This is a genomic window from Bradyrhizobium sp. (assembly GCF_004799445.1).
GTDB lineage: Bacteria > Pseudomonadota > Alphaproteobacteria > Rhizobiales > Xanthobacteraceae > Bradyrhizobium.
Genome location: NZ_SSNA01000169.1, coordinates 1 through 55,711, shown reverse-complemented (window position 1 = coordinate 55,711; position 55,711 = coordinate 1). Strand labels below are relative to the sequence as shown.

56 protein-coding genes and 1 tRNA gene (1 of these 57 cut by a window edge) are annotated in these 55,711 nt (G+C 64.0%); 32 read left to right on the top strand and 25 right to left on the bottom strand.

Annotation, left to right across the window (positions count from 1 at the left end; all coding sequences use genetic code 11):
* Positions 1-977, top strand: partial view of a DUF3095 domain-containing protein gene (locus E8A46_RS21960; RefSeq protein WP_291565781.1) — the 3' portion only. The gene continues 175 nt to the left of window position 1, outside the view; 977 of the gene's 1,152 nt are visible here — the last part of the coding sequence; its start codon lies beyond the left edge, outside the window; its stop codon occupies positions 975-977.
* 18 nt (positions 978-995) lie between these two features.
* Here the strand turns inward: E8A46_RS21960 and E8A46_RS21955 are convergent, their stop codons facing one another.
* From E8A46_RS21955 to E8A46_RS21945, 3 genes are all read right to left on the bottom strand, one after another.
* On the bottom strand, positions 996-1,439 hold the full coding sequence (locus E8A46_RS21955) for a DUF2147 domain-containing protein (RefSeq protein ID WP_291565780.1): 444 nt from the start codon (positions 1,437-1,439) through the stop codon (positions 996-998).
* Positions 1,440-1,564: 125 nt separating this feature from the next.
* Positions 1,565-2,938, bottom strand: a complete 1,374-nt coding sequence (locus E8A46_RS21950; RefSeq protein WP_291565778.1) for an MATE family efflux transporter — start codon at positions 2,936-2,938, stop codon at positions 1,565-1,567.
* Between the two features lie 95 nt (positions 2,939-3,033).
* Entirely contained in the window at positions 3,034-3,576 is a 543-nt protein-coding gene (locus E8A46_RS21945) for a GNAT family N-acetyltransferase (RefSeq protein ID WP_291565776.1), read from the bottom strand.
* A gap of 240 nt (positions 3,577-3,816) precedes the next feature.
* On the opposite strand from E8A46_RS21945, the gene E8A46_RS21940 reads away from it, so the two are divergent.
* From E8A46_RS21940 to E8A46_RS21890, 11 genes are all read left to right on the top strand, one after another.
* Positions 3,817-4,413 carry a superoxide dismutase gene (locus E8A46_RS21940; RefSeq protein WP_291565775.1) on the top strand — a complete coding sequence of 199 codons (597 nt, stop codon included), beginning with the start codon at positions 3,817-3,819 and terminating at the stop codon, positions 4,411-4,413.
* Between the two features lie 253 nt (positions 4,414-4,666).
* Positions 4,667-4,876: a hypothetical protein gene (locus E8A46_RS21935; protein WP_291565774.1), complete on the top strand. Its 210-nt coding sequence runs from the start codon at positions 4,667-4,669 to the stop codon at positions 4,874-4,876.
* Between the two features lie 2 nt (positions 4,877-4,878).
* Positions 4,879-5,637 carry an ABC transporter ATP-binding protein gene (locus E8A46_RS21930; RefSeq protein WP_291565773.1) on the top strand — a complete coding sequence of 253 codons (759 nt, stop codon included), beginning with the start codon at positions 4,879-4,881 and terminating at the stop codon, positions 5,635-5,637.
* Between the two features lie 20 nt (positions 5,638-5,657).
* Positions 5,658-6,527 (top strand): metal ABC transporter permease, encoded by an 870-nt coding sequence (locus E8A46_RS21925; RefSeq protein WP_291565772.1) that lies wholly within the window; start codon positions 5,658-5,660, stop codon positions 6,525-6,527.
* Between the two features lie 2 nt (positions 6,528-6,529).
* Positions 6,530-7,426 (top strand): metal ABC transporter substrate-binding protein, encoded by an 897-nt coding sequence (locus E8A46_RS21920; protein WP_291565770.1) that lies wholly within the window; start codon positions 6,530-6,532, stop codon positions 7,424-7,426.
* A 71-nt stretch (positions 7,427-7,497) separates the two neighbouring features.
* Complete coding sequence (locus E8A46_RS21915; protein WP_291565768.1) at positions 7,498-8,517, top strand: GTP-binding protein; 1,020 nt, start codon at positions 7,498-7,500, stop codon at positions 8,515-8,517.
* A complete protein-coding gene (locus E8A46_RS21910) occupies positions 8,517-9,533 on the top strand; it encodes a WD40 repeat domain-containing protein (protein ID WP_291565766.1) in 1,017 nt (338 codons plus the stop codon). The genes E8A46_RS21915 and E8A46_RS21910 overlap by 1 nt, the downstream gene beginning before the upstream one ends.
* Positions 9,534-9,610: 77 nt before the next feature.
* Positions 9,611-9,940, top strand: coding sequence for a hypothetical protein (locus E8A46_RS21905; protein ID WP_291565764.1), 330 nt, complete (start codon positions 9,611-9,613; stop codon positions 9,938-9,940).
* A gap of 218 nt (positions 9,941-10,158) precedes the next feature.
* Positions 10,159-10,902 carry an acetoacetate decarboxylase gene (locus E8A46_RS21900; RefSeq protein ID WP_291565762.1) on the top strand — a complete coding sequence of 248 codons (744 nt, stop codon included), beginning with the start codon at positions 10,159-10,161 and terminating at the stop codon, positions 10,900-10,902.
* 194 nt (positions 10,903-11,096) lie between these two features.
* Positions 11,097-11,843 carry an ankyrin repeat domain-containing protein gene (locus E8A46_RS21895; protein WP_291565760.1) on the top strand — a complete coding sequence of 249 codons (747 nt, stop codon included), beginning with the start codon at positions 11,097-11,099 and terminating at the stop codon, positions 11,841-11,843.
* A 236-nt stretch (positions 11,844-12,079) separates the two neighbouring features.
* Entirely contained in the window at positions 12,080-13,447 is a 1,368-nt protein-coding gene (locus E8A46_RS21890; protein ID WP_291565758.1) for a hypothetical protein, read from the top strand.
* A 52-nt stretch (positions 13,448-13,499) separates the two neighbouring features.
* Here E8A46_RS21890 and E8A46_RS21885 read toward each other — a convergent pair whose 3' ends face one another.
* The 6 genes from E8A46_RS21885 to E8A46_RS21860 all read right to left on the bottom strand — a co-directional run bounded on the left by E8A46_RS21885 (position 13,500) and on the right by E8A46_RS21860 (position 18,425).
* Positions 13,500-14,924 carry a homospermidine synthase gene (locus E8A46_RS21885; protein WP_291565756.1) on the bottom strand — a complete coding sequence of 475 codons (1,425 nt, stop codon included), beginning with the start codon at positions 14,922-14,924 and terminating at the stop codon, positions 13,500-13,502.
* Between the two features lie 63 nt (positions 14,925-14,987).
* Complete coding sequence (locus tag E8A46_RS21880; protein WP_291565754.1) at positions 14,988-15,377, bottom strand: RidA family protein; 390 nt, start codon at positions 15,375-15,377, stop codon at positions 14,988-14,990.
* A gap of 68 nt (positions 15,378-15,445) precedes the next feature.
* Entirely contained in the window at positions 15,446-15,616 is a 171-nt protein-coding gene (locus tag E8A46_RS21875) for a hypothetical protein (protein ID WP_291565752.1), read from the bottom strand.
* Between the two features lie 2 nt (positions 15,617-15,618).
* Positions 15,619-16,215, bottom strand: coding sequence for an N-acetyltransferase (locus E8A46_RS21870; RefSeq protein WP_291565750.1), 597 nt, complete (start codon positions 16,213-16,215; stop codon positions 15,619-15,621).
* Between the two features lie 124 nt (positions 16,216-16,339).
* On the bottom strand, positions 16,340-17,482 hold the full coding sequence (locus E8A46_RS21865; RefSeq protein WP_291565749.1) for a type III PLP-dependent enzyme: 1,143 nt from the start codon (positions 17,480-17,482) through the stop codon (positions 16,340-16,342).
* 682 nt (positions 17,483-18,164) lie between these two features.
* Positions 18,165-18,425: a hypothetical protein gene (locus E8A46_RS21860; RefSeq protein ID WP_291565747.1), complete on the bottom strand. Its 261-nt coding sequence runs from the start codon at positions 18,423-18,425 to the stop codon at positions 18,165-18,167.
* A gap of 129 nt (positions 18,426-18,554) precedes the next feature.
* On the opposite strand from E8A46_RS21860, the gene E8A46_RS21855 reads away from it, so the two are divergent.
* From E8A46_RS21855 to E8A46_RS21840, 4 genes are all read left to right on the top strand, one after another.
* Complete coding sequence (locus tag E8A46_RS21855; RefSeq protein WP_291565744.1) at positions 18,555-20,645, top strand: M3 family metallopeptidase; 2,091 nt, start codon at positions 18,555-18,557, stop codon at positions 20,643-20,645.
* Between the two features lies 1 nt (position 20,646).
* Complete coding sequence (locus E8A46_RS21850; RefSeq protein ID WP_291565741.1) at positions 20,647-21,294, top strand: DUF1007 family protein; 648 nt, start codon at positions 20,647-20,649, stop codon at positions 21,292-21,294.
* Between the two features lie 92 nt (positions 21,295-21,386).
* Positions 21,387-22,403, top strand: coding sequence for a nickel/cobalt transporter (locus tag E8A46_RS21845; protein ID WP_291565739.1), 1,017 nt, complete (start codon positions 21,387-21,389; stop codon positions 22,401-22,403).
* A 147-nt stretch (positions 22,404-22,550) separates the two neighbouring features.
* Positions 22,551-22,811 carry a hypothetical protein gene (locus tag E8A46_RS21840; RefSeq protein WP_291565738.1) on the top strand — a complete coding sequence of 87 codons (261 nt, stop codon included), beginning with the start codon at positions 22,551-22,553 and terminating at the stop codon, positions 22,809-22,811.
* A 413-nt stretch (positions 22,812-23,224) separates the two neighbouring features.
* Here the strand turns inward: E8A46_RS21840 and E8A46_RS21835 are convergent, their stop codons facing one another.
* Positions 23,225-23,455: a hypothetical protein gene (locus tag E8A46_RS21835; protein ID WP_291565736.1), complete on the bottom strand. Its 231-nt coding sequence runs from the start codon at positions 23,453-23,455 to the stop codon at positions 23,225-23,227.
* A 193-nt stretch (positions 23,456-23,648) separates the two neighbouring features.
* Here E8A46_RS21835 and E8A46_RS21830 point away from each other — a divergent pair, with 193 nt between their 5' ends.
* The 4 genes from E8A46_RS21830 to E8A46_RS21815 all read left to right on the top strand — a co-directional run bounded on the left by E8A46_RS21830 (position 23,649) and on the right by E8A46_RS21815 (position 26,162).
* On the top strand, positions 23,649-24,527 hold the full coding sequence (locus E8A46_RS21830) for a transporter substrate-binding domain-containing protein (protein WP_291565734.1): 879 nt from the start codon (positions 23,649-23,651) through the stop codon (positions 24,525-24,527).
* Positions 24,528-24,568: 41 nt separating this feature from the next.
* Positions 24,569-24,805 (top strand): biotin/lipoyl-containing protein, encoded by a 237-nt coding sequence (locus E8A46_RS21825; protein WP_291565733.1) that lies wholly within the window; start codon positions 24,569-24,571, stop codon positions 24,803-24,805.
* 416 nt (positions 24,806-25,221) lie between these two features.
* Positions 25,222-25,596 (top strand): hypothetical protein, encoded by a 375-nt coding sequence (locus E8A46_RS21820; protein ID WP_291565731.1) that lies wholly within the window; start codon positions 25,222-25,224, stop codon positions 25,594-25,596.
* 116 nt (positions 25,597-25,712) lie between these two features.
* Entirely contained in the window at positions 25,713-26,162 is a 450-nt protein-coding gene (locus E8A46_RS21815; protein WP_291565729.1) for a Spy/CpxP family protein refolding chaperone, read from the top strand.
* A 135-nt stretch (positions 26,163-26,297) separates the two neighbouring features.
* Here E8A46_RS21815 and E8A46_RS21810 read toward each other — a convergent pair whose 3' ends face one another.
* From E8A46_RS21810 to E8A46_RS21795, 4 genes are all read right to left on the bottom strand, one after another.
* Complete coding sequence (locus E8A46_RS21810; RefSeq protein ID WP_291565726.1) at positions 26,298-26,966, bottom strand: amino acid ABC transporter permease; 669 nt, start codon at positions 26,964-26,966, stop codon at positions 26,298-26,300.
* Between the two features lie 41 nt (positions 26,967-27,007).
* On the bottom strand, positions 27,008-28,264 hold the full coding sequence (locus E8A46_RS21805; RefSeq protein ID WP_291565724.1) for an FAD-dependent oxidoreductase: 1,257 nt from the start codon (positions 28,262-28,264) through the stop codon (positions 27,008-27,010).
* Positions 28,265-28,285: 21 nt separating this feature from the next.
* Positions 28,286-29,044 carry an SDR family oxidoreductase gene (locus E8A46_RS21800; protein ID WP_291565723.1) on the bottom strand — a complete coding sequence of 253 codons (759 nt, stop codon included), beginning with the start codon at positions 29,042-29,044 and terminating at the stop codon, positions 28,286-28,288.
* 274 nt (positions 29,045-29,318) lie between these two features.
* Complete coding sequence (locus E8A46_RS21795; RefSeq protein WP_291565721.1) at positions 29,319-29,717, bottom strand: MAPEG family protein; 399 nt, start codon at positions 29,715-29,717, stop codon at positions 29,319-29,321.
* A 116-nt stretch (positions 29,718-29,833) separates the two neighbouring features.
* Here E8A46_RS21795 and hemH point away from each other — a divergent pair, with 116 nt between their 5' ends.
* From hemH to E8A46_RS21775, 4 genes are all read left to right on the top strand, one after another.
* Positions 29,834-30,871, top strand: a complete 1,038-nt coding sequence (gene hemH, locus E8A46_RS21790) for a ferrochelatase (protein WP_291565719.1) — start codon at positions 29,834-29,836, stop codon at positions 30,869-30,871.
* Positions 30,872-30,900: 29 nt separating this feature from the next.
* Complete coding sequence (locus tag E8A46_RS21785) at positions 30,901-31,890, top strand: ABC transporter substrate-binding protein (RefSeq protein ID WP_291565717.1); 990 nt, start codon at positions 30,901-30,903, stop codon at positions 31,888-31,890.
* Between the two features lie 222 nt (positions 31,891-32,112).
* On the top strand, positions 32,113-33,108 hold the full coding sequence (locus E8A46_RS21780) for an SPFH domain-containing protein (RefSeq protein WP_291565715.1): 996 nt from the start codon (positions 32,113-32,115) through the stop codon (positions 33,106-33,108).
* A gap of 87 nt (positions 33,109-33,195) precedes the next feature.
* Positions 33,196-33,642: an NfeD family protein gene (locus tag E8A46_RS21775; RefSeq protein ID WP_291565713.1), complete on the top strand. Its 447-nt coding sequence runs from the start codon at positions 33,196-33,198 to the stop codon at positions 33,640-33,642.
* Positions 33,643-33,685: 43 nt separating this feature from the next.
* Here the strand turns inward: E8A46_RS21775 and E8A46_RS21770 are convergent, their stop codons facing one another.
* Positions 33,686-34,027, bottom strand: coding sequence for a helix-turn-helix domain-containing protein (locus E8A46_RS21770; protein ID WP_291565711.1), 342 nt, complete (start codon positions 34,025-34,027; stop codon positions 33,686-33,688).
* An 82-nt stretch (positions 34,028-34,109) separates the two neighbouring features.
* Between E8A46_RS21770 and E8A46_RS21765 the strand changes: the two genes are divergently transcribed.
* A complete protein-coding gene (locus E8A46_RS21765) occupies positions 34,110-34,661 on the top strand; it encodes a carboxymuconolactone decarboxylase family protein (protein ID WP_291565708.1) in 552 nt (183 codons plus the stop codon).
* Positions 34,662-34,763: 102 nt separating this feature from the next.
* On the opposite strand, the gene E8A46_RS21760 is transcribed toward E8A46_RS21765, so the two are convergent.
* On the bottom strand, positions 34,764-35,777 hold the full coding sequence (locus tag E8A46_RS21760; RefSeq protein ID WP_291565707.1) for a KpsF/GutQ family sugar-phosphate isomerase: 1,014 nt from the start codon (positions 35,775-35,777) through the stop codon (positions 34,764-34,766).
* Positions 35,778-35,982: 205 nt separating this feature from the next.
* On the opposite strand from E8A46_RS21760, the gene E8A46_RS21755 reads away from it, so the two are divergent.
* The gene (locus tag E8A46_RS21755) at positions 35,983-37,710 is read left to right on the top strand and encodes an outer membrane beta-barrel protein (protein WP_291565849.1); all 1,728 of its coding nucleotides are present in this window, start codon (positions 35,983-35,985) and stop codon (positions 37,708-37,710) included.
* A gap of 73 nt (positions 37,711-37,783) precedes the next feature.
* Here the strand turns inward: E8A46_RS21755 and E8A46_RS21750 are convergent, their stop codons facing one another.
* Positions 37,784-37,984 (bottom strand): hypothetical protein, encoded by a 201-nt coding sequence (locus tag E8A46_RS21750; protein WP_291565705.1) that lies wholly within the window; start codon positions 37,982-37,984, stop codon positions 37,784-37,786.
* A gap of 283 nt (positions 37,985-38,267) precedes the next feature.
* On the opposite strand from E8A46_RS21750, the gene E8A46_RS21745 reads away from it, so the two are divergent.
* Entirely contained in the window at positions 38,268-38,927 is a 660-nt protein-coding gene (locus E8A46_RS21745) for a hypothetical protein (RefSeq protein WP_291565703.1), read from the top strand.
* Here E8A46_RS21745 and E8A46_RS21740 read toward each other — a convergent pair.
* The 3 genes from E8A46_RS21740 to gltB form a co-directional block, all read right to left on the bottom strand.
* Complete coding sequence (locus E8A46_RS21740) at positions 38,911-39,840, bottom strand: glycosyltransferase family 2 protein (RefSeq protein ID WP_291565701.1); 930 nt, start codon at positions 39,838-39,840, stop codon at positions 38,911-38,913. The two genes, E8A46_RS21745 and E8A46_RS21740, sit on opposite strands and share 17 nt — an antisense overlap.
* A 140-nt stretch (positions 39,841-39,980) precedes the next feature.
* A complete protein-coding gene (locus E8A46_RS21735) occupies positions 39,981-41,438 on the bottom strand; it encodes a glutamate synthase subunit beta (protein ID WP_291565699.1) in 1,458 nt (485 codons plus the stop codon).
* Between the two features lie 186 nt (positions 41,439-41,624).
* The gene (gltB, locus tag E8A46_RS21730) at positions 41,625-46,358 is read right to left on the bottom strand and encodes a glutamate synthase large subunit (RefSeq protein ID WP_291565697.1); all 4,734 of its coding nucleotides are present in this window, start codon (positions 46,356-46,358) and stop codon (positions 41,625-41,627) included.
* Between the two features lie 460 nt (positions 46,359-46,818).
* Here gltB and E8A46_RS21725 point away from each other — a divergent pair, with 460 nt between their 5' ends.
* Positions 46,819-47,640 carry a hypothetical protein gene (locus E8A46_RS21725; RefSeq protein ID WP_291565695.1) on the top strand — a complete coding sequence of 274 codons (822 nt, stop codon included), beginning with the start codon at positions 46,819-46,821 and terminating at the stop codon, positions 47,638-47,640.
* A 170-nt stretch (positions 47,641-47,810) separates the two neighbouring features.
* Here E8A46_RS21725 and E8A46_RS21720 read toward each other — a convergent pair whose 3' ends face one another.
* Positions 47,811-48,287, bottom strand: coding sequence for an Hsp20 family protein (locus tag E8A46_RS21720; protein WP_291565693.1), 477 nt, complete (start codon positions 48,285-48,287; stop codon positions 47,811-47,813).
* A 226-nt stretch (positions 48,288-48,513) separates the two neighbouring features.
* On the opposite strand from E8A46_RS21720, the gene E8A46_RS21715 reads away from it, so the two are divergent.
* The gene (locus E8A46_RS21715; RefSeq protein ID WP_291565690.1) at positions 48,514-49,461 is read left to right on the top strand and encodes an alpha/beta hydrolase; all 948 of its coding nucleotides are present in this window, start codon (positions 48,514-48,516) and stop codon (positions 49,459-49,461) included.
* Positions 49,462-49,468: 7 nt separating this feature from the next.
* Here the strand turns inward: E8A46_RS21715 and E8A46_RS21710 are convergent, their stop codons facing one another.
* Complete coding sequence (locus E8A46_RS21710) at positions 49,469-50,224, bottom strand: sulfite exporter TauE/SafE family protein (protein WP_291565688.1); 756 nt, start codon at positions 50,222-50,224, stop codon at positions 49,469-49,471.
* A gap of 96 nt (positions 50,225-50,320) precedes the next feature.
* On the opposite strand from E8A46_RS21710, the gene E8A46_RS21705 reads away from it, so the two are divergent.
* Positions 50,321-51,211, top strand: a complete 891-nt coding sequence (locus tag E8A46_RS21705) for a LysR substrate-binding domain-containing protein (protein WP_291565686.1) — start codon at positions 50,321-50,323, stop codon at positions 51,209-51,211.
* Positions 51,212-51,668: 457 nt separating this feature from the next.
* Here the strand turns inward: E8A46_RS21705 and E8A46_RS21700 are convergent, their stop codons facing one another.
* From E8A46_RS21700 to E8A46_RS21690, 3 genes are all read right to left on the bottom strand, one after another.
* Positions 51,669-52,637, bottom strand: a complete 969-nt coding sequence (locus E8A46_RS21700; protein ID WP_291565684.1) for a tripartite tricarboxylate transporter substrate binding protein — start codon at positions 52,635-52,637, stop codon at positions 51,669-51,671.
* A gap of 12 nt (positions 52,638-52,649) precedes the next feature.
* Complete coding sequence (gene hisN / locus E8A46_RS21695; protein ID WP_291565847.1) at positions 52,650-53,432, bottom strand: histidinol-phosphatase; 783 nt, start codon at positions 53,430-53,432, stop codon at positions 52,650-52,652.
* Between the two features lie 491 nt (positions 53,433-53,923).
* The gene (locus E8A46_RS21690) at positions 53,924-54,811 is read right to left on the bottom strand and encodes an N-formylglutamate amidohydrolase (RefSeq protein WP_291565682.1); all 888 of its coding nucleotides are present in this window, start codon (positions 54,809-54,811) and stop codon (positions 53,924-53,926) included.
* Between the two features lie 302 nt (positions 54,812-55,113).
* Here E8A46_RS21690 and cpdR point away from each other — a divergent pair, with 302 nt between their 5' ends.
* Entirely contained in the window at positions 55,114-55,473 is a 360-nt protein-coding gene (gene cpdR / locus E8A46_RS21685; protein WP_291565845.1) for a cell cycle two-component system response regulator CpdR, read from the top strand.
* A 155-nt stretch (positions 55,474-55,628) separates the two neighbouring features.
* A tRNA-Val gene (locus E8A46_RS21680) sits at positions 55,629-55,703 on the top strand.
* Positions 55,704-55,711: the final 8 nt, after the last annotated feature.

Below are 55,711 nucleotides of genomic sequence, written 5' to 3'. Positions count from 1 at the left end.
TGGCCGGCGCCGCGGTCATCGCGGCCGTCACCAATGCCCTCGATGGGCGCGAATTTCCGTTCGTGTTCGGCGGCGACGGCGCAAGCTTTGCCGTGGCGCCGGACGATGTCGAGCGCGCCCGCGAGGCCCTGGCGGCGACCGCGAGCTGGGTCAAGGACGACCTTGACCTCGTGATGCGGGTTGCGCTGGTGCCGATCGCAGCCATGCGCGCCCAGGGCCTCGACGTCCGCGTGGCACGGTTCGGTCCGTCGCCGAATCTGTCCTATGCGATGTTTTCCGGCGGCGGTCTCGGCTGGGCCGAAGCCGCGATGAAGCGCGGCGAGTTCGCCGTGCCGACGGCGCCGCCAGGCACACAGCCCGATCTTTCCGGGCTTTCGTGCCGGTTCGAGGAAATTCCCTCCGTGCGCGGTCTCATCCTCTCGGTGCTGGTGGTGCCGGCGCAAGGCGCCGACGCTTCCGCGTTTCGCAAGCTGATCGAAGACGTCACCGCGCAGGTCGAGCGCAGCCCTGATTCCGGGCGGCCGGTGCCGCCGGGCGGCCCGCCGCTTCGCTGGCCGCCGCAGGGCGTCGAATTCGAGGCGCGTGCGCGGCGCGGAGGGTCACTGTTCAGGCGGCGCGCCGGCGTGCTCGCGCATACGCTGTTTGCCTATTTGATCATGCGCTTTGGCATCAAGGTCGGCGGCTTTGTGCCGAAAGCCTACGTGCAGCAGGTGGTGGAGAATTCCGACTTCCGCAAATACGACGATGGATTGCGTATGGTCCTCGATTGCACGCCGGAGCTGGAGCGCGTGCTGACCGAGCGGCTCGCTATGGCTGCTTCGGCCGGCATCGCAAGATATGGCTTGCACCGGCAGGATGCCGCGATGATGACCTGCTTTACGCCGTCGGCGCTTCGCAGCGACCATGTGCACTTCATCGACGGCGCGCGGGGCGGCTATGCCTCGGCGGCGACGGCGCTGAAGGCAACGGCGGCCTGACGGCGTCTCGGCTGCCGCCTACTGCGAGGCTCGCGACCAGTCTTCGCCGCCACAGAGCCCGCCGACGCAGCCTTCGACCCTCAAGGTCGCCGGTCCGGCAACGGAGATATGGCTTGCGTAGGTCTTGCCGTCATCGGCGTTGTAGATCTGGCCGGACCATTTGTTCGGACCGGCGGGCCGCATGCCGGAGAACAGCGGAAGCCCGATGACGCGGCGCCGCGCCAGGGCCGGGTTGGGGTTTTTGTCGTCAACCTGCGGCTTTCCGGTGGCGGGATCGATCGGGTCCCTCAGCCAGACCACGACCCCGCAAATCCCTCCGCCGCATTTGCTGACGCGCACCTTTGCATCGCCCGCCTGCGTCAGCCAGATCCCGTCAGGTCCGGCCCCAGCCTGGGCTCTTGCCGGCGCCGCGGCAAACATCGCCGCCAAAAATATAACAAAAATAGCTAGCCTGTACGTCATCGGCCCCTCTCGCAGAGAACGGGCTTGCATAACAATAATTCACATTTGTGCAATGCCATATCTGCGGTCGCCGGGCGCTTTGCAGATCTCTTCCACCTCGCGTGGGTGCGGGCCGCGCAAAGCGGTCATTTACCCCAGCGGGCCAGCCGAACCGACAGCGCGGTGCCGAGGCCCAGCACGATCATGCCGGCGCCGACCAGGGCGAACAGCGTCCAGGCCGGGGCATCGATGGTGGCCAGCCACCATCCGCCGATCGCGACCATTGCCAGCCGCGCGGTGTAGGCCAGCACCGGACCTCCGACCTTTGCGGCCCCCTGCGAGGCGAAATAGAGGCTGGCGCCGACCCCGAAAAAGGCGAAGGTGGGCCCCGCCCATGCGAAATAGGAATTTGCCGCAGCCGTGACGCCGGGATCTGTCGTGAACAGGGACACCCAGAGCGCGGGTTTGACCGCCACCACCCATCCAACCAGGCCGACGGTCAGGCCGGCCATGGCGGCGGCGGTCCATGCGACCTGGCGCGCCCGCGTCACGAGGCCGGCGCCGATCGCCATCCCCACCATCGGCACGGAGGCGACGCCGATCGCAAAGGCAATCGGCGTCAATAGAAATTCAAGCCGTGAACCCATGCCGTAGCCGGCCAGCGTCTCGGTGCCGAAGCCGGCGACGATCCTGGTGAAAATCAGGATCGTCAGCACGCTTTGCAGCGGCGACAGGCAGGCGATCGCGCCGACTTTCAGGATATCGATGAACATACCGCGTTGGAACCTGAAGGCGGAAAACTTCAGTCTCAGCCGGCTGCGGCCGCTGGCGAGATACCACAGCAGAAATGCGGCCCCCAACGAGAACGCCGTGAGCTGGCCCGCGGCAACGCCGCGCATTCCAAACTGCGGCACACCGAACAAGCCCAGTCCCAGCGTGCCGCCAACGATGATCTGAACCATCGCCGCGGCGATCAGGATGACCGAGGGCAATCGCATGTCGCCGGTGCCGCGCAGTACCGATGCCAGCGTGTTGACCAGCCAGATCGCGATTGCGCCGGAAAACAGCACGTTCGAATAGTCACAGGCTTGGTCGAGGACCGCACCTTGCCCGCCCAGCATCGCGAAGCAGTGCCGGCCGAACAGCAGCATCATCACCGTAAAGAACAGCCCGCCGCCGACGCCGATGATCGCGGCGTGCAGCGCGAGGCTGGCCGCTCGGTCGTGGTCGCCAGCCCCGAGCGCGCGGCTGACCGCCGAGGAGACCCCGCCGCCCATGGCGCCCGCCGACATCATCTGCGTGAGCATGGCGAACGGAAACACCAGCGCGATCGCCGCCAGCGGCTCGATGCCGAGCCGGCCGATGTAGGAGGTTTCCGCCACCGCGACCAGCGTGGAGCCGAACATGGCGACCGTGTTGGGAAGCGCGAGCCGCAACAGCGTCGGCAGGATCGGCGATGTCACGAGGCTGTTCAGGGGGGCGCTGAGCGCAGGCGCGTCGAGCGGGGCGTCAATGGTCATGCGTCACCGTGAGGCCTGGTCCTGGGCGGAATTAGATTATGATCGACATATTATGGACCGGGCCAAAGCGAATGCCACCCCGGCCGGTGCAGGGGTCACCAGGGCAGGCCGCATAGGTCGATGGTGCCTTGCAGCGGCGCGCGCCGCCCGAGATCGAAGACATGGGGCGCCATGGCCTCGAAGCGGATTTTTCCGTCCGGTTGCTCGGCGAGGATGTCGCCAGTAAACCGGTGCCAGCCGCGCGATTGGTAGAAGGCGGAATTATGCGGTTCGCAGAACAGAAGCGCGAATTGAACGGCCTCGTGATCGCGCATGGTCTGGACGGCTGCATTGAGCGCGATGCTGGCATAGCCGCGGCGGCGACAATCGACGCGGGTCGAGACACCGCCGATGCCGCCGATATCAACCTTGCGGCCGTTCCAGGTCACCGTCCTGAAGTAGATTCCCACGTGACAGGCAAGGCCGCCCTCGGGCTGTTCGTGGGGCGCCTCGATCAGCGCGCGAAGGTCGGCATTGGCCCATTTGATGTGGCCCCAGGGCAGCTTTTCGACGACGTCTCGCGGCCAGACCGCCTCGAACAACGGCTTTGCCAGCGGCCAGGATTGGTTGCCGTTCAGAATGTCGATCTCGATGCTCATTTCACCCACCTCGCGCTGCGCGCGCCCTTGATAGGCGCAGGGCGCGCGGCAAATTACCGACTCCGGTGCCAAAGCAGGCCAAATTCCAGGTCACGAAGAAATTATCCCGCGAGACGATCCGCTCGGCGCCTTTGCGGGCCGGGCGGCCTGATCATCCCAAATTGCGGTGTTTAACACCGATGGAACCTTCTATAAGGGTTCTCGTTAAGCCACGTCTCCCATCATTTCGGACATCACCCCATGACCTTCACGCTTCCCAACCTTCCCTATGCCTATGACGCGCTTGCGCCCCATATGTCGAAGGAAACGCTGGAATATCATCACGACAAGCATCACCAAGCCTATGTGACCAACGGCAACAATCTCTTGAAGGGGACCGAATTCGAGGGCAAGTCCCTCGAGGAGATCGTCAAGGGCTCGTTCGGCAAGAATGCGCCGCTCTTCAACAATGCCGGCCAGCACTACAACCACCTGCATTTCTGGAACTGGATGAAGCCGAACGGCGGCGGCAGCAAGTTGCCCGGCCGTTTGGAAAAGAAGATCACCGAGGACCTCGGCGGGTTCGAGAAATTCAAGACCGATTTCGCCGCCGCCGGCGTCGGCCAGTTCGGTTCAGGCTGGGCCTGGCTGTCGGTGAAGAACGGCAAGCTCGAAATATCCAAGACCCCCAACGGCGAAAACCCGCTGGTGCATGGCGCCACGCCGATCCTCGGCGTCGACGTCTGGGAGCATTCCTACTACATCGACTATCGCAATCGCCGCCCGGATTATCTGAAGGCGTTCGTCGATCATCTCGTCAACTGGGAATATGTCGACCAGTTGTTCTCGAAAGCCTGATCTTTCCGGCTGCAGATCCAAAGGGCGGCAGCGTTCAACTGCCGCCCTTTTCGTTTGTCGTGGTATTTTGTGGTGCTTGCTGGATCGCCGACTGACGTGAAACCGGAAGCGATTCCCGGCGAGCCGGTCGCGCGGATCGATGCGGGATAGATACGGGGCGTGGCAGGAAAGCGCCCCAAAAATAAAGACCGAGCGGCGATAGAGCCGGGTGGCCTCGGTGGACTCCCGTTATGTTATAATATAACATTTGTCCATGACGCCCACCCCCCAGCCGCACGCTCACATCCACGACCACGGGCACGTCCATGACCACGGGCTCGCCCACAGCCACGGGCCGGCTTCGCCGCATCCGGCGCAGGCGGTAGCCTGGTCGATCCTGCGCATGACCGTGATCTCCCGGCTCGCTGCCGCGATCGCGGTCAGCGCCGCGCTTTGGGCCGTCGTCTGGCTGGCGATGAGGTAAGCATGGCAGCCCAATTGCAATTTCGCGACGTCACGCTGGGCTATGACCGGCATCCGGCGGTGCATCACCTTGACGGTGAAGTCGCGCCCGGCGCGCTGCTTGCGATCGTCGGCCCGAACGGCGCCGGCAAGTCGACGCTGTTTCGAGGCATCGTCGGCATCGTCAAACCCCTGGCGGGCACGATTCTGACGGGCGATCTCGATGTCAGGGAAATCGCCTATCTGCCGCAAACCCTGGATATCGACCGCAGCTTTCCGATCTCGGTGTTTGATTTCGTCGGCACCGGGCTGTGGCGCCAAACCGGGTTTTTCGGCGGCATGGGCAAGGACGCGCGCGACCGGATTGCGCGGGCGCTCGCGGCCGTCGGCCTCAGCGGCTTCGAAAACCGCACCATCGGCACGCTGTCCGGCGGGCAGATGCAGCGCATGTTGTTTGCGCGGGTGCTGTTGCAGGACGCGCGCCTGATCGTGCTCGATGAACCGTTCAACGCCATCGACGCCAAGACCTCGGCCGATCTGCTGGCGCTGGTTCAGCGCTGGCATGCCGAGCAGCGTACCGTGCTCGCCGCGCTGCACGACATGGACCTCGTGCGTGCCCATTTTCCCGAAACCCTGCTGCTGGCCCGGGGAGAGGTCGCCTGGGGGACCACCTCCGAGGTGCTGACGGCGGAGAACCTCAAGGAAGCGCGCCGGATGTGCGAAGCCTTCGACGACAGCGCCGCCGCCTGCGCTGCCGACGAAGTGCCTTCACGGGCCGCCTGAAATCATGGATCCATGCTGCGATGATCTATGACGCGCTGATCGCGCCCTTTGTCGAATTCGAATTCATGCGCCGGGCGCTGGCGGCCGTGATCGCGCTTGCGCTGGGCGGCGCGCCAATCGGCGTGTTCCTGATGCTGCGACGAATGAGCCTGGTCGGCGACGCCATGGCGCATGCCATCCTGCCGGGTGCGGCGATCGGCTTTTTGCTGTCGGGCCTCAATTTGTTCGCGATGACGGCAGGCGGGTTGATCGCCGGCTTTGCGGTTGCGATTCTGGCCGGCGTCGTGGCGCGCACCACCGAGCTGAAGGAAGACGCCTCGCTGGCCACGTTCTATCTGGCGTCGCTTGCGCTCGGCGTGACCATTGTTTCGATCAAGGGCACCAATATCGATCTCTTGCATGTGCTGTTCGGCAACATCCTGGCGATGGACGACCCGACCCTGCTGGTGATCGCGTTCAACGCGACTCTCACCCTTGTCGTGCTGGCGGTGATCTACCGCCCGCTGGTGATCGAAAGCGTCGATCCGTTGTTTCTGCGCACCGTGAGCCGGGCCGGCGCGCCGGCGCATCTGGCGTTTCTCGCGCTGGTCGTCGTCAACCTCGTCAACGGCTTTCAGGCGCTCGGCACCCTGCTGGCGGTGGGGTTGATGATCCTGCCCGCGGCGATTGCGCGGTTCTGGTCGCGCGATATCACCGGCATGATCTGCATCGCGGTCGCAAGCGCGATGGTCTCGGGCTATGCCGGACTGGTGCTGTCGTTCCAGACCAGGGTGCCGTCGGGCCCGGCGATCATTCTGGTGGCAACCGTGCTCTATGTCGGCTCGATCCTGTTCGGCAACGTCCGCGGCGTCATCAGGCAGATGTTTCCCGGCCGCCATCTCGAGGCGTAGTCATGCGCGTGGCGCGGTGTTTTCAACTGGGGTTGATCTGTCTGGCACTGGCGATGCCGGCTGTCACCCTGCGCGCGCAGGACCGGCTGCAAGATCCCCTGAAGGTCGTTGCGAGCTTCTCGATCCTCGGCGATTTCGTGAAAAATGTCGGCGGCGAACGCGTCGAGGTGACCTCGCTGGTCGGCCCCGACGGCGACGTGCACGTTTATGCGCCGGCGCCGGCGGACGCCCGGAAGATCGCCGATGCAAAGCTGCTTGTCATCAACGGTCTCGGCCTTGAGGGCTGGCTGCCGCGGCTTTTGCAGGCTTCAGGCGGCAAGGCGCCGATCGTCACGGCGACCCGGGGCATCGCGCCGCTCAAGTCAGGCTCCGGCGCCGATCCTCACGCCTGGCAATCCGTGGCCAACGCGAAAAACTATGTCGCCAATATTCGCGATGCGCTGGCCGCCGCCGACCCGGCCGATGCCGAGGCTTTTCGAAGCCAAGCGGAAGCCTATCTGGCAAGGCTCGATGCGCTCGACCGCGAGGTGCGGGCAGCGGTCACGCAAATTCCGGAAAACCGCCGCAAGGTGATCTCGACCCATGATGCTTTCGGCTATTTTGCCGCGGCCTACGGCATCCGGTTCATCGCGCCGCTCGGCGTTTCCACCGAATCGGAGGCCAGCGCCCGCGACATCGCCGGAATCATCACCCAGATCAAAACCGAAAAAATTCCGGCTGTTTTTCTTGAAAATATCAGCGATCCCCGCCTGATCCGACGGATATCGGCTGAGACCGGCGCCAGGGTCGGCGGGACGCTGTTTTCCGATAGTTTGACGGCCGAAAAGGGCGATGCCCCCACTTACATTGACATGGTCAGGCACAATATAAAGGCTCTGACCAGCGCGCTGGCCGATTAGGGCAGGGGCCCTCCCTGTTGCCGCGCCAAATCCCAGCGCCTCGCAATATAGTCGCGTTTTTCGGAGCCACCATGCCAGAATTGACGTCCCAAAAAATTCCCGTGACCGTGCTGACGGGTTATCTCGGCGCCGGCAAGACCACGCTGCTCAACCGTATCCTGTCGGAAAACCACGGCAAGAAATACGCCGTCATCGTCAACGAGTTCGGCGAGATCGGCATCGACAATGATTTGATCATCGGTGCCGACGAAGAAGTGTTCGAGATGAACAATGGCTGCGTCTGCTGCACCGTGCGCGGCGATCTCGTGCGCATCCTCGATGGTCTGATGAAGCGCAAGGGGAAATTCGACGCCATCATCGTCGAGACCACTGGTTTGGCCGATCCGGCGCCGGTGGCGCAGACCTTTTTCGTCGACGAGGACGTGCAGAAGAACGCCCGGCTGGATGCGGTGGTGACGGTGGCCGATGCGAAATGGCTGAGCGACCGTTTGAAGGACGCGCCGGAGGCCAAGAACCAGATCGCATTCGCCGACGTCATCGTGCTCAACAAGACCGATCTCGTCTCCAAGGCCGAACTGGCCGAGGTCGAGGCGCGGATCAGGGCCATCAACCCTTACGCCAAGCTGCATCGCACCGAGCGCTGCCAGGTCGCGCTGTCGGACGTGCTGGAGCGCGGCGCGTTCGATCTCGACCGCATTCTTGAACTGGAGCCGGAATTTCTCGACGCCGGCGATGGCCACGATCATCATGATCACGATCACGGCCACGGCGGCCTGAAACATTACCATGACGAGGACATGCAGTCGCTGTCGCTGCGATCAGACAAGCCGCTCGACGCCACCAAGTTCATGCCCTGGCTGCAGGAGCTGGTCGCCAGCGAGGGTCAGAAGATCCTGCGCTCGAAGGGAATCCTCTCCTTCAGCGACGACGACGACCGCTACGTCTTCCAGGGCGTGCACATGATGCTGGAAGGCGATCACCAGCGCGCCTGGAAGGACGGCGAGGCGCGCCAGAGCCGTCTCGTCTTCATCGGCCGCGAATTGCCCGAGCAGATGATTCGCGACGGTTTCGAGCGCTGTATCACCACGTGATGACAGCGTTCGATCCCGGCGAATCCGCCTCCATCATTTCCGTCACCGACCAGGTGCGCCCGGTGAAGATCGGTGCGCCCGTTGTTGCCGTGCACTTTCTCGGCGACCGGGCGGCCTTCGTCGGCGCCGAGGAAAGTGTTTTCCTTGTCAACGGCGAGGCGGAGATTTCCAAGGTTGCCGTTCATGCCGGCGGCATCCTGTGCGCCGCATCCGACGGGGCCCGCATCGTCATGGGCGGCGATGACGGCAAGCTCGTCGCGCTCGATGCCAAAGGCGAGGTCACGCTGCTGGCGACCGACGCCAAACGGCGCTGGATCGACAATGTCGCGCTGCATCCCGATGGCGCCGTGGCGTGGTCGGCCGGCAAAACCGCTTTCGTGCGCAGCGGCAAGGCCGAAGACAAATCCTTCGACGTGCCCTCAACGGTCGGGGGTCTGGCGTTTGCGCCGAAGGGCCTGCGGCTGGCGATCGCGCATTATAACGGCGTGACGTTGTGGTTTCCCAACATGGTGGCGACGGCGGACGTTCTGGAATGGGCGGGCTCGCATCTTGCCGTCACCTTCAGCCCCGACAACAAATTCCTGGTCACCGCGATGCACGAGCCGGCGCTGCATGGCTGGCGGCTCGCCGACAACAGGCACATGCGCATGACCGGCTATCCCGGCCGCGTCCGGTCGATGTCGTGGAGCGCCGGCGGCAAGGGGCTGGCGACGTCGGGCGCCGACACCGTCATCATGTGGCCGTTCGCCAGCAAGGACGGCCCGATGGGGAAGGAGCCCGCGATGCTGGCGCCATTGCAGGCCCGCGTCAGCGCGGTTGCCTGCCACCCGAAGCAGGACATCCTCGCCGCCGGCTATGGCGACGGCACCATTCTGATGGTGCGGCTGGCCGACGGGGCGGAAATTCTGGTCCGCCGCAACGGTACCGTGCCGGTCGCGGCGCTGGCCTGGAATACGAAGGGCACACTACTGGCGTTCGCCGACGAGGAGGGCGACGCAGGTCTGCTGCCACTGTAGCGGTCGGGTCCTGGCGGCGTTACCGGGGAACAATGCGCCCCAGCCTTCGTTGTTCCTGCCAACGAGGGCTGATCATCATGAACCCGAACCAAAGAAATCGCGCCTTAGGTAAGGATTTCCTTCTCGCGGCTCTATTGGTGACGGCGGGACTTGTTTTATCCGGCGTTTCGCTGATGGAGCTTGCGAAGAGCAACGTCCAGATGGCGCAAGCGACGCAACCCTTGCAAGCCTCGCCTGCGGCCGCACCGAACGGCGAGCCGGCCGAGTCGAAGCCCGGCGGCGCGCGTCCGACCACGCCGGCGCCCGAACCCGCCCAGCCAAATGCCGCCGCCCAGACGACAGGCGCAGCCCCTACGTTGCCGCCGGCTCCAGCTGAAAAGATCGCGCCGCCGATTCAGCAAAAATAGCGCCAACCGGGATTCTCCGTCATGCGCCCCGCGAAAGCTTGACGTCCAGTATTCCGCGGCGGTCGTGGCGAACGAGTCACCGGCCATCGCGGAATGACGGAACGCGACGTCTAACGCCATTTTGACTTCGCTGCCGATTCTACAGTCTCGCTTGTGTCACCTTGCTGCCGCATAATCCGCCATCGTGACAATGCACCGATGACGCGGGGGCTGTACGGATGAAGATCGACGATGTCAGGCGAACCGCCTATTCGATGCCGCTGACCAGCCCATCGTTCCCGCCGGGGCCCTATCGCTTTTTCAACCGTGAATATTTCGTCATCGCCTATCGTACCGACCCGGAAGCGCTCGCCGCCGTGGTGCCGGAGCCGCTGGAAATCACCGAGCCGATCGTCAAGTACGAATTCATCCGCATGCCCGATTCAACGGGTTTCGGCGATTACACCGAAACCGGACAGGTGATCCCGGTCCGCCTGAACGGCGAGGAGGGTGTCTATACCCATGCGATGTATCTCGACGACGATGCGCCGATCGCGGGTGGCCGCGAGCTCTGGGGATTTCCCAAGAAGCGGGCGACGCCGAAGATCGAAGTCGAGAGCGACGTGCTGGTCGGAACGCTGCACTACGGTTCGGTGCTCTGCGCCTCCGGCACGATGGGGTACAAGCATCGTCCCGTCGATCACGACATCGTGGTGAAGGGGATGCAAGCGCCGAATTTCATCCTGAAGATCATTCCGCATGTCGATGGGTCTCCCCGGATCTGCGAACTGGTGCGCTTCCATCTCGAGGACATCGTCTTGAAGGAGGCCTGGACCGGCCCGGCGGCGCTCGGCCTGTTCCCGCACGCGCTCGCGGACGTGGCGCGGCGGCTGCCGGTGCGCGAGGTGCTCTCGGCCACGCATTTCAAGGCCGACCTCACGCTCGGGCTCGGGACCGTGGCGTTCGATTATCTGGCGAAGTAGTCGAGTTCGCAGCTTTGGCGCATAAGCGCGGCCATACCATTTGCCACGAAATAATCAGAATAGCGCATTCACTATCGGGAATCGGACGCATCTGTGTGGAGGTGAACCGAAATGGCGATCGGCTTCGCCGTCATCGGCAATGACCGGCCTGCCGGCGGGTTCCCCGATCTGTTTTCGCACGAGGATAGCCGGCGATGAGCACCGATTCCCGCAGGCTGAGAAGCGATGAGCCGCTTGCCATGGAAGTCACGGCAGCGCTCAAGCAAGGCGAGGTAGAGCTGCTGAGCCGGCTGCTTGCGGCCGAGCCAGGGCTCGCCGACTGCGTGGTCGAGAATCCCGAAGGCGGCGGGCGGACGCTGCTGCATCTGTTCGCCGATTGGCCCGGGCACGCTCCGAACGCCGCCGCGATCGTGCAGACGCTCGCCGCGGCCGGCTCCGATCTCGACGCGCCGGCCGTCGGCATGCGGCACCGGGAAACGCCGCTGCATTGGGCGGCGAGCAACGACGATGTGGTGCTGATCGATGCCCAGCTCGACGCTGGCGCCGATGTCGAGCATGAAGGGTCATCGATTGATGGTGGTCCGCCCTTGTCCTCGGCCGTTGGCTACGGCCAATGGGCGGCGGCGCGGCGGCTGGTCGAGCGCGGCGCGCGAACCCTGCTCTGGCACGAAGCGGCACTTGGGCTGATGCCGGCGATCATGCGTCGACTCGAATCCGAGCCGGCGCCACGACCCGAGGCGCTTTCGGGACCGTTCTGGAACGCCTGCCATGGCGGGCAACTCGGCACCGCGCAGTACCTGCTGGCGCACGGTGCCGATCTCAACTGGCCCGCGCCTTGGTCAGGGCAAACGCCGCTCGACGTCGCGGAGAAGGCGGCACGCAGCGATGTTGTGGCTTGGCTGCTCGAAAAGGGTGCGGCCCGCGGCAAGAAGGGCGCCTGACCCCAGCGCCCGCCTCGCCTGATCGCAGTCCGCACGGGATCATCAGCGACGGTTGTTGCGGCTGACATTGGTCATGGACCGCAATCCCAACAAGGTAGCAGCGCCCACCCGACACGCGCAGTCAAAGATGTGGCTTTCCCGCTCTCGGTCAGAGATATTGCTGAATTGCCGGCGCAAACAATCGCGTTCGCCGCGCGATAGAACCCTGCCAAGACCCGGCAAGAACGGGTGATCGTGTGACAAGAGACAGTATCGGGATCGGCTTGACCGGCGGGTCTGGTGATTGCGTCAACCCTGACGCGACGGCGGAAGAGAGCCGGCGGCTTGCGATTGCGGTAGCCGTCGGCTGCGCTTTTGCCGGCCTCGCGCTCCGTTACCTCTTTCGGGAGCACGCCACCTCCGACGCCGTTGACTACCTGATCCCCTGGTATGCCTTTGCTCGGGATCACGGCGTTGGCGGGCTCGGCCAAGCGTTCACCAACTACACGCCGTTCTACAGCTACCTCCTGCTGATCGCAGCCCAATTTGACGGGTTGGGCCAGCCGCTTTCGCTGGTGAAGGCGATCTCGGCGGTGTTCGAGTTCGGTTGCGCGATCGTGGTGGCTCGGATCGTCTGGCGGGCTACCAGGGCGCCCTTGCGCGCCTCCATGGCGTTCTCTGGCGTTTGGCTGGCACCGACGGTGATCTTCAACGGCGCTGTGTGGGGGCAGGCCGATTCGATCTGGACCTTCTTCACGCTGCTGTCCGTGTCGTTGTTCATGCGGGACCGCAATGGCGTTCTGCCTTTCGCCGTGGCTTTCGCGGTGAAGGCCCAGGCGGTTTTCCTCGGGCCATTCGTAGTGGGCATGATGCTGCGCCGCAGGATTCACTGGGCGTGGCTCGCCGCCGTTCCCGGGGTTTACGTGGTCCTCGCCATTCCTGTTCTCGTCGCCGGCAGGCCCATCGCCTCGGTGTTCAGGGTCTATATGGACCAAGCCGACACCTTCCATCGCCTCACCATGAATGCCGCGAACATCTGGGTGTTCGCGGGAGGCGCGCCCTACGCGATCGGCGTCGCCGTCGGCCTCCTGCTGGCGGCGGCAGCTGGGCTTGCCTTGTCGGTCTTCATCGTGCGTTCCAGGCAACAGGGGCCGGACTTCATTCTGCTGGCCGCGTGCGCATCTCTCATGCTGATGCCTTACCTGCTCCCGAAGATGCACGACCGCTATTTCTACGCGTTCGAACTCGCCTCCATCGCCCTGGCCTGTCTCAATCCGCGTTATCTACCGCTCGCGGCGGTCGCCCAGGTCGACGGCGTGTTGTCCTATCTCGGGTTCGAGCGCGGGATCGCCATGGGCTTGCTGCCAGCCGCGCTCTGCAACAGTTTTATCGGCTTCTATCTCGTGCTCGACCTTTGGCGCGGCGAGCGTGGATTTCGCTTTCCCAAGCTGGCCTGGCTCGGCTTCGCCGCGTCGACGGCGGGGCTGTTCTCCTATCTGATCCTGGCCGATCCCGGCTGGAACCTGTCCCCCGCCTACCTGCTGGCCGCGAGTCTTGCCACGGTGATGGCGCTGCTGCTCATGAAAGAGTCGCGTTGCGCCTCGGCCGGCATTCCGGGCCGGTAACCTGACCAGCGCTTGTGAATCGTATTCCGCGACGGCTGATACGATGTCTCGCTCATCGCACCAGCACGTTCCTGAATTGCCAGGGATCCGACGTGTCGATGTCTTCCGGGAATAGTCCGGGCCGGTCGGAGAGCGGTGTCCAGTCGGTGTAGAAACCCTTCACCGGGCCGAGATACGGCCGCTGGATTTCAAGGCAGCGGTGGAAATCCATTTCATCGGCTTCGACGATCCCGGCATTGGGATTCTCCAGCGCCCACACCATGCCGGCCAGCACCGCCGACGACACTTGCATGCCGGTGGCGTTCTGGTAGGGCGCTATCTTTCGGGTTTCCTCGATCGAGAGCTGCGATCCGTACCAATAGGCGTTCTTGGCGTGGCCATAGAGCAGCACGCCGAGTTCGTCGATCCCGTCCTCGATCTCGTTCTCGTCCAGGATGTGCCATTTCGGCTGCATCTTGCCGGTGGCGCCGAATATCTCGTGCAGCGACAGCACCGCGTCGTTGGCGGGGTGGTAGGCATAATGGCAGGTCGGGCGATAGATCACGGTGCTGCCGTCGCGCACGGTGAAATAGTCCGCAATCGAAATCGACTCGTTATGGGTGACGAGAAAGCCATATTGCGCGCCCGGCGTCGGACACCACGAGCGCACGCGGGTGTTGGCGCCGGGCTGCGCCAGATAGATCGCAGCGCCACAGCCGTAATTGTGGATGCCGGCATTGTGCGGCATCCACGCTTCATGGGTGCCCCAGCCGAGCTCGGCCGGCTGCATGCCCTCGGAAACAAAACCCTCCACCGACCAGGTATTGACGAACACGTTCATCGGCTTCGGCCGCTTGGAGCGCTGGGTGTCGCGTTCGGCGATATGGATGCCCTTGACGCCGAGCTTGTGGGCGAGCTGGCCCCAGCCTTCCCGGCTCTTCGGCTCGTTGAAGGGCGTGCCGGTGTCGCGGGCGATGTCGAGCAGCGCCTGCTTGACGAACCACGATACCATGCCGGGATTGGCGCCGCAGGTGGAGACGGCGGTCGGGCCGCCCGGGCTGTTGTGCTTGGCGGCGAGCAGGGTCTCGCGCAGCGCGTAGTTGGAGCGCTTTTCGGGGCCGATGTTCTTGTCGAAGTAGAATCCGAGCCACGGCTCCACGACGGTGTCGATGTAGAGCGCGCCGATCTCGCGGCACAGGGTCATGATATCGACCGAGGAGGTATCGACCGACAGATTGACGCAAAAACCCTGACCGCCGCCGGCGGTCAGAAGCGGCACCAGCACGTCGCGATAGTTCTCTTTGGTCACGGCCTGCTTGATGAAGCGCACGCCGTGCGCTTTGGCGAGTTCGCCGTCTTCATGCGGATCGATGATGACCAGGCGCGATTTGTCGTAGTCGAAATGCCGTTCGATCAGCGGCAGCGTGCCTTTGCCGATCGAGCCGAACCCGATCATGACAATGGGGCCGGAAATTTTCGCGTGGATCGGCGGGCTCATGGCAAGGTCTCCGGAACAGGAAAAAGTGAGGTGAAGGGAGAAAACAGCGAAAAGGGCGAGGGATCAGACGGAACGCCGCCTGGCGGTGACTTCGATCTCGACCTTCATCTCGGGTTTGTAGAGACCGGCGACGACCAGAAGCGTTGCGGCGGGGCGAATCTCGCCGAGGACTTCGCCGCAGACCGCGAAATGGGCATCCGCATCCCTGGCGTCGGTGATGTAGTAGGTCGCGCGGACGATGTCGGCCATCGCGAAGCCGGCTTCTTTCAAGGCGGCTTCGATGGTCTTGAAGCAGTTTCGTGTCTGGCTCGTGACATCCGCCGGCATGGTCATGGTGGCGTAGTCGTAGCCGGTCGTGCCGGCGACGAAGGCGAAATCTCCGTCGACCACGGCGCGGCTGTAGCCGGCGGTCTTTTCAAAGGGCGAGCCGGTGGAAATGAGACGGCGGGACATCGAGACCTCGATTGCAGGATTTCGTGCGGTTTACGGGCTTTTTGCCGGTTGGCGCAACCCCCGCAGTGTCACCGGGAACGCTGGGTGACGTCGCTCGCCGGGGGTGTGGCAGCGCCCCAGCGGCGCGCCAGGATATCCCTGACGATCATGACCCCGATCATGATCACCAGGAGGGTGGTGACGATACCGCGGAATCGCGGGCGCGCAGCATCGCCGGGTGCGGGCAGACTGTCTGACATGGTCAGGCCGCGCGCTGCAGCGGCGGCAGGGCCTTCTTGGCGCGCGCCGCCGTTCTTTTCGGGGCGCCCGTCGGCACGATCATGCCCCAGGCACCGTCGAGTCCGCCCTCGCGCAGTTCGCGGCCGAGCAGACGGTCCCGCTCGAACAGGCCGGGCAGCGACAATTCGCCGGTCTTTTGCGCCGAAAAGCCGAAGCGGGCGTAATACGGCGCGTCGCCGAGCAGGATCGCCGCGCCATGGCCGCGCGCTTTCGCCGCCGCCAGCGCGTGGTCCATCAGCGCAGCCCCGACGCCGAGCTTGCGGCAGGCGTTATCCACCGCCAGCGGGCCGAGCACCAGCGCACGCACACCCCCGGCGCTGACGTGCCACAACCGCACGGTTCCCACCAGCCGGCCCTGGCGCACGGCCGAGAAGGCGAGGCCTTCGGCGGGCGCGCGGCCGTCGCGCAGGCGCTGGCAGGTGCGCGTTTGGCGGTTTGCGCCAAAGCAGGCATCGAGCAGCGCTTCGCGCGCAACGACATCCGAGGCCCGCTCGTCGCGGATCGCAAACGGAGTGGCGTCGGTTGTGAGGGCAACGGGGGTGTTCCGCAAAGCGGTCATGGCACGTCAGTCCTCGCTCCGGACGGCAGCAGGCCGCGGGAAGCGTTGTCGGCAGATTCGCGTGTGAGAAGGATGGGAGCCGGCGGACCGGCTCCCGATTAAATCGAGCCTCGGAGAGGCAGGATCAGATGTGATAGGTCCGCAGCGGCGGGAAGCCGTTGAAGGCCACCGACGAGTAAGTCGACGTATACGCACCGGTTCCCTCGATCAGCAGCTTGTCGCCGATCTCGAGCGTCACCGGCAGCGGGTACGGCATCTTCTCGTACAATACGTCGGCGGAATCGCAGGTTGGGCCCGCGAGCACGCACGGCGTCATTTCCGCGCCGTCATGCGGCGTGCGGATGGCATAGCGGATCGACTCGTCCATGGTCTCGGCGAGACCGCCGAACTTGCCGATGTCGAGATACACCCAGCGCACGTCGTCCTCGTCGCTCTTCCTGGAGATCAGAACGACTTCGGTCTCGATGATGCCCGCATTGCCGACCATGCCGCGGCCCGGCTCGATGATGGTCTCCGGGATCTGGTTGCCGAAATGCTTGCGCAGCGAGCGGAAGATCGACCGCCCGTATTGCAGCACCGGAGGAACGTCCTTCAGGTACTTGGTCGGGAATCCGCCGCCCATGTTGACCATGGAGAGGTTGATGCCCCGCTCCGCGCAGTCGCGGAACACCGTCGAGGCCATCGCCAGTGCACGATCCCACGCCTTCACCTTGCGCTGCTGCGAGCCGACATGGAACGAGATTCCATAGGGCTCCAGGCCGAGGCGCTTGGCGAGGTCGAGCACATCGACGGCCATCTCCGGATCGCAGCCGAACTTGCGCGACAGCGGCCATTCGGCTCCGGCGCAATCATAGAGGATGCGGCAGAACACCTTGGCGCCGGGCGCGGCGCGCGCGATCTTCTCGACTTCCGCGGCGCAATCGACCGAAAACAGCCGAATGCCGAGCGCGAAGGCGCGCGCGATGTCACGCTCCTTCTTGATCGTATTGCCGTAGGAAATCCGCTCCGCCGACGCGCCCGCGGCCAGCGCCATCTCGATTTCGGCTACCGAGGCGCAATCGAAGCACGACCCCATCGAGGCCAGCAGCGACAGCACTTCCGGCGCCGGGTTTGCCTTCACCGCATAGAACACGCGGCTGTCCGGCAGCGCCCGGGCGAAGCTCTGATAGTTGTCGCGCACGACTTCGAGGTCGACGACGAGGCAGGGCTCGAGGTCCTGGCCCTCGTTACGGCGGTTGCGCAGGAATTCCTGAATACGTTCGGTCATAGTAGCACCCTCCCAAACGGCCCAGCGACGGGACACGTTCAAAAATGATCTCGGATAAGAGCGCTCCGGCCACGTTGCGCGATGGAGGCGCGACGAGACCAGGAAACTCAAACCGAATTGTGCTGCCGTGGATTGGTTGGGAATGATCCCGCCCGCACACCTGGCAATGAAGGACAAGCCTCTTCGGTATTCGCGCCGGCTGGTGGAAAGCCGGCAGAGACCAAAAAAGCCCGATCCGTCGTTGCTTTAAGTCGCGTCCCCCGTTGAGAACGAGGTGCGCCGGTTCGCCTCCGGCTGCCAGTCACGGTTGCAAGGAGCGAAGAGACCTTCAACGGCATCTCTTGAGAGAGATGCTGGCCTATCAAGTCTTCGACTTACGAAGTCTCTGACTTGAGCGACCCTCGGTTCTTCATCCCTTGGCGGCTGTCCGGCCTCTTGTCCGGATACCTACCGACTGACACACGACCACAGGCACGTGCGAAATTGGGCAATTCTGCACATAAGGGTTTTGAGTCTGCTTCGCAACAATTTTTTTAGGCTGAGGAGAAATTTCCCTAACGCGTGCTTACGTCGCCGCGCCCGGCGCGCGAAAGCGGCGCTGAAAATGAACAGGCGTTAAGTTTCTTTAACGATGCGTAAGGATTTGACGGGAAGCGCCGCGCGACTCCGTCGCGCAGCCGACTTAAGCGCGGCGTGTGAACGGCTCGACGCGCTGTGCGGCGCGGATGAACGCGGCCATGATGAAGACGCCGATCGCGAACAGCACCGCCTGCAGGATATGCGCGCCGGTGTCGTCGAGACCGAACAGGATCGCCAGCGCCCAACCACCGGCGAAGGCCGCGCCAAACACCTCGGCGCCGATCAGGATCGCCGCACTGATGATGGTGATGACGCTGGGCCAGACGATCTGGCGGGCCCTGGTCGGGGAGGCTTGCGAACTCATGGTCTGGATCCTGTTTAAGGGCCGCAATCTCTATGAAAAGGCCGACGCTATCAAGCGCAAAAGGCCCAAAAAAGCCCGATCGCGTGATATAGCTTCGCCAATCAATTTGGGACGCAAACGGGAATTGGTATGTCAGAAACCCATGAAATCACGGCCACCGCGCAAGCTCAGGCAAACCCGCTGCTGCGGCCGTGGCAGACGCCGTTCGAGACGCCGCCATTCGCTGACATCGCGCCGGAGCATTTCCTCCCCGCCTTCGAGCAGGCGTTCGCCGATCATGCCGCCGAAATCGCCGCGATCGAGCATGATCCCTCCGCGCCGGACTTTGCCAACACCATCACCGCGCTGGAGCGCTCGGGCAAGCTGCTGTCCAGGGTCTCGGCCGTGTTCTACGACCTGGTGTCGGCGCATTCCAATCCGGCGCTGCTCGAGATCGACAAGGAGGTGTCGCTCAGGATGGCGCGGCACAGGAACCCGATCATGATGAACGCGGTGCTGTTCGGCCGCATTGCGCTGCTGCGCGACAACCGCGCCAGCCTCGGGCTGACGGGCGAGCAGATGCGGCTCCTGGAGCGCACCTATACGCGTTTCCACCGCGCCGGCGCCGGGCTCGACGAGGCGGCCAAGACGCGGATGGCCGAGATCAACGAGCGGCTGGCCCGCCTCGGCACGACCTTCAGCCACCATCTGCTCGGCGACGAACAGGACTGGTTCATGGAACTCGGCGAGGCCGATCGCGACGGCCTTTCCGACAGCTTCGTCGCCGCCGCGAAATCCGCCGCCGATGAGCGCGGCATGACCGGCAAGGCGATCGTGACGCTGTCGCGGTCCTCGGTCGAACCGTTCCTGAAGACCTCCGGCCGCCGCGAGCTGCGCGAGAAGGTCTACAAGGCGTTCATCGCGCGTGGCGACAACGGCAACGCCAACGACAACACCGAGAGCATTGTCGAGATCCTGGAACTGCGCGAGGAGAGCGCCAGGCTGCTGGGCTATCCGACCTTCGCCGCCTATCGGCTGGAGGACTCGATGGCCAAGACGCCGCAAGCCGTGCGCAGCCTGCTGGAGCGGGTCTGGAAGCCGGCGCGGGCCCGCGCGCTGGCCGATCGCGACGCCCTGCAGGCGCTGGTGGCCGAGGAGGGCGGCAATTTCGCGCTGGCGCCATGGGACTGGCGCTACTACGCCGAGAAGCTCAGGCAGCGCCGCGCCAATTTCGACGATGCCGCGATCAAGCCCTATCTGGCGCTCGACCACATGATCGAGGCCGCTTTCGACTGCGCCAGCCGCCTGTTCGGTCTCAGCTTCTCCGAGCGGAAGGATGTTCCGGTCTGGCATCCGGACGTGCGGGTCTGGGAGGTCAAGGATAGCGCCGGCCGCCACAAGGCGCTGTTCTACGGCGACTACTTCGCCCGGCCGTCGAAGCGCTCCGGCGCCTGGATGACATCGCTGCGCGACCAGCAAAAACTCGATGGCGACATCGCCCCCCAGATCATCAATGTCTGCAACTTCTCGAAGGGGGCGGACGGCGAGCCTTCGCTGCTGTCGCCGGATGACGCGCGCACCTTGTTCCACGAATTCGGCCACGGCCTGCACGGAATGCTGTCGGACGTGACCTACCCGTCGCTGTCCGGCACCAGCGTGTTCACCGATTTCGTCGAACTGCCCTCGCAGCTTTACGAGCACTGGCAGGAACAGCCGCAGGTGCTGCGGCAATTCGCCCGGCATTACCAGACCGGCGAGCCGCTGCCGGACGACCTGTTGAAGCGCTTCCTCGCCGCGCGCAAATTCAATCAGGGCTTTGCCACGGTGGAATTCGTCGCCTCGGCGCTGATCGACCTCGAATTCCACACCCAGCCGGCTTCGGCGACCCGGGATGTGCGGGCGTTCGAGCGCAGTGAGCTTGAGAAAATCGGGATGCCTGCGGAGATCTCGCTGCGGCACCGGCCCCAGCAATTCGGCCATATTTTCGCCGGCGATCACTATGCCTCGGGTTATTACAGCTACATGTGGTCCGAGGTGATGGATGCCGACGCGTTCGGCGCCTTTGAGGAGGCCGGCGACATTTTCGATCCGGCGACCGCCAAGCGCCTGCACGACGACATCTATGCCTCGGGCGGCTCGCGCGATCCGGAAAACGCCTATGTCGCGTTCCGCGGCCGGGAGCCGGAGCCGGACGCCCTGCTGCGCCGCCGCGGCCTCCTCGATACACCCGAGGCCGCCTGACGTGGGCAAGGCGATCCGCCGCGTGCTGGGTTTGCTGCTGTCGGCCGGCGCGCTGGCGCTCGGGGCAGGGGTGGCAGAGGCGCATCCGCATGTCTGGATCACGGCAAGCAGCGAGCTGATCTATGTCCCGGACGGCTCGATATCCGGCGTGCGTCACGCCTGGACCTTCGACGATATGTTCTCGACCTATGCGTTGCAGGGCATCGAGACCAAGACCCAGGGCGTCTACAGCCGCGAGGAGCTCGGGCCGCTGGCGCAGACCAATGTCGAATCGCTCAAGGAATTCGGCTTCTTCACCTTCGCCAGGGCCGACGGCAAGAAGGAGAAATTCCAGGAGCCGGTCGATTACTTCCTTGAGGTCAAGGATGGTTTGCTCATTCTGCATTTCACGCTGCCGCTGAAGACGCCCGTGAAACCGAAGGAGCTGGCGCTGGAGGTGTTCGATCCCTCGTTCTTTGTCGACTTCAAGTTCGCCGACAAGGACCCGGTCAGGCTGGTCGGCGCTCCCGCCACCTGTCAGGTGAACTTCCAGCGGCCGAACGACGGCACCGTCAACGCCCAGGCGCTGGGCGAGCAGACCTTCACGAACGGCGACAATTCAAACTTCGGGGCGATGTTCGCCAACAAGATCACGGTGACCTGCCCGTGAAGTTGAAATTCCGTCGGAAATCCCGACAAGCATCCTGGCAAGATATCGCGCATGGACCGGCGATCTGGGTTTTGGCCCTGACGGCCGTTCTCATGCTCGACGGTGCCGTCCACGCCCTGATGGCGCAGACGCCGTTCGGCGGTTCGCGCGCCAGCGGCGCCGAGCCGCAGGTGGGCGGCGTCGTCGGTTGGCTGCTGTCAAAACAATCGGAATTCTACCGCGAGATGTCCGCGACGATTCGCGCCGCCAAGTCCGACGGCCATGCGGTCTGGACGCTGCTTGGGATTTCCTTTGCCTACGGCATTTTTCACGCCGCTGGCCCCGGTCACGGCAAGGCGGTGATCTCGTCCTATCTGGTCGCCAACCAGGAAACCGCGCGGCGCGGCGTCGTGCTGTCGTTCGCTTCCGCATTGCTGCAGTCGCTGGTCGCCGTGGTGATGGTCGGGGTTTGCGCTTGGCTGCTCAACGCCACCGCCAGGACCATGTGCGGAGCCGAACGGACCATCGAGATCGTCAGTTACGCCCTGATCGCGGCGTTCGGCGCCCGGCTGGTCTGGACCAAGGGCGGCGGTTTTATGCGGGCGCTGCAGGTGCAACGGCCGGCGCTCGCGAGGGCGGCGGCCGCGTCCCATGATCATGCGGGCCACGGACACCACCATCATCACCACGAACATGCCCCTGCTCACGCCGAGGTCGCGCATCTCGCCCATGACCATGACGAGCATTGCGGCCACTCCCACGGCCCGGTTCCCCGCGAGCTGGCCGGCCCCGGCGGCTGGCGGCGAGGGTTTGGCGCGATTTTCGCGGTGGGTTTGCGGCCCTGTTCGGGCGCCATCCTGGTGCTGGTATTCGCGCTGGCGCAGGGGCTGTTCTGGGCCGGTGTCGCCGCGACCTTCGTGATGGGGCTTGGCACCGCGATCACGGTGGCGGCCATTGCCGTCATCGCGGTGTCGGCCAAGGATCTCGCTCGCCGCCTGAGCGGCACAAAGGAGGGCGGCGGCGCGCTGTTCATGCGCGGCGTGGAATTCGGCGCGGCGGGACTGGTGCTGCTGTTCGGTGTCGGCCTGCTGTTCGGCTATCTCGCCGCCGAGCGGGTGACCTGCTTCTAGTCTGGCCGCGCTCATCGCCGGCGACAAGCAACTCGCGCCATTGTTGCTGCTGACCGATGGCGTGACCCCTTGATATGAATATGAACCGGGAGCCGAGCCACCGCGACAAACCTCACGACCAATATTGGCAAAGGCCCCCAGCCCGTCGTGATCAAAAAAAATCCGCATACCTGGTTCGTTTCAATCCATATTCCGCAGCAAAAGAAGACCGGACATTACGCTCGTCGCTCCCGGACCTTTGCCAGCGAGGCCGAGGCCAAACAGTTTGCGGCGGCCAGGATCGCGGCAGGCGCCGAAGTCAGTGCGGGAACGCTAAATCCCCATGCGCCGAAAAGAATTGTCGGGCCGTCGGAAATTGAAAGCTGGCTTGCAGAAGAGACAAGCAGGTCCGCAAGCCGGGCTGACTGACCTGACCCGGCCGGCTTGATGCTCCGTCTAACACCACCCCCGGCGCGGGCGGTGCGGCGCTCGCGGGGGGTCTTGAGGAGTAGCTTTGTCCTGTCTTGCTCATTTCTGCGCTAAAGTGCACGCGAGTGTTGGAGCAAGGATTCATCTCTCGATATCAATCGGGCATGCAGAGCATCCGCTGATTTCCGCTTCCGGTCGCCACACCGGAGGTCACGATTTCGCTGCTCTGGCACCCGCGGCTGGATGCCGATCCGGCTCATCGCTGGCTGCGCGGATGCGTTCGGGAAGTTTGCGCGGAGCAACTCACCAAATCATCGACACGCGGAAAGCGCCGAAGGGTAAATTAGTATCGCGAGAATGAAGCCGCCTTGATTGCCGCCAGCAATCGCCCGGAACGATTTGCCCGCGCCGCCCTACTTCGGTACATCGTGCTTCCTTGTCCCGTCGTCTTTCTTCGCAGGGTCCTTGGAAACTGGGGCCCTGGACACTGTGTCCCTCTTCACGCCAATGTCCCTGGACAGACCGTTCCTAAAGTCGATGTCCTGCGACATGGGATCCTGGGCGAAGGCGGCCGGAGCGATCGCCAGGCTGAGCCAAAGTGCGGCAGCCGAAATACCAGGCACGATGCGGGTGCTGACGTTCATGGATGGTCTTCCCTCTTGTATCCCCGGCTCTCTCAAGCGGCCTATCCCTGTGGTAGGGACGATCCGGGATCGCGGTTGTTACCGCGGGATCGAAAAAAGCTCCGCGCGCGCATCCGTGGCCGGGATACCCTGATGCTATTGCTGCGTCGCGGCACGCGCGCTAGGCTCGGTCGAATGGGTGCAGGAGGACCGCGTGACCACATCGGACGACAGCAAGATTTCTGGGGATCGCCGCGAAGCGCTGCGCTACGCCTTGGCGGTTGGCAGTGGCGCGGCGCTGGCATCCGCCCTCCTGAGCCCGGCATCGGCGCAGGCGAGCGCGGACAACACGCTCGACCGCATCCGCGCCAACAAGGTGCTACGCATCGCGGTGCTGCCGGGAGAGCTGCCCTATTTCAACAAGGATCTCGCCACCGGGACCTGGTCCGGCTTCTCGATCGAGATGGCCAACGACATTGCCAAGCTTCTCGACGTCAAGCTCGAATACATCGAATCGACCTACGGAAACTCGATCCTCGACCTGCAATCCAACAAGATCGATCTCGGCTTTGCCCTCAATCCGACCCCGCAGCGGGCGCTGGTCGTTGATTTCACCGCGACCGTATTTCCGCATCCGTTCGGCGCCATGCTCAGGAAGGGACTGGAAGCCAGAACCTGGGCGGACATCAGCAAGCCCGAGGTCAGGATTGCGGTCGATGTCGGCTCAGCCAACGAGACGGTTGCCCGCCGCTTCGCGCCGAATGCGACGATCAAGTCGATGAAGTCGCGCGACGAGGTGATGCTCGAGATGTCGGCCGGACGGGTCGATTGCGTGGTCAACGCGCTGGTGCTGGGCCTGACGGCGATCGCCAAGAATCCGAACCTCGGCAGCTACAAGATTTTGCAATCGCCCTCGGTCGCGATTCCCTCCAGCATGGCGGTGCGGCGCGAACAGGACAAGCGCTGGCGCGATTTCCTGTCGGTGTGGGTCGACTACAACCGCGGCATCGGGCAGATGCGCGAATGGTTCGTCAAGGGGCTGACGCTTGCTGGCGTGAAGCCGGAAGACGTGCCGGTCGAACTCAACATCTGAGGCGCTGCAGAATTGCCCACTAGAACCTTAGGATCAGTGCGATGGCGGAAATAAAAGTCCCAACGACTGCGGGCGCTGGCACCACATTGTCGATTGGGCGGTGGTTCAAGCGAGTGGGCGATCCCGTTACCGTGCAAGAGCCGTTGGTCGAAATTTTTGCCGATGGTGTGACGCATGAAGTTCGAGCGCCTGCAACCGGGGTGTTGTCCAAGGTGTTGATGAAAGATGGCCAGACCGTCGAGCCGGGAACCGTGCTCGGTGTGATTGATCAGGTCTGATACGATCAAGATCAAACGATTTAACGGCCTCGCTTCACAGGCTCGGGCTCGAAGCAACCTGTTGATGCAATACCGGATGCCATCCCCCATGGCGCCCGATGAATAACGCCCTCAGCATTCCCCGTGCTGGCGCCGGTTCTCTAGGGTTCGACTGGAATGTCGGACCGGTCTTCGGAGAGCCAGGACACAGACCCTTCAGCGCAGGGAAGTTGACGCAGATCAATGCCTTTATGTGCGGTATCTGACATAGGCTACTGGTCGGCCAGATCGGCGGCAAGCTCCGCTCCGAACCGCGACGATACCGCGCAAGGAGCGGGTCACGGTACAGGAACAGCTCTGAGACCACATCCTCGAAGCGGTCGTCGCGCAATACCCGCGCCATATCATGGCGTTTCCCCAGAACCAAGGATTGTCGCATGTCTCTCATTCGAATTGCAGCAACTGCCGGCGCCGGCCTGTTCCTCGGCCTCGCGCCCGCCTCGGCGGCGCCGATCAATCCGGCCGCACCGCAAACAATCGGGCCCCACGCCTCCGTCGAGCAGATTTACTATCGAAATGACGCGGCTGTTCCCGCGGCGATCCTTGGCGGCATCGTGTCCGGCGTGATCGGCGGCGCGCTCGGCGGCAGCTGCTACTACAACGACTGCGGCTACGGCGACGGTTACTACGGCGGCGGTGGATATGTCGGCGGTGGATATGTAGGCGGCGGCCGTGGCTATCGCGGCGGACGCGGCGGTGGCGGTCATGTCAACGTCGGCCATGCCGGCGGCGGTGGACACGGCAGGCGTTAGCAGCTCGGACCGCGTGTCATCGCACGTAAGTCCAGGATTGGCCGACGGCCTGAGGTGGCCGAGACCCTCGATCGAATCCCATAACCGCTTTATCCATTCCAGCTTTGGAGCTTCACATGCAATACCTGAAAGTTTGCGCTCTCGTCATCGCATCGGCGATTCTCGCCGCCGGCTTCGGTCCAGCCCGGGCCGAGAAGGAAGGGAGCCGCGGGTCGGTCTATGATCGCATTTGCTCGGCGTCGACCGAGCACGGCCATCACCACAAGATGGCGAAGCGACTGGCGGAATACCTCAATCTCACCGACGCGCAGAAGGCCGCCTACAAGGAATTCGTCGATACGCGCACCAAGGCCGTCGACGACATGAAGACCAACCTTTGCGCCACCAAGCCGGATCTGTCGACGTTCGAATCCCGGCTCACGTTCCACGAGAAGATGCTGGAGGCACGGGTCGCCGCGCTTAAAGAGGAAAATCCGAAGCTGCTGGCGTTCTACAAAAGCCTCGACGCAGACCAGAAAGAGAAGTTCGACCAGTTCCGTAGCCGCCGGGATCGGGATCGCGAATAGCACCAGCTATTTTCGTGCGTCCGAGGCCTGCGACGCATTCCTCGGGCGCTGGCGGCTTCCGCGACAGGCCGCCCGCGGGTTGATGCTGCGACATCAATCCGAATTCGGCTGCGTGCCGACGAGTCCACGCCCCGCTCACGCCTTGTCGTAGGTCAGGCCGCGCTCGAGCCTGCGTCCTACCAGCGTGGCCGGGAACAGGATCGCGAAGTAAATCAAAGCGACGATCGTATATACTTCCAGCGGCCGATAGGTGTCGGCGTTGATCAGAGTCGCGTTGTAGACGAGATCCGGCACCGCGATAATGGACACCAGCGAGGTGTTCTTCAGCTGCGTCACCGACTGGTTGACGTAGGGCGCCAGCATCGGTTTCAGCGCCTGCGGCAGGATCACCAATCTCAGCACGCGCCATGACCCAAGTCCCAGGGCGCGCGCCGCGTCCCATTGTCCGCGATGGATGCTCTCGATGCTGCCGCGGACAATCTCGGCATAGAACGCCCCGCCATAGAGCGACAGCACGGTGACGGCGGCGACATGCGCCGGGATGTTCACACCGATGACGACCGGAAAGGCGTAATAGAACCAGATGATCTGAACCAATAGCGGCGTGCAGCGGAACAGTTCGATATAGGCGAGCAGAAGCCAGTCGATCACGGGCCAGCGCCTCAGCCGCAGGATGCCGACCACCAGACCGAGCACGGTCCCGAGAAAGACGGTGCCGATCGTGTAGGCGATGGTCCAGCCGAGCCCGAGCCAGAACAGGTGGCTGTATTTGCCGAGGATCGCGAAATCCCAAACGTAGGGCATGTCCGGTCTCGCTTACCCTCTTGCCTGCCGGAGGTCGGCCATCAGAGGTAACGGCCGGGCGAAAACGGCGCCGCGTCGAAGCCTGGCTGCGTGCCTGCGATCATCGCTGCGATCGCCGCTCCCGTCGCAGGGCCGGTCGTGAAGCCGATGTGCTGGTTGCCGAAAGCGAGCCACAGGCCGGCATGACGTGGCGCGGGCCCGATCATCGGCAGGCTGTCGGGCAGCGTCGGCCGCGCCCCGCGCCAGGGTTCGCCGACCGCCGCGCCGAATTCGACCACGCCGCGCGCGGCCGGCACCACCTGGTCGAGCTGGACGAACGATGAGGGCGCATCGCGGGCGGTCAGCTCGACCCCGGTGGTGACTCGGATGCCCTGTTCCATCGGCGTCATCAGGAAACTGCCTTCGGCGTCATGGATCGGACGTTGCAATGAACGTGCCGGGTTCGGCTTGAATTCGCGATGGTAGCCGCGTTCGAAGGCTAGGGGAACACGATAGCCAAGCGGCCGCAACAGGTCCGCCGACCACGGTCCCAGCGCGACCACGATATGGCGCGCCGAAATTCCGCCGTCGGCGAGCACCACGCGCCAGCCCTCGCTGTCGGGCACGATCGCCCTGATTTCCGACTGACGGATCTCGCCACCCAAGCCCACAAACATCCGTGCATAGGCCTTGACCACGGCGCCCGGCGAGTCCACCGAGGCGGTCTGGGTGTGCAGGAGGCCGACCTTGTAGACGGGCACGATGTTCGGCTCGAGCGCGGAAATGGCCTGACGGTCGAGCAGCTGGCTGGCGATGCCGTATTCGGCGAGAAAGGCCTGCTCTGCCTTCGCAGCACCAACGGCGTCGCTGCGCCACGCCTTCAGCCAGCCGGTCTCGCGGATGCGCTGCGCCGCGTCGGCTTTCACGATCCATTCCCGATGCAGCTGCAGCGATGCGCCGATCAGCCCGTGCAGGGCCGTCGCCCGCGGCCTGGTGCGAGAGGGTGTCGCATTGGCGAGGAAGCGGATGATCCAGTCGATATTCCTGATAGCCCAGACGGGATCCCAGCGCAGCGCCGCGTGCCGGTTGGTCAGGTAAGTCGGCAGCGCGCTCCAGAGCGACGGCTTGTTGAGCGGCGATATCGAGCCGCTGGAGAGAATGCCGGCATTGCCATAGGAGGTCTCGTTGCCGGGCTCGCGCCGATCGACGAGGACGACCGACAGGCCCCTCTGCCGCGCGGCGATGGCCGCAGACACCCCGACGATGCCTGCGCCCAGCACGATGACATCCGTTGGCTTGTCCGTGAAATTGTCCGGCATCGGTCCTGCTTTCAAGCGCCGCTAGATGAGTGTCAGGCCGCCATCGACCGGCAACAGCGCTCCCGTCACGTGTCCAGCCTCCGGCGACAACAGGAAGGCGACCACCGCGGCCACTTCGTCGGGTTCGGCCAATCGTGCCTGCGGATTGGCCCTGGCGGCCAGTTGCCAGCTCTGCTGGTCCAATGCCCCCATCAGTCCGGCATCCTTGCGCGTGTAGCCGGGCATGACGACATTGGCTGTTGCGCCCGAGCTTGCAAGCTCGATCGCAAGACACCGGACCAGCACCTCGAGCGCGGCCTTGGCCGCCGCGGAGCCCGGATAGGTCGCCTCGGGCGTGAACCTGTGGGCGGCGAAACTTGAGATGGCGACGGCGCGTCCCTGTGGTCCCCGGGTCAGATCCGGCAACGCCGAGGCCGCCAATTCGTGAAACGCCAATGCCATCACCGCGAATGACCGTTCGAGCGCCGCGCGCGGCAAATTCGTGAAATCGCGTCGATCGGCAAACCCGGCGGCGTGGACGATCGCGTCGATGCTTCCGAACGCGTTGCGCGCCGCGCCGACCAGTTCGGATGCCGTTCCGGCATTTGCCAGGTCGCCGGTGCACCACGCGACCTTGGCGCCGGCACGCTCACACTCCGTGACCACCGCGTTCAAACGCGTCTGCCCCGCCGCGTCGGCCCCTTGTCCATGCAGCATCAGGCACTGGTCCGGCGCTGCCAACCGGCGCGCGACCGCGGCGCCGATCCCCGACCCGCCGCCGGTGATGATTGAAACGCGCATGGATCCTTGTTCCCCGATGCCCTCGATCGGGTAAACTATAGGTGCCGCACGCGCCAATGCCAACAATCGCGGGCGGCCGCACCAGCCGGTCCCAGGATGCTTCGCGCCCCCGATGTTCGAAGCTCGAAGCTATCCGCGAAGCCGTAGCTGTAGGGTGGGCAAAGCGACCGCGCCCGCCGAAGCTCAACGAGCGAAGGCGGAAGCGTGCCCACCAATTCAGCCAACCAAACCAGGGGTGCGCACGGCGCAAGCGCGCCTTTGCCCAGCCGACGTTCTAGATCGGCAAGAAGCGGCGAAGCACCGGCATGAAGAAGATGGCCACATTGATCGCAAAGCCGATGTTCCAGAGGATCGACCGCAGCGTCGGGCGATTGCCGAGATAGGTGAAGACATAGGCGATCCGCACGATCAGAAACAGCACCGCCAATTCGTCGATCAGGCGTTGCGGACCGAGACGAAATTCCGCCAGCAGCACGGCCGCGGCGAAAAATGGAAAGGCCTCGATGCCGTTCTGGTGCGCGCCCAGCGCGCGCGCGGCAATTGGATCCTCATAGAAGGCGGGGTCGCGCGGTTTGGAGTTGTCGAAACGGCGAAACCTGATCCACTTTACCGGTGCGATGCTCAGCAAATAGAGCATCACCGCTCCAAAAACGCACCATTCGGCGATTGTCATGGTTCCCCCGCCTCGCGGCCGCCGCCGATGCCTGGCATCGCCGCGCGAAAAAGCGACAGTATCGAAACTGCCGTTATCTTGACAAGGATGGCCCGACGCGCCAAGCCATCGCTATCATGACAGCCGTCGTTCCCATCGAGAAGGCAAAGCCTGCCGCGGACGTCCGACCGGAACGCGTCGGCGTTCTCCTGGTCAATCTCGGCACCCCCGACACCGCGGATAGCCGTGGCGTGCGCGTCTATCTCAAGGAATTCCTGTCCGACCCCCGCGTGATCGAGGATCAGGGCCTGCTGTGGAAGCTGGTGCTGAACGGCATCATTCTGCGCATCCGCCCGGCGCGCAAGGCCCGCGACTACCTGAAGATCTGGAACACCGCGAACAACGAATCTCCGCTCAAGACCATCACGCGCGCGCAAGCGGAAAAGCTTGCCGCCGCGATATCGGACCACGACCATGTCGTGGTCGACTGGGCGATGCGCTACGGCAATCCGTCGATCGCCTCGCGGATCGACGCCCTGACGGCGCAGGGCTGCGACCGCTTGTTGGTGGTGCCGCTGTATCCGCAATATTCGGCGGCGACCTCCGCCACCGTGTGCGACGAAGTGTTTCGCGTGCTTGGCCAGATGCGCGCGCAACCGACGCTGCGGGTGACGCCGCCCTACTACGACGATCCCGACTACATCGAGGCGCTGGCGGTTTCGATCAACGCGCATCTCGCGAGTTTGCCGTTTCAGCCAGAGATCATCGTGGCCTCGTTCCACGGCATGCCGCAGAAATATGTCGACAAGGGCGATCCCTATCAGACCCACTGCATCGCGACGACGGAAAGCCTGCGCAAGCGCATGGGGCTCGATGCCTCGAAACTGATGCTGACATTCCAGTCGCGCTTCGGCTTCGATGCGTGGCTTCAGCCCTACACCGACAAGACCATGGAGAAGCTGGCCAAGGAAGGCGTGCGGCGGATCGCCGTCGTCACGCCGGGGTTCTCGGCCGATTGCCTGGAAACGCTGGAAGAAATCGCGCAGGAAAACGCCGAAATCTTCAAGCACAATGGCGGCGAGCAATTCGCCTTCGTCCCGTGCCTGAACGACAGCGAGCCCGGCATGGACGTGATCCGCCAGCTCGTGCTGCGCGAGCTTCAGGGCTGGATTTGACGGCGCGGTCGGGCCTATCGGGGATCGCCATGCAACGGCGGGAGTTTATCGGCCTTGTCATCGGCGCAACCGTGCCGCTCGCGGCGCGGGCCCAGCTGCCGCGCGAGGGCATGCGCCGGCTCGGCGCGCTTTCGGTCACTGCGTCCGATGATCCCGTCTCCAGGGCGCGCGCCAGAGTCCTGAAGGACAGCCTGGCCGCGCTCGATTGGAAGGAAGGCGGCAATCTGCGCATTGACTGGCGCGACGGCAATAGCGACCGCGCGCTGATCGGACGCTCGGCGGAGGAACTCGTCGCCTCCGCCCCCGACGTCCTGCTCGCGATCGGCACGCCGTGCGTCGAGGAATTGCGGCGGCGAACCAGCACGATCCCCATCGTGTTTGCGGTCGTCACCGACCCGATCGACCAGGGTTTTGTCGCAAGCCTGTCGCACCCCGGCGGCAACATCACCGGATTCACCGATTACGACTTGCCGATGGCCGGCAAGTGGCTCGAGATGCTGACGCAGATCACGCCGCCCGCTGCCCGTGTGGCCGTGCTCTACAATCCCTCAACGGCGCCCTTCGCCGAGATCATGATGCGCACCCTGCAGGAGGCAGCGTCGTCGCTGGCCGTGACTGTGCGCGCAGTACCGTTGCGCGACGTGGCCGGGATCGCGCCGACCATCGCGGCGCTGTCGGCCGAAAAGGCAACGGCGCTGCTCGTGCTGCCAGATTTCTTCACCATCGCCAATCGCGCGCCCATCCTTGCGTCCGCGGCACACGCCAACTTGCCGGCGATCTATTGGAACCGGGCGTTCGTGACCGATGGCGGGCTGATGTCCTACGGCACCGATAACAGCGATATCATTCGTCATGCGGCGGCTTACATCGATCGTATTCTGAAGGGCGAAAAGCCGGTCGATCTTCCGGTGCAGAACCCGACCCAGTTCGAACTAGTGATCAACCTCAAGACCGCAAAGACGCTCGGCGTCACGATCTCGCCGGCGCTGCTGGCGACCGCCGACGAGGTGATCGAATAATATTCACCTTCCGCGAAGCCGGGCGTTTTCCTCAAGCCGGCGAGCCACTTGCCGCGTTCGGACCGCGGCCATCTGGAACCCGGCAACCGAATACATAGCTATGGCCGCAACAACAGCCGGCTGAACCGGCGCTGCGGCTGCGCCGACCAACGCTAGCGGCGCCGGTGAACAGCTCTGGCGGGAAACAGGTGCGGGCGCTCGCTGTCCCGCTTTGGAGGATTTATGACCGGTTTCGATATTTTCGCCATTGCACTCGTTCTGCTGGTTATCGTTACGCTGTTCGCCGGCATCAAGACCGTGCCGCAGGGCTACGACTGGACCATCGAGCGGTTCGGCAAATACACCCGCACGCTGGCGCCGGGGCTGAATATCATCATCCCCTATTTCGACCGGGTCGGCCGCAAGATGAACATGATGGAGCAGGTGATTAGCATTCCGGAGCAGGAGGTGATCACCAAGGACAACGCCACCGTGACGGTGGACGGCGTGGCGTTCTTTCAGGTGTTTGACGCGGCGAAAGCGAGCTACGAGGTATCCAATCTCAACCAGGCGATCATCGTGCTGACGATGACCAATATCCGCTCGGTGATGGGCGCGATGGACCTCGACCAGGTGCTGTCGCATCGCGACGAGATCAACGAGCGCCTGCTGCGCGTGGTCGATGCGGCGGTCTCGCCATGGGGGCTGAAGGTCAACCGCATCGAGATCAAGGACATCGTGCCGCCCGCCGACCTCGTCGAGGCGATGGGTCGCCAGATGAAGGCCGAGCGCGTCAAGCGCGCCGACATCCTGCAGGCCGAGGGCCAGCGGCAGTCCGAGATCCTTCGCGCCGAGGGCGCGAAGCAGGGCCAGATCCTGCAGGCCGAAGGCCGCCGCGAAGCCGCGTTCCGCGACGCCGAGGCGCGCGAGCGCTCCGCCGAAGCCGAAGCCAAGGCAACGCAGATGGTCTCGGAAGCGATTGCAAAGGGCGACGTTGCCGCGCTGAATTATTTCATCGCCGACAAATACATCAAGGCGTTCGGGCAATTGGCGGATTCGCCGAACCAGAAGATCATCATGTTGCCGATCGAGGCGGTGAGCATTCTGGGATCGCTGGCCGGCATCGGCGAGATCGCCAAGGCGACCTTCGGCGAAAGTGCTGCTTCCGCGCAGGCCGCGGCGCGGCGATCCTCGGTGCCGAGCGTCGGCACCGTTCCACCGGTGCCGCCGCCGGGCTAGAAGTAGTGAAGAGCAACCAGGTAGCCGTTCCCTCCCCCGCAAGGGGGGAGGGAGCACGCTTCCGTCGAGGCGAGAGAGGCTCACACCATGACCGAGATGTTCGCCACGTTGGGCACCTGGAACTGGCTGATCTTCGGCGTCATCCTGATGGCGCTGGAGCTGCTGGCGCCCGGGGTCTTCCTGTTCTGGCTGGGGCTGGCCGCCTTGCTGGTGGGGCTATTGTCGTTCGCGTTCAATCCGTCCTGGCAGCTTCAGATCCTGATGTTTGCGGTGTTTGCCGCCGCCGCGGTGCCGCTGTGGCGGCGCATCGCGCGCAGCAATGCCGCCGTCAGCGTTAGTAATCCCTTTCTCAACAAGCGCGCCGACGCGCTGGTCGGCCGGGTGTTTACGCTGGAAAAGCCGATCATCGACGGCGCCGGCACGGTGCGGATCGACGATACGGTCTGGCGGGTCGCCGGGCCCGACACCCCGGCCGGCAGCCGGGTCCGGATCGTGCAGGCCGACGGCGCCAGCCTGACGGTGGCCGCGGCGTAGAGCGTGCGGCGATGGACTCTTCTCCCTCAGGTAACTCCAACAGCTAGCTCGCTTGCCGCTTGCTCCAGCGCTCGGCAAAACGATGCAGCGGCAGGAAGGTTTCCTCCAGCTCCCTGCCCAGTGCCGTGAGGCCGTAGCCGCCGGCCGGATCAAGCTCGACGAAACCGGCCTCGCGCAGCTCCGACAGCCGCGCCTGCAGCACCGTGGGGGAGGCTTCGTCGCAAGCGGCGCGCAAGGCGCGTGAGGTCAGCGATTGCGCATGGAGCTCCCACAAGATCCGCAAACTCCAGCGCCGCCCCAACAGGTCGAGCAGCACCATGATCGGCCGGCCCGACCGCGAGCCGCGCACGCGGCGGCGTTTCGGGGATGAAGGCTGTTTCGGCATCGGGCTCCCAAATCCAACGGCTTGCGGCTTGCTACAAATAATGTAGCATGCTGCTACGTTTAGTGTAGCACAGGAGCCGGCCATGTCACGAATTGCCCCGCTTGAGCCGCCTTATGAACCGGAGATCCAGGGTCAGTTCGACCGCATCATGCGCCGTGCCCCGCCGCTGATGCTGTTTCGCGTCATGGCTTCCAATGCGCGCGCCTGGGAAAAATTCCGCGCCGGGAGCCTGTTGGACCATGGTCCGCTGACGTTGCGGGAACGTGAAATCGTCATCGACCGTACCTGCGCGCTGACGGGCTGCGAGTACGAATGGGGCGTGCATGTCGCGATCTTCGCGCAAGCCGCGCAGCTGAACGATGCGCAGGTCCGCGCCACGGTGCTCGACGGCGCCGATGCGCCATGCTGGTCGCCGGCCGAAAGGGCGCTAATCGGCGCGGTTGACGCGCTGCATGTGAGAGCGACCCTCAGCGACAGCGAATTCAAGGCGCTGGCAGCGCATTACGACGATGCGAAGATTTTCGAAATCATCCTGCTCTGCGGCCTTTACCGGACCGTGTCGTATCTGGCCAACGGGCTCGATCTGCCGCTGGAGGAAAAGGCGGCGAGGTTTTCGCGCGCGGATGTAAAGTAGCCGTCATTGCGAGGAGCGTTAGCGACGAAGCAATCCATTGTTTCTTCGGCGTTCTGGATTGCTTCGCGGACGCTCGCTATGACGATGGAGAGAACCGCGCCCTTACACCACGCCGGCGCGCAGGATGTCGTGCAGGTGGACGATGCCGACCGGCTTGCCGGCCTCGGTCACGATCAGCGCGGTGATCTTCGACGAGTTGAGGATTTCCAGCGCCTCGCTGGCGAGCAGGTCGCCGCGGATCGTCTTGGGGTTCTCTGTCATCACGTCGTCGACCAGCGCGGTCATCAGATCCGGGCGCATGTGGCGGCGCAAATCGCCATCGGTGACAATGCCGGCGACCGCGCCGCGCGGATCAATAATTCCGACGCAGCCAAAACCCTTCGACGACATTTCGACCAGCGCGTCCGACATCCGTGTTCCAAGCGGCTTCAGCGGCACGGCGTCGCCGGTGTGCATCAGGTCGCGGGTATATTTCAGCATCGCGCCGAGCTTGCCGCCGGGATGCAGCACGCTGAAGTCCACCGAGGTGAAGCCGCGGCCCTCCAGCAGTGCGATCGCCAGCGCATCGCCCAGCGCGAGCATCATCAGTGAGGAGGTGGTCGGCGCGAGGTTGTGCGGGCAGGCTTCGCGGGCCTTCGGCAGCGTCAGCGCGATATCGGCGGCCTGGCTGAGCGTGGAGTCGCGCTCCGCCGTCATCGCGATCAGCGCGATCCGGAAGCGCTTGGCGTAGGTGATCAGGGTCTTCATCTCCGGCTGCTCGCCGGACCACGACAGCGCCAGGATGACGTCGTCGGTGGTGATCATGCCGAGGTCGCCATGGCCGGCTTCCGCGGCATGCACGAAGAACGCCGGCGTGCCAGTGGAGGCGAAGGTCGCGGCGATCTTGCGGCCGATATGTCCCGATTTGCCGAGACCCGTGACGATCAATCGGCCCTTGGCGCTGCGGATGAGATCGGCCGCGCGCGCGAATGCGCCGCCGAGGTCGGATTGCAGCGCCACCGACATCGCGGCAATCCCGCTGCCCTCCGCGTCCAGCGTCCGCAAGGCCGATTGAACGGCGGCGCTCACAGCGTCGGTCCCGGATGATTTGGCCATCAGCGGTTTCGATTTGGGCATGTCTGATTCCGTGGGAGCTGGCGCGTCGAGCCCCTTGCCTCTCCTTAGCATGGCCAAACCGGCGAGGCGACGCGGGGTCCGGTTCTCAACGGCTCATTAACCATAATTGTTTTAACTCCGTTAACGACGTTTTCCGGAAGCGCGGGTCGGCGGCTCTGGAACCCGGTCGCCAAGCGTATGAATTTGTTGAGGTATTTCCATCGTGATGTCGGGTCCAGCAACGGGCCGCCGCAAGCGCGCATATGCTTTGCGCGCCTTGTTGCCGTGCCTTGCGCTGATCGCCCTGGAGATGCCGTCCGCCCGCGCCCAAACCCTGACCCCCGATCTGCTGCGCCCGGTTCGTGATGGCTTCATCACGCCGCAGGATTCGCCGCTGCGAAAGACCAGCGAGAACACCGCCGACAAGACCTCCGACGCCGCCAACGAAGAGCGGCTGCGCGACAAGGACAGGCCTGCGCCGTCGCGAATCGGCAATATCCCCACTTACGGCCTTCCCGCCGCCAATGGGGCGTCGGACTCTGGTTACGACTCGCTCAACCGCACGCGCAAGAAGCCGAAATTCTATCCCGGCCAGGCCAGGCCGAAGCCGCCGCCAGGACCGGGCAGTCCGGCGGCGGCGACCAACATGCCGGCGATTTCGAACGGGCGGGTGCGGTTGTCGATTCCACCGTCGGAGAGCGCCAACAAGACGCCGATTCCGCCGGCGATGGCCGGCACCGTCGAGGGCCAGCCGCCGCGCAAGCGCCTCAAGATCGACGACGATCCGTTCGGCGCGGTCGGCGACTATGCCGGCGCCTTTCTCATCAAGTCCGCGGTCGAGCTGCGCGGCGGCTACGACACCAATCCCGGCCGGCTGCCGACGCCGGTGGCTGCGCCGTTCTGGGTGGTGGCGCCGGAATTCCTCGCGGTCTCCGACTGGGAGCGCCACGCGCTGGTCGCGGACTTGCGGGGATCGTTCACCGGCTACGGCAACAGTCTTCCGTCCAATTTCGATGGCGGGATTTCGCCGGCGCCGACCAATATCAACCGGCCGGATTTCCTCGGTCACGTCGATGGCCGTCTCGACGTCACCGAAGATACCGACGTCACCTCGCAAATGCGCCTGCGCGTGGCCACCGACAATCCCGGCAGCCCGAACATTCAGGCCGGCCTGGCCAGCTATCCCGTCTACGCGACGTTCGGCGGCACACTCGGATTCGATCAGAGGTTCAACCGGCTGCAGTTTTCCGCCGGCGGCACCGTCGACCGCACCGTCTATCAGAACTCCACGCTGACCGACGGCTCCATCTCAGGCAATGCCGACCGCGCCTTCAACCAGTATGGCGGCATCGGCCGGGTCAGCTACGACCTGATGCCGGGGCTGAAACCGTTCGTGGAGGTCGAGGGCGACAGCCGCTTCCACGATGAGCAGGTCGACAATTTCAGCTTCGCGCGCAATTCCAGCGGCGGCTACGCCAAGGCCGGCACGTCGTTCGAGTTCTCGCGGCTGTTGACCGGTGAGATCTCGGTCGGTTTCGCCGAGCGCAATTATGCCGACCCCCGCCTCGACCGGCTGTCGGGGCTGCTCACCGCATCCTCGCTGACCTGGACCGCGACGCCGCTGACATCAGCGAAATTCTATTCCACCACCTCGATCGACGAGACCATCGTGCCCGGCGTCTCCGGCGTGCTGACCCACACCTACACCTTCGAGGTCGACCACGATTTCCGCCGCTGGCTCACCGCGATCGGCAAGTTCACTTACGGCACTTACGACTATCAGGGCGACGGGCGCACCGACCAAACCTATTCGCTGGAGGGCGACCTGATCTACAAGATGACCCGCAACCTCTGGCTCAAGGCCACACTGCAGCGGAATATTCTCAACTCCAACGTGCCGCTTGCGAGTTCAGCCTCGACGGTGATGATGCTCGGCGTGCGGTTGCAGAATTAGCCTCGCCTGCCTCGCGCCATTTTTGCGGGAAATGGCTGCACTGGGAACGAAACCTGGATCCCGCGCTTCGCAGCTATTTCTTCAACAACGCGTCCCGCTCCTGGACCAGCTTGTCGAGTTCCGCCTGCTGCTGGGCAATGCGCCCGGATGTTCGTTCTTCGTCCTGCGCGCCCGAAGAGGCCGCAGCCTGTTCGACCAGCTGCCGGATATTGTCCCGAAGGATGGCGATGCGGTCGTTGAGTTCCGATGCCGAAAGCGAATTGTCGTTGCTCATGTTCGTTCCTGGAAATGGACGGGTGGGCCGCACGCTATCGCGAACGAAGGCATCGACCTAGTTTTATCTCGCCTGCCGCTGCCGGCTTTACCCGGCGGAGCCCCGCCCGACGCCGGTCGTTTGCGGGCAAATTCGTCAGGCTTATCAGAGATAAGCCAAGCCAATCGCCGTTCCCATCCGATCGTACCAGGCGGCGTCGACGCTAAACACCTTGGCTGAGACCGGTTGAAAGCAGCTAGATTGCGGCAACCATTGGCTAAGAGGATAGAACGGAATTTATGTCGTGATCAAACTGGCTATTTTCGGCGGCAAGGGCGGCGGAACGCTGGCTGCGCAGACCATGCTGGCGATTTCGCGCGTGCATGGATCGCATCAATTGATGGGCTATCTGAACGACCGGATCGAGATCGGGGCGCCGCTGTTTGGCGGCGCCGTCCTCGGGCGGTTCGACGACTGGGCGCGTCTCGGCGACGACGTGGTCTTCGTCGCGCCCTTGCACAAGCCCAGCGCGATGCAGGCGAACGCCCGCCGGATTGCCGGTCTCGGCATTCCCAGCTCGCGCTGGGGCGGCCTTATCGATCCCATGGCGAACGTGGCCGACAATGTGCCGGTCGGTGGAGGCTCGGTGATATCGGCGATGGCACAAATCGGCCCGGATTCATCGGTCGGCTCCCACTGCTTCCTGCGGGCCGGCGCCATCGTCTCGCACGACGTGGTGATTTCCGACCAGGTCTATCTTGGCCAGACCAGCGTCGTCATGGGCTACAGCCGCATTGAAACCGGCGCCCATATCGCGCCGGGCGCGATCGTTCGCGACGGAATAACCGTCGGACGATTTGCGCTTGTGGGCATGGGAGCCGTGGTGACCAGGAATGTGCCACCGTTCGCCATCGTTGCCGGCGTGCCCGCGCGCGTCACCGGCGCCGTCACGCCGATCGATTAGCGCCCTGGAGAGCCGGGACATCGGCGTCGCGCCCGACCCGGATCGTCAGTAACGCCAGCAGCAGCCAGGGCGTGGCGGTGAAAACCAGCAACAACGCGGTCAGGATCGGGTGGCCGGCCACGTCTTGCGTCAGCAGCAGCGCATCGCATGCGAGCATCAGGAACGACGCGCCGGCGAGAGCGGCCAGCACACGGGAAAATTTGTAATAGCGCGACCGGCTCATGAACAAACGAAACAGCGCCGCCAGGTCGTAGCGGCTGCGATCCCGCTGTAAGGAATCCAGCTGCACCGGGATCGTCCGTGTCACATCGGCGGCCTGCACCAGCGCCGTCACCAGCGGCAGATCCCGATCCGAACCGGGATCGAGATCCGCGCAAAGCTGCCGGCGGAAGGCACAGAACGTCGTCAGCTTCAGCGGCAGTGGCCTGGCAAGAAAAAGGTTTGAGACGGCGTTGGCGCACAGGCCGGCCCAGGCGCGCCATAGCGGCCGCTTCAACGCATCGGCAACCCCCATCACCAGGTTGCCGGGGCCGCCCGCCTTGAGAACGGCAAGCAGGCGCGCAACATCCGCGGGGTTATGCTGCAGATCGTCGTCGAGCGTGACCACGATCGGGCTGCGCGCTGCATGAATCCCCGTCAGCACGGCCCTGGACTGGCCGCGATTGCCCGGATGCTCGACGACGACGACGTTGGCGGTGTTCTTCTTAAGATCGTGCAAGATTTCAAGCGAGCCATCGGTGCTTCCGTCGTCGACATAAACGATTTCGAAGTCGAACTCCGGCGATGTTGCGCGGTCGATGATGGCTTGATGCAGCCGACGCAGCGATATTTCCGAGTTGAAGACCGCGATAATCAGGCTGACCGCCGTCGGCGCGGCGGCGATGCTGGAGTCGCGTTCAGGAACATTATTCATATTAGAATCACTTCAAACAGATTTGCCGGAGGGGCCAATCGAGCACTGTCCAAACGGATCGAGACTGCCCGTCTCCGGAATTTCATAAAATATGCGGTCTCAGATCAATCGGCCCAATATAAGATGCCGATCGAGTTTCGTCACCTCGGCAAGCCCGACGTCCCCATCAGGAACTGGTCGATCGCCCGGGCGCAGAGCCGGCCCTCGCGGATCGCCCATACCACCAGCGATTGCCCGCGGCGCATGTCGCCGGCGGAGAACACGTTGGGGCGCGACGTCAGATACTCGACGGTGTCGGCGCGCACATTGCCGCGCGGATCGAGCTCGACGCCGAGCGTCTTCAACAGGCCGTCATGCACCGGGTGCACGAAACCCATCGCCAGCAGCACCAGTTGCGCATCGAGTTCGAATTCGCTGCCGGGGATCGGCTTGAACTTGTCGTCGACCTGCACGCAATGCAGTTTTTCCACCTTGCCGTCGCTGCCCGAGAAATGCTGCGTCAGCACCGCGTATTCGCGCCGCGCGCCTTCCGCCTGGCTCGAGGAGGTCCGCATCTTCAGCGGCCAGTTCGGCCAGGTCAGGCCCTTGTTCTCGTGCTCGGGCGGCGCCGCCATGATCTCGAGCTGGGTCACCGACAGCGCGCCCTGCCGGAACGAGGTGCCGATGCAGTCCGATCCGGTGTCGCCGCCGCCGATCACCACCACATGCTTGCCGCCGGCGAGAATGTCGGGCACGCCGCCCAGCGGTTCGTTGCCGACGCGGCGATTTTGCTGCGGCAGGAAATCCATCGCGAAGTGAATGCCGTTAAGATCGCGGCCGGGGATCGGCAGGTCGCGCGCGGCTTCGGCGCCGCCGGTCAGCGCCAGCGCGTCATACTCGTTCAGCATGCCTTGCGGATCGATTGCGCCGGGCGCCGTGCCGCCGACCGGGGAGCCGTAGTGAAAGGTGACGCCCTCGGCCTCCATCTGCGCGACGCGGCGGTCGATGACGTGCTTCTCCATCTTGAAATCCGGAATGCCGTAGCGCAGCAGGCCGCCGGCCTTGGCGTATTTCTCGAACAGATGCACGTCGTGACCGGCGCGCGCGAGCTGCTGCGCGCAGGCCATGCCGGCGGGGCCCGAACCGACGATCGCGACCTTCTTGCCGGTCTTGGTCGCCGCGATCTCCGGCTTGATCCAGCCGTTCTCCCAGGCGCGGTCGACGATTGCGCATTCGATGGTCTTGATGGTGACCGGATTGTCGTCGATGTTGAGCGTGCAGGAGGCCTCGCAAGGCGCGGGACAGATGCGGCCGGTGAATTCGGGAAAATTGTTGGTCGAGTGCAGGTTGCGCGAGGCCTCTTCCCAATTGCCCTGGTAGACCAGATCGTTGAAATCCGGAATCTGGTTGTTGACCGGGCAGCCCGGGGTGCCCGGCTGCACCGAGCCGGTGCCGTGGCAATAGGGAATGCCGCAATTCATGCAACGCGCCGCCTGGTCGCGGGTGTCCTTCTCGCTCAAGGGAATGACGAATTCGCGATAGCCCTTGATGCGTTCGGTGACCGGCGCGTATTTGCGGTCGTGCCGGTCGATTTCGAGAAAGCCTGTTATCTTGCCCATTAAACCCCGACGCCCCTGCGTTCTACTTGGTCTTCACCCGTTGAAGGATGGTTCGTTAGTGCTGACGGCCCTTCCGCGTCATTGGGAGGAGCGCTTGCGACGAAGCAATCCATTGGCATCCGCGTAAAAGTCCATGGATTGCTTCGCTGCGCTCGCAATGACGTTTGAGAAATTCCCGCTGCTTGCTCACGCCCCGATCGCGATCTTCGGCTCGGCGTCGGCGTTCGCCTTCAGTTCCTTCAGCGCGCGGCGGTACTCCACCGGCATCACCTTGCGGAATTTGGGCAGCCAAGCCGTCCAGTTCGCGAGAATCTCGGCGGCGCGTCGCGAGCCCGTCAGTTTGGCGTGGCGCGTGATCAGGATGTGCAGCCGTTCGACATCGGAATCGAGCAGGTTCTGGAACACGTCGACCCGGCCATGGGCTTCGAGATCGCCCGACTGATGGTAGGCATTCTCGTTGATCATCTCTTCCGACAGCACCGGCTCGAGTTCGACCATCGCCATGTTGCAAAGCTTCTGGAAGTCACCCGCCTCGTCCAGCACATAGGCGATGCCGCCGGACATGCCGGCCGCGAAGTTGCGCCCGGTCTTGCCGAGCACTACGACGATTCCGCCGGTCATGTATTCGCAGCAGTGATCGCCGGCGCCCTCGACCACGGCGACCGCGCCGGAGTTGCGCACCGCGAAGCGTTCGCCGGCAATGCCGCGGAAGTAGCATTCGCCCGCGATCGCGCCATACATGACGGTGTTGCCGACGATGATGGATTCCTCCGGCACGATGCCGGAATTGCGCGGCGGCTTGACGATGATGCGTCCGCCGGACAGGCCCTTGCCGACATAGTCGTTGCCTTCGCCTTCGAGGTCGAAGGTGATGCCGTTGGCCAGCCACGCGCCGAACGCCTGGCCCGCGGTGCCCTTGAAGCTGACCTGGATGGTGTCGTGCGGCAGGCCGGCATGGCCGTAGATTTTCGCCAGCGTGCCCGACAGCATCGCGCCGGCGCTGCGGTTGGTGTTGTTGATTTCCATCTCGATTCTAACCGGCGCGCCGCGGTCGAGCGCGGCCTGCGCCTTTTCGATCAGCGTGCGGTCGAGCACGGCCTCCAGGTGATGGTTCTGGTTTTCCGCATGATAGATCTTCTGGCCCTTCTCTTCCTTCTGCCGCACGAACAGCTTGGAGAAATCCAGCCCCTTGGCCTTCCAGTGCGCCACCAGGGTGGACTGGTCGAGCATCTGGGTCTGGCCCACCATCTCGTTGAAGCTGCGATAGCCGAGTGCGGCCATGATCTCGCGGACTTCCTCGGCGACGAAGAAGAAGTAATTGATGACGTGCTCGGGCTGGCCGGTGAAGCGCTTGCGCAGCACCGGGTCCTGCGTGGCGACGCCGACCGGGCAGGTGTTGAGATGGCACTTGCGCATCATGATGCAGCCGGCCGCGATCAGCGGCGCTGTGGCGAAGCCGAATTCGTCGGCACCCAATAGCGCGCCGATCACGACGTCGCGTCCGGTGCGGAAGCCGCCATCGACCTGCACGATGATGCGGCTGCGCAGCCGCTCGCGCACCAGCGTCTGGTGGGTTTCGGCAAGGCCGATTTCCCACGGGCTGCCGGCGTGCTTGATCGAGGTCAGCGGCGAGGCGCCGGTGCCGCCTTCGAAGCCGGCAATGGTGACATGGTCGGCGCGCGCCTTGGCGACGCCGGCGGCCACGGTGCCGACGCCGATTTCGGAGACCAGCTTGACCGACACCTGTCCGTCGGGGTTGACGTTCTTCAGGTCGTAGATCAGCTGCGCCAGATCCTCGATCGAATAGATGTCGTGGTGCGGCGGCGGCGAGATCAGGCCGACGCCGGGGGTCGAATGCCGCACCTTGGCGATGGTCGCATCGACCTTGTGGCCGGGCAATTGTCCGCCTTCGCCGGGTTTTGCCCCCTGCGCCATCTTGATCTGCATCATGTCGGCGTTGACGAGATATTCGGTGGTGACCCCGAAGCGGCCCGAGGCGACCTGCTTAATCGCCGAGCGCATGGAATCGCCGTTCGGCATCGGCTTGAAACGATCGCTCTCCTCGCCGCCCTCGCCGGTGTTGGACTTGCCGCCGATCCGGTTCATCGCGATCGCCAACGTGGTGTGCGCCTCGCGCGAGATCGAGCCGAACGACATCGCGCCGGTGGCGAAGCGCTTGACGATCTCCTTGGCCGGCTCGACCTGGTCGAGCGGCACCGGCTTGCGCTTCTCGTCCTCGGCGGTCTTGAGCTTGAACAGGCCGCGCAGCGTCAACAGCCGCTCGGACTGCTCGTTGAGGATCTTGGCGAACGCGCGGTAGCGCTCCAGCGAATTGCCGCGCACGGCGTGCTGCAGCGTCGAGACCGACTCGGCGGTCCAGGCGTGATCCTCGCCGCGGGTGCGGTAGGCATATTCGCCGCCGACGTCGAGCGCGTTCTTGTAGACCATTGAATCGCCGAACGCGTCGGCATGGCGGCGCGCGGTTTCCTCGGCGATTTCGGCGAGACCGACGCCTTCGATGCGGGTGTGGGTGCCGACAAAATATTTCGAGACGAAATCGACCTTCAGCCCGACGGCGTCGAAAATCTGCGCGCCGCAATAGGACTGATAGGTCGAGATGCCCATCTTCGACATCACCTTCAGCAGGCCCTTGCCGATCGACTTGATGTAGCGCTTGACGATTTCATAGTCTTCCAGCGCCGCCGGCAGCCGGTCCTTCATCGCGATGATGGTCTCGAATGCCAGATAGGGATTGATCGCCTCGGCGCCGTAGCCGGCGAGACAGGCGAAATGATGCACCTCGCGCGGCTCGCCGGATTCGACGACAAGCCCGACCGAGGTGCGCAACCCGGTGCGGATCAGATGATGATGCACCGCCGCGCAGGCCAGCAGCGAGGGGATCGGAATCCGGTCGGTGCCCGCCATGCGGTCAGACAGGATGACGATATTGATGCCTTCGCGAACGGCGGCTTCGGCGCGCGCGCACAATTCGTCGAGCACCTGTTCAAGTCCCGCCGCCCCCAGCCCGGCATGAAACGTGGTGTCGAGCGTGCGCGACTTGAAATGGGTGTCCGCGATATCCGAAATCGACCGGATCTTTTCCAGGTCGGCGTCGGTCAGGATCGGCTGGCGCACTTCGAGACGCTTGGTGCCGGCGACGCCTTCCAGATCGAACAGGTTCGGCCGCGGGCCGATGATGGAGACGAGGCTCATCACCAGTTCCTCGCGGATCGGATCGATCGGCGGATTGGTGACCTGCGCGAAATTCTGCTTGAAGTAAGTGAACAGCGGCTTCGGCTTGTCCGACAGCGCCGAGATCGGCGTGTCGTTGCCCATCGAGCCGTTGGCTTCCTCGCCGGTGGACGCCATCGGCGTCATCAGGATGTTGATGTCTTCCTGGCTGTAACCGAACGCCTGCTGCCGGTCCAAGAGCGGCAGGTTCGAGCGCATGCCCTTGGTCGGCGCGTCCGGCAGTTCCTCCAGCACGATCTGGGTGCGGTCGAGCCATTCGCGATAGGGATGGTTGTTGGCCAATTGCGCCTTGATCTCGTCGTCCGGAATGAGCCGGCCCTGTTCGAGGTCGACCAGCAGCATCTTGCCCGGCTGCAGCCGCCACTTGGTGACGATCTGGTCCTCGGGGATTTTCAGCACGCCCATTTCCGAGGCCATGACGATGCGGTCGTCAGAGGTCACGAGATAGCGCGCCGGGCGCAAGCCGTTGCGGTCGAGCGTGGCGCCGATCTGGCGGCCGTCGGTGAAGGCGATCGCGGCGGGGCCGTCCCACGGCTCCATGATCGCGGCGTGATATTCGTAGAAGGCGCGGCGCTCTTCATCCATCAGCGGATTGCCGGCCCAGGCTTCCGGAATCATCATCATGACGGCGTGCGGCAGCGAGTAGCCGCCCTGCACCAGGAATTCGAGGCCGTTGTCGAAACAGGCGGTGTCGCTTTGTCCTTCATAGGAGATCGGCCACAGCCGGCTGATGTCCTTGCCGTAGAGTTCGGAATGCACCGAGGCCTGCCGCGCCGCCATCCAGTTGGTGTTGCCGCGCAGCGTGTTGATCTCGCCGTTATGCGCCACCATCCGGTAGGGGTGCGCCAGCGACCAGGCCGGGAAGGTGTTGGTCGAGAAGCGCTGGTGCACCAGCGCCAGCGCGCTCTCGAAATCGGGCTCATGCAGGTCGGGATAGTAGGTGCCGAGCTGGTCGGCGAGGAACATGCCCTTGTAGACGATGGTGCGGCATGACATCGACGCCGGGTAATAGCCGGCGAGGCCGCGGTCGCGGCGCAGGTAGATCGCCTGCGAGATCGACTTGCGCAGGATGTAGAGCCGGCGCTCGAAATCCTCATCGCTCTTGATGTGCGCGCCACGGCCGATGAACACCTGCATGTTGGCAGGCTCGGTCGGCTTGACGGTTTCGCCGAGCGTGGAATTGTCGGTCGGCACGTCGCGCCAGCCCAGCAGCGTCAGCGCCTCGGCCTTGATCTGGTCGGCGATGATGCTCTGGATGACTTTGCGCCAGGCCTTTTCCTTCGGCATGAACAGCGCGCCGACCGCGTAGTTGCCGGGCTGCGGCAACGCGAAGCCGAGATCCTTGGCCTTGCGCGCGAAGAAAGCGTGCGGAATCTGCACCAGGATGCCGGCGCCGTCGCCGGCGCGCGGATCGGCGCCGACCGCGCCGCGATGCTCGAGATTGCAGAGAATGCTGATCGCGTCGGACACGATCTGATGCGACTTCTTGCCCTTGATATTGGCGATGAAGCCGACGCCGCAGGAATCCTTCTCCAGGCTGGGATCGTACATGCCTTCGGCCGGCGGCCGCCAGCTGTGTTCGCGCGCGGGCTCGGCCGGTTTCGAATCCGGAGCCGCCGACAGCGCATCCGCCACGATGTTTTCGCGCTCGAACTCCGACCCGCTCATCTCAAGTCCTCTCAATAAGGCTAAGGGCCTCACCGTCGTCGGCGCACCTTGGGCGTTTGCGGCACCCACCGGGCCACCGCTCGTCCTCCGCGAGCCTCGATTTCCTAAATTCAGGCCCGGGCGTTCAGCGTCCCCGACGAACGGCCTTGCCTTCAACCCAAGGGCGTCTCGACGCCCAACTTTGCGCTGCAATCCCCGTGCCGGGTTTGCAGCCGAAATTAAGACAGCCTTGCTGTCCTAACATCGACCATGCCAAATTTTTTTCTATCACACAAGCGCGTGAAAGTCGCTCGCCGACTGTTCCCAAGGGCCCGATGATCACAATGGTGGCCTCGCCCCTGATTTGAGGCAAGCGCGCCGTGATCCGGCCCAAGGTCCGCCGGATTCAGCCATGAAATTCGCCCCCGGGAAAGAGAGCGGAAACGCTCTGGGCATGGGGGCGTTTCAGGAGCGTCGGACAATGAAATTGCTCACAGGGTGGGTCATGTCGGCCGGGTTGGTTCTCACGGCTGTGGCCGCGAATGCGCAAGGGGTTGCGCCGGGTGAAATCGGCCGCTCGCCGTATACAGTCGTCTCCGACTTCGGCGGGCCCTATGCGGCGATGCCGCCGGAGGTCCCGGTGCCGGGTTACGGCCCGACTTTGCTGCCGCCGCAGGAAGTCTACACCGTCGTTCGCGAGAGCGGGTTTTCGCCGCTTGGAATTCCGCGGCAGCGTGGTCTGTTCTACGTCATTTCGGTGATCGACCGCCGTGGCGACGACGGCCGGCTGGTGATCGACGCCCGCAATGGGCAGATCGTCCGCTTCGTGCCGGCGGCGTACCGGATGGGTGTGAATTTCAATGAGGATATGCCGACAACCCGCGGGCCGGCGGGGCCGCCGCCCCCGGTCGGCAATCTGAGCGGAGTGCCGCGGCCGCCGGCTTCCGTGCCCAAGGTGGCGAGCCGCATGCCGGCAACGGTGCCGATGCCGAAGGCGTCGCCGCGGCACATCGACGAGGTAAAGCCGCTGGCCCAGAAACCCGCGCCCGAACCGGCGCAGCAGTCGGCCGCGGTGCAGACAAAACCGGCCGATACACCGGCTACGCCGCAGGTTGCACCTGCCGTGATCGAGGCAAAGCCTGTCGTGCCGCCGGTGCAGCCGAAACAGCAATCGGCCGCCGTGCAGACAAAACCGGCTGATGCGCCGGCAACGCCGCAGGCCGCGCCCCCGGTCGTCGAGGCCAAGCCGGCTGCGCAGATTCAGCCGACCCAGCCAATGCCCAACGTGCAGGGGCTGGAGTGAAATCGAGTATCGTCATTCCGGGGCGATGCGCAGCATCGAACCCGGAATCTCGAGATTCCGGGTCTGGTCCTTCGGACCATCCCGGAATGACGATGGAGAAGCGATCGCAAAAAACGCCCCGGTTTCCCGGGGCGTTTTCATATTCGTAAATCTGGCGCGAAGGCGGCGCGTTACGCGGCGGCCTTCTCGGCCGAGCCTTCGATCGCCGGCGCCGACTGGACGTTGGTGGCGATCGGAATGCTGCGGGGCTTCTTGGCCTCGGGAATCTCGCGCACGAGATCGACGTGGAGCAGACCGTTCTCCAGCGAGGCGTTTTTCACCACCACGAAATCGGCAAGCTGGAAGGCGCGTTCGAAGGCGCGCGCCGCGATGCCGCGATAGAGCAGCTCGGACTTGTCCTTGCCGTTCTCATTGGCGGATTTCTCGCCCTTGATCGTCAGTGTGTTTTCCTTGGCGACGATCGAAAGCTCGCCCTGCGAAAAGCCGGAGACCGCGACGCTGATGCGGTAGGTGTTCTCACCGGTGCGCTCGATATTGTAGGGCGGATAGCCGGGGCTGCCGTCGGCGGTCGCCTGATTGAGCAGGGAAAAGAACCGGTCAAAGCCGACGGTGGAACGATAAAACGGGGCGAGATCGTAGGTACGCATGGGTAGTCCTCCATTGAGCGACTGTTAAAGTGAACCCGCCCGCCATCGGGCCGGGCCTTCGTCTATCGTGCAGCCTTACGCTTCGGGGTTCCCGAAACACTGGTAGCGGCCTGCACGAAGGTGATATGGGAGGGGCCCAAACGCGTTCAAGAGTAGGCGACGTCGCCCTTTTTGATACGCCCGCCCCTTGATTTTCAGGCCTTTTCACCTAGCCGGTCCGCCGCCCATGTCGCTCGTCTCGATCCCCGCCAATCCCGTGCCGGAGAACGTCGTCTCCGGCACCATCAAGACACCGGATGGCGCGGAATTGCGGTTTGCGCGCTGGGCGCCGCCCGCCGGCCGCAAGGGTACGGTCTGCGTCTTCACCGGCCGCAGCGAGCCGATCGAAAAGTATTTTGAGACGGTGCGCGATTTGCGCGATCGCGGCTTCGCGGTGGCAATGATCGACTGGCGCGGGCAGGGCCATTCGTCGCGGCGGCTGCGCGATCCACGCAAAGGCTATGTCCGCAATTTCTCCGACTTCGAAGTGGATGTCGAAACCTTCGTGCAGCAGGTGGTGCTGCCGGATTGCCCGCCGCCGTATTTTGCGCTGGCGCACTCGATGGGGGGCGCGGTGATGCTGCGGGTCGCCCATGCCGGCAAGCGCTGGTTCGACCGCATGGTGCTGTCGGCGCCGATGATCGATCTTCCCGGATACCAAACCTCGCTGCCGGCGCGCGCGCTGTTGCGCGTCCTGCGGCTCGCGGGATTGGGCGGCCGCTACATTCCCGGCGGCGGTGACGCGCTGTCCGGCACTGAGTCGTTCGTCAACAATCCCCTGACCAGCGACCCCGTGCGCTACGCCCGCAACGCCGCCATTCTCGAGGAGGATCCGACGCTGGGCCTCGCGTCGCCGACGGTGGCCTGGGCCGATGCCGCGCTCACGGCGATGCACAGCTTTCGTGCCGCGAACTATCCGCTCGAGATTCGTCAACCGATCCTGATGCTGGCGGCCTCCAACGACACCGTGGTCTCGACGCCGGCGATCGAGGAGTTCGCCTATCATTTGCGTGCCGGCTCGCATCTGGTGATCGCCGGGGCCAAACACGAAATCCTGCAGGAGCAGGACCGCTATCGCGCCCAGTTCTGGGCGGCGTTCGACGCCTTCGTGCCGGGCACGCCGCTGTTCGGGTGAAGGCCGATCAGGGCCGCGCGAGATTGTAGATCGCGCTGCCTGACAGATAGATCCCGAGAAGGATCATCGCGATCAGGAACCAGTGGCGGAAGACATCGGGCTGCATCCGCGAGCGCACCGCTTGCCCGACCGCCATGCCGGTGAACGAGCACGCCAGTGCGATGACGCCGGGCCACGTGGTCGATTCGTCGAGCAGTCCGGCGCTCGAGAGGTTGAACGCCAGCGCCACGGTCGCGACGGTGAAGAACACCCCGAGCGCCTGCACCAGCTCGTCCCGCTCCATGCCGATCGCCTGAAAGTACGGCATCGACGGAATGACCTGCACGCCGGTTGCCGCGGAGATGACGCCGGTGATCAGGCCGATGATGGCGCCGATCCATTTTTCATCGCGTCGCGCGACGCTGAAGACGAATTTGCGCAGGCCGATGACCGCATAGATCATCAGCAGGACGCCAAGAACGATCGTGCTGTAGCGCGCATAGGGACCGGTCATCGATCCCGCGTTCAACCGGATGCCGACAGCCAAACCCAGCAGCAGCGGCCACAGCCGCCGCATGATGTCGCGCAGATAGGGGCCGACGAAGGTCTGCCAGATGTTGGTCAGAATCGCGGGCACGATGACGAGGGCGAGCGCGTGCGCCGGCGGCATCGTGACCGCGAGCAGGCCCACCGACACCGTCGGCAGGCCAAGCCCGAGCGCACCCTTGACGAAACCCGCCAGCAGGAATGCCGCGGTAATGAAAAGCAGGAGAGATTCGGACATGCCGCCAGATTGACCGATCGGGCGGATCGGCACAATCTGGAGCTTATTGAATAAGCCTTCGGCCACGACGAAGGCAGATGGCTAAAGAGATCCGCCATGCGTTTCGATCTGGTTGACCTGCAGCTCTTTATCGCGGTGGCGGATTCGGGCAGCATTACCCATGGCGCGCTGCGCGCCCATCTGGCGCTGGCCTCCGCAAGCGCCCGGATCAAGGGCCTGGAAGCCGCGCTCGGCGTCGCGCTCGTGAAGCGCCGCCGCCGCGGCATCGAGCTGACCGCGGCCGGCGAAAGCCTGCGCGATCACGCCCGGCTGATCATGCACAATGTCGACATGATGCGTGGCGATCTCGCCGCTTACGCCAGTGGTGTCAGGGCCAGCGTGCATCTGCTCGCCAACACCTCCGGGCTATCGGAGCACCTGCCGAAGGCGCTCGCGGGATTCCTGCGCGAACATCCCGACATCAGCCTCGACGTCGAGGAACGCGAAAGCACCGATATCGTCGCGGCGATCGCCAGCGGTGCGGCCGATCTCGGCTTTGCCGCCGAGCACGCCGTGCCCGAGAATTTCGAGCGATTCCTGTTCAGCGAGGACCGCTTGATGCTGGTAGCACCGCGGCGCGGCGATTTTGCCAATCGGCGCGGCATCGATTTTACGGAGGTGACGGATCGCGATTTCGTCGGACTGACCAATTCGACCGCGCTCCAGGTCCATATCGCCAAGCATGCGGCGCGGCTGGGGGTGCGGTTGCGGGTCCGGGCGCGCTTGAGGGATTTCGACGCGATCTGCCAGATGGTGGGCGCAGGTGTCGGCATTGCCGTGGTGCCGGAGGCCGCCGCCAGACGTTGCGCGCGATCGATGCCGATCACGCACCTCACGATCCACGACGCCTGGGCCAACCGCAAGCTCGTGATCTGCGCCCGCAGTTTTGCGACCCTGCCAAGGCCGGCCAAACTTCTCGTCGATCATTTGCGGAAAGCGGCGCGGTAAGAGAGTTCGTATGAAGCTTCAGATCAGTTGGCGGACCCTTACGGTTGAAGAACCAGAGTAAAAACATAAATTCCTACCCAGTCAGCAGCGACACATGCCAAGACCACCGTGCTCCATAAACCTACGCGGGTTACCTGTTTGATGCGTGTTTGTATTGCGATCAATACAATGACGAGAGGCGAAAAAACGAGAACAGGAAAGAGCGCTGCAAATCGAGAATACTGGGCTGGGGCCGGATGAAAGAATGTCGTCGTGATCGCGACCGCTAACGTCGCGAGGCCGCAGAGGATACCCAAGGACAAAATCCGTCTATAGGTCGGAGGGCGAAGATAAAGAAAATATGTTGGAAACACGCATCCAATAGCGGTGATTGTAGAGATGTTGTTGATCGCAGGAAGCGCGTTAGCGAATTGGTGAAGGTCCACGAAGGGTCTCCGAAAAATCGTGCTTCGATAGATCACTTCTCGGTGGCGACGCCGGCGTCCTTGATCACTTTCGCCCATTTCTCGATCTCGGTTGCAATGAAGGCGTGAAACTGCTCCGGGCTGTCGCCGATCAGCGTGGCGCCCTGAATGGCGAGCTTTTCCTTGACGACGGGATCGCGCATCGCCTCGGTCGCGATCCGGTTCAGGGCGGCGACGATCGCCGCCGGCGTGCCGGCGGGAGCCACCATGCCGTACCAGTTTTCCGCCTGCAGATCCGGCATTCCGACTTCGGCCGTGGTCGGCACGTCCATCGCCGTGGGCGCGCGCTCCGGCGCGCCGATCGCAATCGCCCGCAACCCGCCGGCTTTGATCTGCGGCAGGATGATCGGGAGATCGAGAAACACCATCTGGACCTGCTGTCCGAGCATATCGTTGACGGCCGGAGCCGCACCCCGATAGGGCACGTGCACGATGTCGATTTTCGCCGTCAGCTTGAGCAGCTCGCCCGCCAGATGCGGCAGGCTGCCGGGTCCGGACGATGCGAAATTGAGTTTTCCGGGCTGCGCCTTGGCCAGCGCGACCAGTTCGCTCATGTTCTTGGCGGGAACATTGGTCGCGACCACCAGCATTTCCGGCACCTTCGCGACCAGGGTGATGGCCTGCAGGTCCTTCAGCGGCTCGTAGGCGACCTTCTCCATGGTGGGGCTGATGGCGAGCGCACCGGCGCTCGAAATCGCGATGGTGTAGCCGTCCGGTTTCGCCTTCGCCACCGCGTCGGTTCCAAGCACGCCGCCCTGTCCGCCGCGGTTGTCGATCAACACCGGCTGCCCGGTCAGTTCCGACATGCGCTGGCCGATCACCCGCGCGATGATGTCGTTGGGGCCTCCGGCCGGAAACGGCACGATCAGCCGGATCGCTCGGTCGGGAAACTCCGCAGCTGCAACCGATGCCGACAGCCACAGCAGGGACAATCCGGTAGCAAGCGCGCCTGGAACTCTCATGCAAACTCCGACCTAACCATTGAGCAGCTTGATCGCGGCTTCATGCACGCGCGGGTCGCCCGCCGCGATGATGCGTCCGCCGCTTTGGGCCGGCTTGCCGTCCCAGGTGCTGACGACGCCGCCGGCGCCGGTGATGATCGGAATCAATGCCGCGATGTCATAGGGCTTCAGTTCGGTCTCGATCACGAGATCGAGATGTCCGGCGGCGAGCATGCAATAGGAGTAACAGTCGCCGCCGTAGCGCGTCAGCCGCACCGCTTGTTCGACGCGGCCGAAGGCGGCGCGGTCGGCGGCGTTCATCAATAGCGGGCTGGTCGTGAACATCGTCGCATCCTGCAGCGACACGCAGCGCCGCACCGCCAGTTTCCGCATCCCGGCCGACCCGGAATAATGCGCCGAGCCGCTGTCGCCGGAAAAGCGCTCGCCGATAAAGGGCTGGTGCATCATGCCGAACACCGGCGTGCCCTTGTGCAACAGCGCGATCAGCGTGCCCCAGATCGGAAAGCCGGAAATGAAGGATTTGGTACCGTCGATCGGGTCCAGCACCCAGACATATTCGGCATCTTCGCGCTCACTGCCGAATTCCTCGCCGACGATGCCGTGCTGGGGAAAGTTGGCCTTGATCAGCCGGCGCATCACCGCTTCCGCCGCGCGGTCGGCCTCCGTCACCGGATCGAAATCATGGGCCGCGCCCTTGTTGTCGATGCTGAGCGACGTCCTGAAGAACGGCAGAATGGTCTCACCGGAGGCGGTCGCAAGGCGGCCGATGAAGGCGGTAAAATCGATGACCGTCACGGCGGTTCCTTGGGGTATGGCGCGGGAGCGAAACATCTCGCGGCTCCTGCCTAGCGCAATCCTGCAAATTGCGCACGGTTAACGCACCGCGCGCCGGGCCCTGGCCGTGATTATTTCGTTTTCGAATCAGCCGGCGCGAAGGTGTATTTTATGATGACACACCCGATCACGAATTCGAGAGCGCCGGGATAACCTTCGATCCAGGCGGGGTACGGTTCGCCGTTTTGGCGCCCAATTAATTGAAATAATGATGGAAAATGGCTTGACCGGGCTTCTTTGGGCCTGCGTGTAAAGCTTACCCATTATGCACTGGAAATGAGTGAAAAGCCCTTGCACTTTGTGCAGCGCGGTCGCATATTGGTGCGGTGCGGTAGCGCTTTGGCGTTATCGCTGCCCTCCTTGGGCGTTTCCTCCCTAGACTTGGGCCGCTTGTTTACTCAAGCGGCCCTTTTTTCTTGAAGCCGTCATTTATCTCTTGGGTGAAGCGAGATCTACTCCGCCGCCGCCTGGAACGGCCCGAGATCGTCGAGCGGAACGGCGGCCAGGACTTCGGCGAGGATCACGAAATCGCTCGCCACCTGCGCGAACCGCGCGCTGCGTTCGCGCCGCCGCTCGTCCATGTAGATCGCACGGTTGAGTTCGAGCTGGACGGTATGCAGCCCCGAGGCCGGATTGCCGTAATGCTCGGTGATGAAACCGCCGGCATAGGGCTTGTTGCGTCCGACCGAATAGCCGAGCCGGCTCATGGTCTCCTCGACCACGTCGGCGAGCAGCGGTGCGCAGCTGGTGCCGTAGCGGTCGCCAATGACCACGTCCGGCCGCCGCGGCTCATCCCGCGACACGCCGATCGAGGGCATCGAGTGGCAATCCACCACGACCGCTGTCCCGAACGCCTGATGCGCCTTGTTGATCAGCCGCCGCAGCGCGCGGTGATAGGGCTTGTAGAGCGCCTCGATCCTCGCCAGGGCGTCGTCGACCGAGAGGCGCTCGCGGTAGATTTCCTGGCCGTCGCCGACCACCCGCGGGATGGTGCCGAGTCCCCCGGCGACCCGCATCGACCGCGTATTGGCGAAGCTCGGCAAGCGCCCCAGGAACATCCGCGGATCGAGTTCATAGGGCTCGCGGTTAACGTCGACATAGGAGCGGGGAAAGTTGACGCTGACGGTCGGAAAGCCGCGCCCGCTCAAGCCGGCGATCAGCTCGTCCATGAACGAATCTTCGGAGCGGCGCAGCGCCGCAAGGTCGATCCGCGACGCGCTCAGGAATTCGTCCGGATAGACCGATCCGGAATGCGGAGAGTTGAAAATGATCGGGGCCCGCCAGGCGGCCGGCTCCACGATCTCGAACGGCGGCGACAGTTCTCCGTCAAACAGGGTCATTGTCGGGCGCCGTCCCTCGAAACCGCCGTTCTGGAAACGTCATTCCTGCCAGAAAACCGGAGTTTTTATGAGGACTCATTGTCGGTAATCGCGGTCGATCTGCCAAGTGAAAAAAACAGCGATCCGGCTGGAACGTCTCTTGCCAGCGGAAAATGCCCGGCTTCATTGATTCGAGGCGCGTTCCGGTCCAGAAAGAACACCGTCAACCGCCGGCCGCACGCCGTTCCCTTTCACCCGAAATTTACCCTCTATCGGGCTTAGTGAGCGGATTGATCCTCCAAACGGGATTACGACCAACCGCCATGCATAAAATCCTCCTCGCCGAAGACGACAACGACATGCGCCGCTTCCTGGTCAAGGCACTGGAAAACGCCGGTTTTCAGGTTTCCCCGCATGATAACGGCATGTCGGCCTATCAAAGGCTGCGCGAGGAGCCGTTTGAGATGCTGCTGACCGATATCGTGATGCCCGAGATGGATGGCATCGAGCTGGCGCGCCGCGCCTCGGAACTCGATCCCGACATCAAGATCATGTTCATCACCGGCTTTGCCGCGGTGGCGCTGAACTCCGATTCCGATGCGCCCAAAAATGCAAAAGTGCTGTCGAAGCCGGTCCATCTTCGCGAATTGGTCAGCGAAGTGAATAAGATGCTGGCGGCCTGAATAGGGCCAAAGCCTGTTGGGCCAGGATCTGGCCTAGCTTTTTGTTTTGACGCGTTTTCTTGACGCGAACCGGCACCCACTTCGCTTGAAAACGCTATGGGTTGCCTGCCCGCTTTGGAGCCGATATACGGACCCCACCCGTCACGTCAGGTTAAGGGCGCGTAGCTCAGCGGGAGAGCACCTCGTTGACATCGAGGGGGTCACAGGTTCGATCCCTGTCGCGCCCACCATCCAGTCC

Bases quoted from the DNA above. Each gene is read 5' to 3' on its own strand.
- E8A46_RS21955 (WP_291565780.1), bottom strand. From the start codon at position 1,439: ATGACGTACAGGCTAGCTATTTTTGTTATATTTTTGGCGGCGATGTTT.
- E8A46_RS21950 (WP_291565778.1), bottom strand. From the start codon at position 2,938: ATGACCATTGACGCCCCGCTCGACGCGCCTGCGCTCAGCGCCCCCCTG.
- E8A46_RS21945 (WP_291565776.1), bottom strand. From the start codon at position 3,576: ATGAGCATCGAGATCGACATTCTGAACGGCAACCAATCCTGGCCGCTG.
- E8A46_RS21940 (WP_291565775.1), top strand. From the start codon at position 3,817: ATGACCTTCACGCTTCCCAACCTTCCCTATGCCTATGACGCGCTTGCG.
- E8A46_RS21935 (WP_291565774.1), top strand. From the start codon at position 4,667: ATGACGCCCACCCCCCAGCCGCACGCTCACATCCACGACCACGGGCAC.
- E8A46_RS21930 (WP_291565773.1), top strand. From the start codon at position 4,879: ATGGCAGCCCAATTGCAATTTCGCGACGTCACGCTGGGCTATGACCGG.
- E8A46_RS21925 (WP_291565772.1), top strand. From the start codon at position 5,658: ATGATCTATGACGCGCTGATCGCGCCCTTTGTCGAATTCGAATTCATG.
- E8A46_RS21920 (WP_291565770.1), top strand. From the start codon at position 6,530: ATGCGCGTGGCGCGGTGTTTTCAACTGGGGTTGATCTGTCTGGCACTG.
- E8A46_RS21915 (WP_291565768.1), top strand. From the start codon at position 7,498: ATGCCAGAATTGACGTCCCAAAAAATTCCCGTGACCGTGCTGACGGGT.
- E8A46_RS21910 (WP_291565766.1), top strand. From the start codon at position 8,517: ATGACAGCGTTCGATCCCGGCGAATCCGCCTCCATCATTTCCGTCACC.
- E8A46_RS21905 (WP_291565764.1), top strand. From the start codon at position 9,611: ATGAACCCGAACCAAAGAAATCGCGCCTTAGGTAAGGATTTCCTTCTC.
- E8A46_RS21900 (WP_291565762.1), top strand. From the start codon at position 10,159: ATGAAGATCGACGATGTCAGGCGAACCGCCTATTCGATGCCGCTGACC.
- E8A46_RS21895 (WP_291565760.1), top strand. From the start codon at position 11,097: ATGAGCACCGATTCCCGCAGGCTGAGAAGCGATGAGCCGCTTGCCATG.
- E8A46_RS21885 (WP_291565756.1), bottom strand. From the start codon at position 14,924: ATGAGCCCGCCGATCCACGCGAAAATTTCCGGCCCCATTGTCATGATC.
- E8A46_RS21880 (WP_291565754.1), bottom strand. From the start codon at position 15,377: ATGTCCCGCCGTCTCATTTCCACCGGCTCGCCCTTTGAAAAGACCGCC.
- E8A46_RS21875 (WP_291565752.1), bottom strand. From the start codon at position 15,616: ATGTCAGACAGTCTGCCCGCACCCGGCGATGCTGCGCGCCCGCGATTC.
- E8A46_RS21870 (WP_291565750.1), bottom strand. From the start codon at position 16,215: ATGACCGCTTTGCGGAACACCCCCGTTGCCCTCACAACCGACGCCACT.
- E8A46_RS21865 (WP_291565749.1), bottom strand. From the start codon at position 17,482: ATGACCGAACGTATTCAGGAATTCCTGCGCAACCGCCGTAACGAGGGC.
- E8A46_RS21860 (WP_291565747.1), bottom strand. From the start codon at position 18,425: ATGAGTTCGCAAGCCTCCCCGACCAGGGCCCGCCAGATCGTCTGGCCC.
- E8A46_RS21855 (WP_291565744.1), top strand. From the start codon at position 18,555: ATGTCAGAAACCCATGAAATCACGGCCACCGCGCAAGCTCAGGCAAAC.
- E8A46_RS21845 (WP_291565739.1), top strand. From the start codon at position 21,387: ATGCTCGACGGTGCCGTCCACGCCCTGATGGCGCAGACGCCGTTCGGC.
- E8A46_RS21835 (WP_291565736.1), bottom strand. From the start codon at position 23,455: ATGAACGTCAGCACCCGCATCGTGCCTGGTATTTCGGCTGCCGCACTT.
- E8A46_RS21825 (WP_291565733.1), top strand. From the start codon at position 24,569: ATGGCGGAAATAAAAGTCCCAACGACTGCGGGCGCTGGCACCACATTG.
- E8A46_RS21820 (WP_291565731.1), top strand. From the start codon at position 25,222: ATGTCTCTCATTCGAATTGCAGCAACTGCCGGCGCCGGCCTGTTCCTC.
- E8A46_RS21815 (WP_291565729.1), top strand. From the start codon at position 25,713: ATGCAATACCTGAAAGTTTGCGCTCTCGTCATCGCATCGGCGATTCTC.
- E8A46_RS21810 (WP_291565726.1), bottom strand. From the start codon at position 26,966: ATGCCCTACGTTTGGGATTTCGCGATCCTCGGCAAATACAGCCACCTG.
- E8A46_RS21805 (WP_291565724.1), bottom strand. From the start codon at position 28,264: ATGCCGGACAATTTCACGGACAAGCCAACGGATGTCATCGTGCTGGGC.
- E8A46_RS21800 (WP_291565723.1), bottom strand. From the start codon at position 29,044: ATGCGCGTTTCAATCATCACCGGCGGCGGGTCGGGGATCGGCGCCGCG.
- E8A46_RS21795 (WP_291565721.1), bottom strand. From the start codon at position 29,717: ATGACAATCGCCGAATGGTGCGTTTTTGGAGCGGTGATGCTCTATTTG.
- hemH (WP_291565719.1), top strand. From the start codon at position 29,834: ATGACAGCCGTCGTTCCCATCGAGAAGGCAAAGCCTGCCGCGGACGTC.
- E8A46_RS21785 (WP_291565717.1), top strand. From the start codon at position 30,901: ATGCAACGGCGGGAGTTTATCGGCCTTGTCATCGGCGCAACCGTGCCG.
- E8A46_RS21780 (WP_291565715.1), top strand. From the start codon at position 32,113: ATGACCGGTTTCGATATTTTCGCCATTGCACTCGTTCTGCTGGTTATC.
- E8A46_RS21775 (WP_291565713.1), top strand. From the start codon at position 33,196: ATGACCGAGATGTTCGCCACGTTGGGCACCTGGAACTGGCTGATCTTC.
- E8A46_RS21770 (WP_291565711.1), bottom strand. From the start codon at position 34,027: ATGCCGAAACAGCCTTCATCCCCGAAACGCCGCCGCGTGCGCGGCTCG.
- E8A46_RS21765 (WP_291565708.1), top strand. From the start codon at position 34,110: ATGTCACGAATTGCCCCGCTTGAGCCGCCTTATGAACCGGAGATCCAG.
- E8A46_RS21760 (WP_291565707.1), bottom strand. From the start codon at position 35,777: ATGCCCAAATCGAAACCGCTGATGGCCAAATCATCCGGGACCGACGCT.
- E8A46_RS21755 (WP_291565849.1), top strand. From the start codon at position 35,983: ATGTCGGGTCCAGCAACGGGCCGCCGCAAGCGCGCATATGCTTTGCGC.
- E8A46_RS21750 (WP_291565705.1), bottom strand. From the start codon at position 37,984: ATGAGCAACGACAATTCGCTTTCGGCATCGGAACTCAACGACCGCATC.
- E8A46_RS21740 (WP_291565701.1), bottom strand. From the start codon at position 39,840: ATGAATAATGTTCCTGAACGCGACTCCAGCATCGCCGCCGCGCCGACG.
- E8A46_RS21735 (WP_291565699.1), bottom strand. From the start codon at position 41,438: ATGGGCAAGATAACAGGCTTTCTCGAAATCGACCGGCACGACCGCAAA.
- gltB (WP_291565697.1), bottom strand. From the start codon at position 46,358: ATGAGCGGGTCGGAGTTCGAGCGCGAAAACATCGTGGCGGATGCGCTG.
- E8A46_RS21725 (WP_291565695.1), top strand. From the start codon at position 46,819: ATGAAATTGCTCACAGGGTGGGTCATGTCGGCCGGGTTGGTTCTCACG.
- E8A46_RS21720 (WP_291565693.1), bottom strand. From the start codon at position 48,287: ATGCGTACCTACGATCTCGCCCCGTTTTATCGTTCCACCGTCGGCTTT.
- E8A46_RS21715 (WP_291565690.1), top strand. From the start codon at position 48,514: ATGTCGCTCGTCTCGATCCCCGCCAATCCCGTGCCGGAGAACGTCGTC.
- E8A46_RS21710 (WP_291565688.1), bottom strand. From the start codon at position 50,224: ATGTCCGAATCTCTCCTGCTTTTCATTACCGCGGCATTCCTGCTGGCG.
- E8A46_RS21705 (WP_291565686.1), top strand. From the start codon at position 50,321: ATGCGTTTCGATCTGGTTGACCTGCAGCTCTTTATCGCGGTGGCGGAT.
- E8A46_RS21700 (WP_291565684.1), bottom strand. From the start codon at position 52,637: ATGAGAGTTCCAGGCGCGCTTGCTACCGGATTGTCCCTGCTGTGGCTG.
- E8A46_RS21690 (WP_291565682.1), bottom strand. From the start codon at position 54,811: ATGACCCTGTTTGACGGAGAACTGTCGCCGCCGTTCGAGATCGTGGAG.
- cpdR (WP_291565845.1), top strand. From the start codon at position 55,114: ATGCATAAAATCCTCCTCGCCGAAGACGACAACGACATGCGCCGCTTC.